The 43,875-nt window shown below is 42.1% G+C and carries 37 protein-coding genes and 1 tRNA gene; 4 read left to right on the top strand and 34 right to left on the bottom strand.

What is annotated here, in order from left to right:
- Window positions 1–227 precede the first annotated feature (227 nt).
- The 4 genes from PG418_RS16290 to PG418_RS16275 form a co-directional block, all read right to left on the bottom strand.
- A complete protein-coding gene (locus PG418_RS16290; protein WP_270475703.1) occupies window positions 228–1,139 on the bottom strand; it encodes a CvpA family protein in 912 nt (303 codons plus the stop codon).
- Window positions 1,140–1,148: 9 nt separating this feature from the next.
- Window positions 1,149–2,327: a DUF5711 family protein gene (locus tag PG418_RS16285; protein ID WP_347002801.1), complete on the bottom strand. Its 1,179-nt coding sequence runs from the start codon at window positions 2,325–2,327 to the stop codon at window positions 1,149–1,151.
- Window positions 2,328–2,395: 68 nt separating this feature from the next.
- Window positions 2,396–3,529, bottom strand: a complete 1,134-nt coding sequence (locus tag PG418_RS16280; RefSeq protein WP_412391687.1) for a LysM peptidoglycan-binding domain-containing protein — start codon at window positions 3,527–3,529, stop codon at window positions 2,396–2,398.
- Window positions 3,530–3,595: 66 nt separating this feature from the next.
- Complete coding sequence (locus tag PG418_RS16275) at window positions 3,596–4,195, bottom strand: HD domain-containing protein (RefSeq protein ID WP_118219350.1); 600 nt, start codon at window positions 4,193–4,195, stop codon at window positions 3,596–3,598.
- Between the two features lie 193 nt (window positions 4,196–4,388).
- Here PG418_RS16275 and PG418_RS16270 point away from each other — a divergent pair, with 193 nt between their 5' ends.
- Window positions 4,389–5,189 carry a hypothetical protein gene (locus tag PG418_RS16270; RefSeq protein WP_446821131.1) on the top strand — a complete coding sequence of 267 codons (801 nt, stop codon included), beginning with the start codon at window positions 4,389–4,391 and terminating at the stop codon, window positions 5,187–5,189.
- A gap of 171 nt (window positions 5,190–5,360) precedes the next feature.
- Here the strand turns inward: PG418_RS16270 and PG418_RS16265 are convergent, their stop codons facing one another.
- The 8 genes from PG418_RS16265 to PG418_RS16230 all read right to left on the bottom strand — a co-directional run bounded on the left by PG418_RS16265 (window position 5,361) and on the right by PG418_RS16230 (window position 12,953).
- On the bottom strand, window positions 5,361–6,302 hold the full coding sequence (locus PG418_RS16265; RefSeq protein ID WP_195196580.1) for a transketolase family protein: 942 nt from the start codon (window positions 6,300–6,302) through the stop codon (window positions 5,361–5,363).
- Window positions 6,290–7,126: a transketolase gene (locus PG418_RS16260; RefSeq protein WP_008370961.1), complete on the bottom strand. Its 837-nt coding sequence runs from the start codon at window positions 7,124–7,126 to the stop codon at window positions 6,290–6,292. The genes PG418_RS16265 and PG418_RS16260 overlap by 13 nt, the downstream gene beginning before the upstream one ends.
- 94 nt (window positions 7,127–7,220) lie before the next feature.
- The gene (fsa, locus tag PG418_RS16255; RefSeq protein WP_008370963.1) at window positions 7,221–7,877 is read right to left on the bottom strand and encodes a fructose-6-phosphate aldolase; all 657 of its coding nucleotides are present in this window, start codon (window positions 7,875–7,877) and stop codon (window positions 7,221–7,223) included.
- A gap of 263 nt (window positions 7,878–8,140) precedes the next feature.
- Window positions 8,141–9,241, bottom strand: a complete 1,101-nt coding sequence (locus tag PG418_RS16250) for a LacI family DNA-binding transcriptional regulator (protein ID WP_044998858.1) — start codon at window positions 9,239–9,241, stop codon at window positions 8,141–8,143.
- A 67-nt stretch (window positions 9,242–9,308) separates the two neighbouring features.
- Window positions 9,309–9,905 (bottom strand): recombination mediator RecR, encoded by a 597-nt coding sequence (gene recR, locus PG418_RS16245; protein ID WP_498837692.1) that lies wholly within the window; start codon window positions 9,903–9,905, stop codon window positions 9,309–9,311.
- A 16-nt stretch (window positions 9,906–9,921) separates the two neighbouring features.
- Window positions 9,922–10,272, bottom strand: a complete 351-nt coding sequence (locus PG418_RS16240) for a YbaB/EbfC family nucleoid-associated protein (protein ID WP_022220696.1) — start codon at window positions 10,270–10,272, stop codon at window positions 9,922–9,924.
- A gap of 21 nt (window positions 10,273–10,293) precedes the next feature.
- Window positions 10,294–11,862: a DNA polymerase III subunit gamma/tau gene (gene dnaX, locus PG418_RS16235; protein WP_008370974.1), complete on the bottom strand. Its 1,569-nt coding sequence runs from the start codon at window positions 11,860–11,862 to the stop codon at window positions 10,294–10,296.
- Window positions 11,863–11,876: 14 nt separating this feature from the next.
- Entirely contained in the window at window positions 11,877–12,953 is a 1,077-nt protein-coding gene (locus tag PG418_RS16230) for a 6-phosphofructokinase (protein ID WP_008370976.1), read from the bottom strand.
- Window positions 12,954–13,259: 306 nt separating this feature from the next.
- On the opposite strand from PG418_RS16230, the gene PG418_RS16225 reads away from it, so the two are divergent.
- Window positions 13,260–14,123, top strand: a complete 864-nt coding sequence (locus tag PG418_RS16225) for a methionyl aminopeptidase (RefSeq protein WP_055249318.1) — start codon at window positions 13,260–13,262, stop codon at window positions 14,121–14,123.
- A 73-nt stretch (window positions 14,124–14,196) separates the two neighbouring features.
- Here PG418_RS16225 and PG418_RS16220 read toward each other — a convergent pair whose 3' ends face one another.
- From PG418_RS16220 to PG418_RS16130, 19 genes are all read right to left on the bottom strand, one after another.
- On the bottom strand, window positions 14,197–15,636 hold the full coding sequence (locus PG418_RS16220) for an MFS transporter (protein WP_173685727.1): 1,440 nt from the start codon (window positions 15,634–15,636) through the stop codon (window positions 14,197–14,199).
- 98 nt (window positions 15,637–15,734) lie between these two features.
- Window positions 15,735–17,261 (bottom strand): response regulator, encoded by a 1,527-nt coding sequence (locus PG418_RS16215; RefSeq protein ID WP_498837691.1) that lies wholly within the window; start codon window positions 17,259–17,261, stop codon window positions 15,735–15,737.
- Window positions 17,242–18,933 carry a sensor histidine kinase gene (locus tag PG418_RS16210; RefSeq protein WP_008370994.1) on the bottom strand — a complete coding sequence of 564 codons (1,692 nt, stop codon included), beginning with the start codon at window positions 18,931–18,933 and terminating at the stop codon, window positions 17,242–17,244. The genes PG418_RS16215 and PG418_RS16210 overlap by 20 nt, the downstream gene beginning before the upstream one ends.
- Window positions 18,930–20,153, bottom strand: a complete 1,224-nt coding sequence (locus PG418_RS16205) for an ABC transporter substrate-binding protein (protein WP_242856287.1) — start codon at window positions 20,151–20,153, stop codon at window positions 18,930–18,932. Before PG418_RS16205 ends, PG418_RS16210 begins: the two co-directional genes overlap by 4 nt.
- 1 nt (window position 20,154) lies before the next feature.
- On the bottom strand, window positions 20,155–22,044 hold the full coding sequence (locus PG418_RS16200) for a fructose-1,6-bisphosphatase (protein ID WP_498837690.1): 1,890 nt from the start codon (window positions 22,042–22,044) through the stop codon (window positions 20,155–20,157).
- Window positions 22,045–22,068: 24 nt separating this feature from the next.
- Entirely contained in the window at window positions 22,069–24,582 is a 2,514-nt protein-coding gene (locus PG418_RS16195; protein WP_498837689.1) for a hypothetical protein, read from the bottom strand.
- 36 nt (window positions 24,583–24,618) lie between these two features.
- Entirely contained in the window at window positions 24,619–25,785 is a 1,167-nt protein-coding gene (locus PG418_RS16190) for a class I SAM-dependent methyltransferase (protein WP_498837688.1), read from the bottom strand.
- 108 nt (window positions 25,786–25,893) lie between these two features.
- A complete protein-coding gene (locus tag PG418_RS16185; protein ID WP_498837687.1) occupies window positions 25,894–28,500 on the bottom strand; it encodes a histidine kinase dimerization/phospho-acceptor domain-containing protein in 2,607 nt (868 codons plus the stop codon).
- 8 nt (window positions 28,501–28,508) lie between these two features.
- A complete protein-coding gene (locus tag PG418_RS16180) occupies window positions 28,509–29,207 on the bottom strand; it encodes a response regulator transcription factor (protein WP_008371016.1) in 699 nt (232 codons plus the stop codon).
- Between the two features lie 236 nt (window positions 29,208–29,443).
- Window positions 29,444–29,701, bottom strand: coding sequence for a hypothetical protein (locus PG418_RS16175; protein WP_022220688.1), 258 nt, complete (start codon window positions 29,699–29,701; stop codon window positions 29,444–29,446).
- A gap of 22 nt (window positions 29,702–29,723) precedes the next feature.
- A complete protein-coding gene (locus PG418_RS16170) occupies window positions 29,724–30,794 on the bottom strand; it encodes a galactose/methyl galactoside ABC transporter permease MglC (RefSeq protein ID WP_008371023.1) in 1,071 nt (356 codons plus the stop codon).
- 30 nt (window positions 30,795–30,824) lie between these two features.
- Window positions 30,825–32,321 (bottom strand): sugar ABC transporter ATP-binding protein, encoded by a 1,497-nt coding sequence (locus tag PG418_RS16165; protein ID WP_022220687.1) that lies wholly within the window; start codon window positions 32,319–32,321, stop codon window positions 30,825–30,827.
- 137 nt (window positions 32,322–32,458) lie between these two features.
- Window positions 32,459–33,592: a galactose ABC transporter substrate-binding protein gene (locus tag PG418_RS16160; RefSeq protein ID WP_055155997.1), complete on the bottom strand. Its 1,134-nt coding sequence runs from the start codon at window positions 33,590–33,592 to the stop codon at window positions 32,459–32,461.
- A gap of 237 nt (window positions 33,593–33,829) precedes the next feature.
- On the bottom strand, window positions 33,830–34,849 hold the full coding sequence (locus PG418_RS16155) for a substrate-binding domain-containing protein (RefSeq protein ID WP_022220685.1): 1,020 nt from the start codon (window positions 34,847–34,849) through the stop codon (window positions 33,830–33,832).
- On the bottom strand, window positions 34,836–36,560 hold the full coding sequence (locus PG418_RS16150; protein ID WP_055155995.1) for a sensor histidine kinase: 1,725 nt from the start codon (window positions 36,558–36,560) through the stop codon (window positions 34,836–34,838). Before PG418_RS16150 ends, PG418_RS16155 begins: the two co-directional genes overlap by 14 nt.
- A complete protein-coding gene (locus PG418_RS16145; protein WP_195196573.1) occupies window positions 36,547–38,142 on the bottom strand; it encodes a response regulator in 1,596 nt (531 codons plus the stop codon). Before PG418_RS16145 ends, PG418_RS16150 begins: the two co-directional genes overlap by 14 nt.
- 197 nt (window positions 38,143–38,339) lie before the next feature.
- Window positions 38,340–38,828 (bottom strand): QueT transporter family protein, encoded by a 489-nt coding sequence (locus tag PG418_RS16140; protein ID WP_008371036.1) that lies wholly within the window; start codon window positions 38,826–38,828, stop codon window positions 38,340–38,342.
- 405 nt (window positions 38,829–39,233) lie between these two features.
- The gene (locus tag PG418_RS16135; RefSeq protein ID WP_227120655.1) at window positions 39,234–39,326 is read right to left on the bottom strand and encodes a putative holin-like toxin; all 93 of its coding nucleotides are present in this window, start codon (window positions 39,324–39,326) and stop codon (window positions 39,234–39,236) included.
- A 513-nt stretch (window positions 39,327–39,839) separates the two neighbouring features.
- Window positions 39,840–39,989, bottom strand: a complete 150-nt coding sequence (locus PG418_RS16130; RefSeq protein WP_498837686.1) for a hypothetical protein — start codon at window positions 39,987–39,989, stop codon at window positions 39,840–39,842.
- Window positions 39,990–40,149: 160 nt separating this feature from the next.
- On the opposite strand from PG418_RS16130, the gene PG418_RS16125 reads away from it, so the two are divergent.
- Window positions 40,150–40,314, top strand: coding sequence for a hypothetical protein (locus PG418_RS16125; RefSeq protein WP_211134116.1), 165 nt, complete (start codon window positions 40,150–40,152; stop codon window positions 40,312–40,314).
- A gap of 514 nt (window positions 40,315–40,828) precedes the next feature.
- Here the strand turns inward: PG418_RS16125 and PG418_RS16120 are convergent.
- Window positions 40,829–40,899, bottom strand: a tRNA-Gly gene (locus PG418_RS16120).
- Window positions 40,900–41,047: 148 nt separating this feature from the next.
- Between PG418_RS16120 and pepI the strand changes: the two genes are divergently transcribed.
- Window positions 41,048–41,929: a proline iminopeptidase gene (pepI, locus tag PG418_RS16115; protein WP_022220301.1), complete on the top strand. Its 882-nt coding sequence runs from the start codon at window positions 41,048–41,050 to the stop codon at window positions 41,927–41,929.
- Window positions 41,930–42,153: 224 nt separating this feature from the next.
- Here pepI and PG418_RS16110 read toward each other — a convergent pair whose 3' ends face one another.
- Complete coding sequence (locus tag PG418_RS16110; RefSeq protein ID WP_022220300.1) at window positions 42,154–42,735, bottom strand: xanthine phosphoribosyltransferase; 582 nt, start codon at window positions 42,733–42,735, stop codon at window positions 42,154–42,156.
- Window positions 42,736–42,815: 80 nt separating this feature from the next.
- Window positions 42,816–43,694 (bottom strand): aldose 1-epimerase family protein, encoded by an 879-nt coding sequence (locus tag PG418_RS16105; RefSeq protein WP_498837685.1) that lies wholly within the window; start codon window positions 43,692–43,694, stop codon window positions 42,816–42,818.
- Between the last annotated feature and the right edge of the window lie 181 nt (window positions 43,695–43,875).

Here is a 43,875-nt window from a genome sequence, read left to right as displayed (position 1 = left end):
TTTCATGTTTGTCAACAACTTTTTTAAATTATTTTTTGTCGCTTTTTATTTTTATCAGCGACAACCTCTATATAATATCATGTGTATCTTGTTTTGTCAACACATTTTTTGAGGTTTTTATTTTTATTTTCAAAGGCTACCTTACATCCCTTATTATAAATAAAAATCCATCACTTTTCCGTGACAAATTTTTATAATACCATTATCAGTTTCTATTGTCAAGCCTTTTATCTCAACATTGTTGCAATTTTCATAATTATATTATTATCATATAAAAAACTAAGAATCTGATCTTCTCTGATCATTCCCATTGCCTGCTTTCCTATCGTTGTTGTATACAGAAGCGTAATTACGATAAACAGGATCCCTACTATAATAAATGAAATCGTCGACCCTACCAGAACTCCTGCCAGCCTGTTCAGAATTCCCAGAACCGGAAGTGCTGTCACAAAATCAAGCGCAAACACAACCGCTCTTATCACAATGGTTGCAAACAGGAATGTTACCAGAAATGCGACAATCTCGATAACCAGCTTTGCAAAATATTTGCTTACATATTCCGCAAATGTCGTTACCCCAAGCTTCTGATAAACTTCACTGTTATTATTTTCCAGAAGAAGATTCTTAAATACATCCGGAAGATCTGCCCCCTCGATTGCCACTATCTGCATTTGCTTTGGAACCTCAGCCTCCATGATCGACTGCTCTGCCTCTTCCGTTGACACATGTCCATCGAAGATATTTGGTGAAATTCCATACTGTTGCAGCATCTCATCTGACACATTACCATTTACAATATCTTCCACGGTAATTCCTGCTGCTTCCAATGTCTGCTCAGATACACCTGCCGCTGAGAGGATTCCCCGTACCTGCTCTTCCGTAAATCCCGAATTTGTATCCGCTTCTCCCGCGAAGGCTTTTGTCATCGTTTTTATACACTGCTGTTCTACCATCTCATCAATCGGTGTAAGCGAATAAATTGCTTTGCTGACATACGGCGTTGCAAAATACACAACCGCCAGCGTAAGGATCGTCGCCCCAAGCGATACAGCAATCCTGACAGCACCTTTGGCAAATCCTACAATGGCTCCTATTGCTATAATGCCCCCGACAATTACCAATAAAATATTTACTTCCATACTCTACTCCTATTTTACAAGCCGTACCTCTGCAAGTCCGTCTGCATTCATCACTAGGTACTTATTGATTCCGAAAATCGGAATTACTTCTTTTATCTCATATTCTGTCGTTCCTTCAAATTGCTTCACACCAAGCTTGGAATAAATCAGGCAAGAAGTCCCATCATACATGATAACATTTCCATCTGCAATCTTTACATTTCCATATTCCCCGGTAAATGTTTTAGATAATTTCTGATTTCCTTCCATATCATACAGGCGAAGCTCATATTCTCCGCTTTCTTCTTTCAGTATGAACCCAAGATATTCATCGTCATGGAAAAAGCTTTTAATCTGCTTATCCAGCTTTACTGTTTTAGAAAGCTTTGGCTTGTCCGTTTCCTTATAGATCATAAACGACTGATCTCCGACCAGAACAGACTTCTTCTCATCTATAAAAAACGAAGTCGGAACAATTGTGTTTTTGTAAACATCATCAGCAACCTGATATTCTTTGTTTGCTTCTTCTGTATTATCAAAATTCAGGTATCCGACTCTTGTTGCCTCGACACCATCCGCTACACACAAATATGAAATCTGAAGTCTCGTTCCGTTCGGCGAAAGTGCGATTCCAATCGGGTATCCGGTTCCGGTAAGTGAAGCTCTGTGCTCTACCAGTACATTTCCTGTCGCATCATAGCACACAACCATTGGTGAATTTTCGTTATTTAAAATCGTACTGACAATTCCATTTTCCGCAACAGCTATCTTCTCGATCGGATAATTCGTATGGATTTCTCCCTTCGCGCCTTTTTCATCCATAACATAAATATCATTTCCACCGCGCTCTGCGACCGCCATCGCTTTTCCCGACACATTGATAACCGGATCCTTAATCTGATAAGACTGGTTCCACTGCTCTACACCTTTTTTATTGATATACGCAATTCCATCCCGTCCGTATTTGAGCATTCCGTCTGCATATTGCAAATATTTCAGATCACTTGATTCTGTCTCTTTATTTTTATAGCTTTGCAGAGTCCGTAAGCTTGTATATGTCTGCAATTTCACAAGCAGATAGCTGCTGATCAGCGCAAACACAAACGCCAAAATCGTTACCGCCGTCTTTATTCTCTTTTTTACTTTGTACGCCTTTATCTTCTCTTCCAGGTTTTCTTCCGGATCACGTACCTTTACTATCACATCCATAACCTGTCCTTTTCCTGTCGTTAGTTTGTTGTTAGTATACCACAGTTTTTATTCATATGTACAGAAAACTACGGCAGAATCAATTTCTGTCCGATAAAAATCAGGTTTCCGTCCGACAACCCGTTCATTCTGCAGATCGCATCTACATGTCCACTGTCCCCGTATACTTTCTTGCTGATTTTGGCTAGCGTATCGCCTTTTTCTACAATATAAATATCTTCACTCATTTCCTGCATTGTGCTCATCGAAGAATCATCGACCTTTTCTTCCTCTGTCGAAGCAGAATCAGAGCCCTCTCCCTGCTGTGGCATCGGATCCTGCTGTTCCTCTGTCTGCGGATCATTCGTCTGCTCTGACTGAACGGTATTCTCATTTTGTTGCTCATTTGCTGCTTTTACTGTGCCACTGGTTTTCTGCGTTTTTTCCTCGCCCTGCTTCATGATCGAATTACGTATAAATTCCAGGGATGACTGGACACTTTTCATTTTCCCATAATTGTTCAGGGTTGTCACACCCATGATCAGAACCACAATTACCAGAAACACGCTCGCCACGTATGTCAGCCTGGAAGTTTTCTTCTGTTCCTGCGCCTCAAATCTTTCTTTTACAAGGTTGCGAAAGTCTTTTGCAGCCTTATCTTCCACAACTTCACTGGGTGTCACGCCAATCTTTTTCCGTGCCGTAATCATATAACTCTGCATTGCAGCATTTTTTTCATAATAAACATAATGCCCGCCAATCTGCATCAGCTCTTTATATTTGTAACAATAATACTGTTCTTCCACCTCTGCATTATCTTTTAATATGAAAATAGTATTTCTTTCGGAAAAATATTTTTCATGGGTATTGAATATCTTCGTATCTATCACCATTCGCACGCCCGGTCTGCAGAGCATCCAGCCAATCATCGTACCCTCTTCAAAATATTCCTTTTTCTCCTGCTCTGCTTTTTCAAAATTCTCCTGTGAAATGATTTCATTTTCATCACCGGAAAATTCCATGCAGATCGCGCCAAAAATATAGAGACACTCCTGTCCTTCTGTTACTTCTTTTTTACCGACCAGAAATGCACCTGCCTGTTCCTTATCTGCTTTATCACAAATCTGATTCAGAAATGTATCTACATAATCTTCCACGTAAATCTTCGGAGTATCACTCACATTTCCTATCTGACGTACATTTTTTGGAAATTTGTTTTCCATAATACTCTCACCTCATTCTGCATATTTTGTAGTTTAGGCTATCGTATCATATGGAAAGCACACTTTTTATCGCTTTGTGTCTACTAAATAGGAAAATCGTTCGACAATCCTGTCCATTCCCCGTTTTTTCTTTATCGGATCGCTCTCCTTCCGCTGTGCAGTCTCAAAACTGCCGCAATACTTGTCAGCAAGTGTCGTAATCCATCCTTCTTTTGTCCGCGGCACAGAAAAAAGTGTGACCGGCCACATATGGTTGATGATAATATCCCGTTCGATGCTATTCAGATCAAAAAATTTCTCTGCGTTCATGAGCGCTCTTTTCGGATGTGTCATCCCATGAAAATGATCCCCTGTCCGCTTTGCATGGGTATGCCAGTCGTACAAAAACAAATCATGCAGCATTCCCGCACGCGCTGCTGACCTTGCATCCAGTCCAAGTGCCTTACACCAGATATAATTATAGTAAGAAACATGAAGACAGTGCTGATAACAGTTTGTCACTCCATGATGCGGATAAAGCTTCATTCTCAGCACTACCGGATGGGTTGCAATATCTTTGATGCATTCATAAAACTGTTCAAATTCTTCATCCTGCTCCTCCGGTGTTTTATTTTTCTTTTTTAATTTATCATTTAATTCAGTTATCGTTTTCTGTAATTTTTCCATTCTGGTTACCCTCTTTTTTCTGCCGTGTTTCTTTTCCCGGCATACTTTAAGTATACCAAAATTTCTTTTGTTCCACCTCATTCTTTTCTAAAGAATTCCTTATGATTTTGTGATGTTTCTGTGATTCATATTGTTTCTTTCAAATTCCTGGTATAAAATAGGGCGGAACAAAAATGAGGAGGCTGATTGTAACATGAAACAGATTTATGAAGACCTGTCAGACGATACTGACTTTGATATCATTGATCTGGATGACGTACCGGATCGGGATACCGTAAAAAGGCGTAAAAAGAAATCTCAAAGAGATGTAAATAAAACCAACAAAAGCGAGGACGTAAAAAAGAAGGAACACTCTTCCACCGAAGATCCTTCAGAGAATTCACGAAAGGCGCGGTCTAAAAAAGCCCGGAAACGTACTTCCGGAAACTCTGGAAACGGCAGTTCAAAAGCTTCCGGGAAAAAGCGTTCCACTCCATCCGCTTCGATCATCACCACTCCGGTGAAAAAGACCGTGCAGACCGGCGCAAAAATAACCGGCAAACTCCTGCAGACCGGAGCCCGTGGCGTAACGCTTCTGATGATCGCCGTAATTGCATTTAATATTTTCAAGAATTTCTGGAGCTGTTATCCGGTATATGGTTCACTTGCCACAGCGGTAAATGCCAAGAATTATACGCTCGGTGCCTTCCTTGGCGTCGCAGCATTTCTGCTGATTATGGAGATTATTTTCTTCCTGTGGGCACTGACCGGACCATGTGCTTATGGAGACAGGGGAACAAAACGTGTCGATACCGGACGGGGGCTTTTCTCTTTCCTGTTCATCGGTATAACTGTAATTGCTGCCGGAATGTTCTGGAATCTGATTCCTTCTTCTCCATCACCACTGACCGGTCTTGCCGGCGGTCTGCAGCTGTATGGAAGTCTGAAAGGAATCCTTCTTCCATTATGCGGAATTGGACTTGTAAGCTGTATTATACGGAAAATATTTTCCTAGAACGGGAAATATGCCACTCTCAAAATATAACTGGTTATAGTACCACTGGTCTGGTGCTGTATCCTTCCCACTCCCACAGCGGATCAAGAACTTTCATCCATAACAAAAATGCCAGTCCCGATTTACACCGGTTCTGGCATTTTTATTATAGATTCTCAAAATCCTTTTTTATTATTTTACAAATGCTTTTACTTTTTCGCAGATGCCGTCTGCATCAAGTCCGTATTTCTTGATCAGTTCAACTGCCGGACCAGATTCCCCGAACGTATCCATAACACCAATCTTCAGAACAGGTGTAGGAAGTTTTTCAGAAAGCACATCACATACAGCACTTCCAAGTCCACCGATAACAGAATGTTCTTCTACGGTAACAACTTTTCCTGTCTCTTTTGCTGCTGCAACAATAAGTTCTTCATCAATAGGTTTGATCGTATGAATATTGATTACTTTTGCATCGATTCCGTCTGCTGCAAGCTTTTCAGCTGCTGCAAGAGATTCGCTCACTTCAAGTCCTGTTGCAACGATTGTTACATCTTTACCTTCGCGAAGTACGATTCCTTTTCCGATCTCAAACTTATAATCCGGATTATCATTGATTACCGGCACTGCAAGTCTTCCGAAACGCATATATACCGGTCCCTGATGTTCATATGCTGCAAATACAGCTGCTCTTGCTTCTACATCATCTGCCGGGCTGATCACTACCATACCTGGGATTGTTCTCATAAGAGCGATATCTTCGTTGCACTGATGGGTAGCACCATCTTCACCAACGGAAATACCTGCATGTGTAGCACCGATCTTAACATTGTTCTTCGGATATCCGACAGAGTTACGAACCTGTTCGAATGCACGTCCTGCTGCGAACATTGCAAATGTACTTGCAAACGGAACTTTGCCTGTTGTAGCGATACCAGCTGCAACTCCGATCATGTTGCCTTCTGCGATACCACAGTCGATAAATCTTTCCGGGAATGCTTTCTTAAACATTCCTGTCTTTGTAGCTCCGGCAAGGTCAGCATCAAGTACTACTACATCATCATGCAGTTTTCCAAGTTCAACTAAAGCATTACCATAGCTTTCTCTTGTTGCGATTTTCTTTACTTCTGACATAATGCTTCACCTGCTTTCTCTAAATCTTCCATAGCGATCTTGTATTCTTCATCATTCGGAGCTTTTCCATGCCATCCAGCCTGGTCTTCCATGAAAGAAACACCTTTACCTTTTATGGTCTTGGCAATAATAGCTGTCGGCATTCCTTTTGTTTCTCTTGCTTCTTTGAAAGCAGCTGCAATCTGATCAAAATCATGTCCATCGATATTGATTACGTGGAAGTTAAATGCTTCAAATTTCTTGTCGATCGGGTATGGTGAGTTAACTTCATCAATACGTCCGTCAATCTGAAGGTTGTTATTATCTACAATTACTACCAGATTGTCCAGTTTTCTGAAGCCTGCTAACATAGAAGCTTCCCAAACCTGTCCTTCCTGAATTTCTCCATCTCCAAGAAGTGTGTATACACGATAGTCATCATTACTCAGTTTTGCAGAAATAGCCATCCCTACTGCTGCTGAGATTCCCTGTCCCAGAGATCCGCTTGACATATCAACACCCGGGATGTGCTTCATATCCGGATGTCCCTGAAGGTAAGATCCTGTATGACGAAGTGTCTTGAGGTCTTCTACCGGGAAGAATCCTCTGTGTGCCAGTGCAGAATAGTATCCCGGAGCTGTATGTCCTTTGGAAAGAACGAAACGGTCGCGGTCTGCTTTCTTAGGATCCTTAGGATCGATATTTAACTCTTCAAAATATAAATATGTGTAGATGTCTGCTGCTGACAGAGATCCGCCCGGATGTCCGGATTTGGCAGCGTGTACTGCTGTCACGATGCTCTTACGGATTTCATTTGCAGTTTTCATAAGTTCTGACTTGTTCATGAAAATATGCCTCCTGAAATAGTTTATTTTTAGTCACTTTGTCGGAAGCGCAAATTGATGCTCTTCCGACAGTAAATTATTCCGATTGTAAATTTTATTCTCCGAATACTGCTTTGTAATCAGCCTGGAATTTTGCGATACCAGCATCTGTAAGCGGATGATGTGTCATCTGTTCAATTACTTTGTAAGGAACAGTTGCAATATCAGCACCTGCAAGTGCACATTCTGTAACGTGCATTGGGTTACGGACGCTCGCGCAGATGATCTGTGTATCAATATCTCCGGCCGCTGCAAACATCTCAGCGATTTCTTCGATCAGTTCTGTTCCACGTACAGAAATATCATCCAGACGTCCAAGGAACGGCGATACATATGTAGCCCCTGCTCTTGCTGCAAGAAGTGCCTGGTTTGCTGTGAATACCAGTGTTACATTTGTCTTGATTCCTTCAGCTGTAAGAGCTTTACAAGCTTTCAGTCCTTCTACAGTCATCGGAATTTTAACTACCATGTTCGGATGGATCTTAGCGATTTCTCTACCTTCTGCAATCATACCTTCTGCATCAGTAGTTGTTGCTTTTACTTCTCCACTGATCGGTCCGTCTACGATAGATGCGATCTCTGCGATAACTTCTTTAAAATCACGTCCCTCTTTTGCGATCAGTGACGGATTTGTTGTAACTCCGCAGATAACTCCCATATCGTTAGCTTTTTTAATGTCTTCCACATTTGCTGTGTCGATGAAAAATCTCATTTCGTTTTCCTCCTTATGAACATGAAAATTCGTATTTCCCGTTATCAGGAATCTCTCTTTTTATCTGATTGCCTGACTTGGTTAAATTATATCGCAATTTACTCTGACAGGTCAATAGCCATATGTTTTTATTAGTAATTTTTCACGTTAATATTAACTATTTTATTAGTAATTTTTTGATGCCGTTTTTGGATAATTCTTTATTTTATAGCGTTTTCAGAGACATAAACTATGAAATATTACTAATATTTTTTGAATTTAAACTAATTTTTCCCTTTTTTTGTTTTCGCATAAGACGTCGTTCCACGCACGATCAGACGAGGTTCATATTCTACATGGTAGGTGCTGATCGGCTGGATCTCTGAATACTGGCTGTTCTGAGAAAGAATCTTTTTCATAATGATATCACAGGCATCCCGCCCTTTGAAAACGACAAAATGCTCGATCGTTGTCAGCGACACCTTATGCATCTTTGCAAACAGTGTATTATCACATCCCATTACGGAAATATCTGCCGGAACTTTATATTTTTCTTCGTGAAGTGCATCCAGGATTCCAAATGCGATCATATCATTTAATCCGACGATCGCAGTAATATCATTATGTTCTCTCAAAAGCTCTTTCGTCAGATCATATCCGATCTTATACTCCGAATCGATATTCGGGATGCTCATATCGATCGACTCATTTGCTGCCTTGATGATCACATTGTCTTTTAATCCAACAGCATCAAATTCTTTCAGAAATCCTTCCACCCTTTTGGAGCGCTGCTTCTGTCTGGTTGTAAGAGGTGGTGCAATATACGCTACTTTCCGATGCCCCAGATCCAGAAGATGCTTTGCCATCATCCTTCCGAGTTTGGAATTATCCAGTTCCACTGCATCTACATTCAGATGCTCATTCTGGTTATTGATAATTACGATCGGAATTTTTTCTGCCAACTCTTCTATCGTATCCATAAAACAATGACTTGGATTGCAGGTATAGATAATGCCAAGCGGTTTCAGCTCATGCATCATCCTGAGATACCGCTCCTCCATCTTCAGATCCCTCTGGGTATTGCACACAAACAGTCCATATCCCTGCTCCTTTGCACGGGATTCAATCCCCTGAAGCAACATAACATAATAAGGGTTCGTGAGGTTGGAACAAAATACGACGATCAGTTTTTCTTTCCTGCTTTCTCTGCGTGTCTTTCTTTTCGGTACTTCGTATCCCATCTCTTCCGCGATCTGTTCCACTTTACGGATCGTTTCTTTTGAAAATGATACATTATATTTTTTATTCAGGATCATGGATACCGTTGCCTGCGACACACCTGCCGCATGTGCGATATCCGAAGAGGTTACTTTCTTCTTTCTCATATCTTTACTTCTTTCAAATGCATACGTTTCCAGCACTCCTCGCAGTCCTTAAGTCACGTTAAGTCACTTAAAGTGCTGTACGTCCTTCCAGTGCACGCAGAAGCGTCACTTCATCAATATATTCCAGATCGCCGCCGACCGGCACGCCGCTTGCGATCCGGCTGACCTTGATTCCTGTCGGCTTGATCATTTTGCTGATATACATCGCAGTAGTCTCCCCTTCCAGGCTGGAATTGGTCGCGATGATCACTTCATCCACATCCCCCTGAAGACGCTCCATCAACTCTTTTAGCCGGATATCTCCAGGTCCGATCCCAAGCATCGGGGAAATTGCGCCATGAAGTACATGGTACACACCGTTATATTTTCCAGTCTTTTCATAAGCTGCAAGATCTCGGGAATTTTCCACAACCATGATCGTCTTATGATCCCGCTCCTCGCTGGCACAGATCGGGCATAATTCTTTGTCAGTAAGCGTGCAGCATTGCTTGCAGTATCTTACATTATTTCTTGCATCTACCAGTGTCGCTGCAAGCTGTTCTACCTGTTCCTTCGGCATATTAATGATATGAAAAGCCAGCCTTCCGGCTGACTTTGCTCCGATACCAGGCAGTCTTGATAATTCTTCGATCAGTTTACTGATCTGACTGCTGTAATAATCCATCTTTTACACTCCCGTTCTAGAACATTCCCGGCATTCCGCCAAGTCCGCCAGTCAGCTTGCTCATAGCGGAAGTATTTGCCTCATCGACCTGACGAAGTGCTTCATTGACTGCTGCCATGATCAGGTCTTCCAGCATCTCTACATCATCCGGATCCACAACTTCTTCCTGAAGTTTTACTTTCTGGACTTCTTTTTTACCGCTTACGGTCACTTCTACAGCTCCGCCGCCTGCAGTTGCTGTAAAACTTTTCTCTTCCATCTCTTTTGCCTGCTCTTCCATCTGCTTCTGCATCTTCTGAGCCTGCTTCATTAAATTTGCCATATTTCCCGGCATTCCGCCTCCTGGAAATCCTCCTCTTTTTGCCATAACTATAAATCCTCCTAATTATTATTCATCTTCAATCGTGATCTCCATATTGATCACTTTTTCTATATCCACAAAACTGTCTTCAAAATGGCGTCCGTTCTCCACCTGACGCACATCAATCTCCACAGTCTTGCCGATTTTTTTCTCAATCAGATCTTTTAATTCCTGCTTATGTTCTTCGCTTCCTACCACGCTGGCGCTGATCTCATCCGGCAGAACGATCAGAAGTCTGTCCTGATTGTCCACGCTGAGTCTTGCCTGCTTCAGATAGCCTCTAAGCATTCCTGATGCTTCGTTTGCAATCTTCCGGAAATTGGATGTCACCTGCTTTACATCTTCCTTCAGTGCTTTCGGAAGCTGCGGTTTTGGCTGTGGCTTCGGTGCTTCACCATTTACATAAACAACCCTCTCCTGCGGCTGCGCAACTGCAAAACTTCCTTCTTCTACCTGCTTTTCCAGTGCACGGATCCGGTCCAGAAGACTGTCCTTCGTACTCTCCATCTGCGGTTTGCAAAGCTTAATCAGTGTTACTTCCAGAAGCACTCTTTTCTGTGTTGCGTATTTGAGCTGATTTGTCAGCTCGGAAAAAATACGGATATACCGGAGCAGCACCCCGGATTCGATCATCTGTGCTTCCTCTTTCAGCTGCGCCAGATTCTCCGTCGATACATCCAGCACATCTTCCATATTATCCGAAGTTTTCACCAGAAGAAGGTTGCGCAGATACCAGGTAAAATCTGCCGCAAGCTGCGTCAGTTCTCTTCCCTGCATCACAAGCTCTTCTACGGTAGCAAGTACCTTTCCCACATCCTGGCTAATGATCTGTCTGAGAAGCCGGCTGAACACATCCGTATCCACCGCGCCAAGAACCTCAAGAACATGATCGTAGGTCAGCTTCTGTCCGAGGTAAAACGCAATGCACTGATCCAGAAGACTTAATGCATCTCGCATGGATCCGTCCGCCGCTTTCGCAATATAGCGGATTGCTTTTTCTTCTACCTCAACTTGTTCTTTTTTCATCAGTTCATCCAACCGCGCTGCGATCGTATCGATCGTAATACGCTTGAAATCGTAGCGCTGGCATCTGGATAAAATCGTGATCGGAATCTTATGTGCCTCTGTCGTTGCAAGAATAAAGATTACATATTCCGGGGGTTCTTCCAAAGTCTTTAACAGAGCATTAAATGCACCTATTGAAAGCATATGCACCTCATCGATGATATACACCTTATATCTTCCCTCCGTCGGACGGTAGGATACCTCTTCCCTGATCTCACGGATATTGTCCACACCGTTGTTGGAAGCCGCATCGATCTCAATGACGTTCATGGAAGTACCGGCTGCAATATTTTTGCACATGGTACATTCCCCACAGGGACTTCCGTCTACCGGATGCTCGCAATTGACTGCCTTTGCAAAAATCTTCGCTACTGTTGTCTTTCCGGTTCCTCTTGTGCCACAGAACAGATATGCATGTCCGATCCTGTCCGCCTTTATCTGATTCTTCAGCGTTGTGATAATATGATCTTGTCCTTTTACGTCTTCAAATTCCGCAGGACGGAATTTACGATACAGGGCAGTATATGACATGTTAAATTACTCCTTTACTCATCGCCAAAACTGATTCCGACAATCTTGGCTTCTTTGATGATATCCGCTTTCGGATCTACCATCTTCAGCTTTCCGGCAACCTCTCCAAGCGGAACCTTGCGGATGTTGCCGTTCTTGATTCCTACCATATATCCGTAGTCCTCTTTTAAGATCAGGTCTGCTGCTGCTGCTCCAAGTCTGGTTGCAAGCACACGGTCATACGGACACGGGCTTCCACCTCTCTGCGTATGTCCCGGCACTGTGATACGAACCTCCTGATCCATACGGTTCTGGATCTTCTCTGCAAGCTCATATGCCACAGACGGATAGCCCTTCTTTTCCTGTTTTTCTTTTAATTTTTTCTTCGGAAGGGCTGCATCTTCTTTTGTGATCGCGCCTTCTGCAACCGCGATGATCGTAAAATGCTTTCCTGCCTCTGTACGGCTCTTGATCGCACGCACTACGTTATCCACATCATACGGGATCTCCGGGAGAAGAATAATATCTGCTCCGCCTGCGATTCCGGCATGAAGTGTTACCCATCCTACTTTATGCCCCATAACCTCTACAATAAATACACGGCTGTGTGAAGTTGCAGTTGTATGGATTCTGTCAATTGCTTCCGTTGCGATATCTACCGCACTCTGAAAGCCAAATGTCATATCTGTTCCCCACAGATCGTTGTCGATCGTCTTCGGAAGTGTAATCACATTCAGTCCTTCTTCTCTTAACAGATTCGCAGTCTTATGTGTTCCATTTCCTCCCAGTACTACTAGGCAGTTCAGATTCAACTTGTGATAAGTATGCTTCATCGCTTCGACCTTATCGATCCCATCCGGTCCAGGTACGCGCATCAGTTTAAACGGCTGTCTGGATGTTCCGAGGATTGTTCCACCCATCGTCAGTATTCCCGAAAAATCTTTTGCTGTCAGCATCTCAAAGTTCGAATAAATAAGTCCTTTATATCCATCCTGAAATCCATAAATTTCCACATCGTTTCGTTTTGAACAAAGTCCTTTTACGACACCTCGCATGGCTGCATTCAGTGCCTGACAATCCCCACCACTGGTAAGCATTCCAATTCTAAACATAATTGTCCATCCTTTCCCTGTTCATCTTTTCCAGATCAGTCTGTTATTTTCAGTTATAATCCCTTTGTATTATAACCGATTCCCGAGTCCTATACAAGCAATAGTTCTGCTGCAAAACCGATACATACCGCATCCTGGTCTGTCATTTTGAATCACATCTGGCGAAATGCACAGCACAGATTGACTTTTTGTTCCGGAATGGATATATTATAGAAGTGAAACAGTTAGTGCAGGCATACATCTGATTTTTTGTGATCACATCAAACTCTGCACGTAAAAATTTATAAAAGAAAGTCAGGTATTCTCATGGAAAGAAATGAATTGTGCTGGTGTGGCAGCGGAAAAAAATACAAAAAATGCCATCTTATGATCGAAGAAAAGATCGCATATCATGCAGATAAAGGAGAAATCGTTCCGACAAGAGATATGCTCAAGACCATTCCTCAGATTGAAGGAATCCAGAAAAGTGCAGATCTCAATACTGCCGTACTTGATCATGTAGCTGCTCATATCCACGCAGGCATGAGTACAGCCGAAATTGATAAATTAGTTTATGACTATACAACCGAACACGGCGGAATCCCGGCACCGCTTAATTATCAGGGATTCCCAAAGAGTGTGTGTACTTCTATTAACAACGAGATCTGCCATGGTATTCCGGATGAAAATATTATTCTGGAAGAAGGCGATATCATCAATGTGGATGTATCTACCATTCTGGACGGATATTTCTCAGATGCATCCCGTATGTTTATGATCGGCAAGGTCAGCGAACGTGCCGAAAAACTGGTTCGTGTCACACAGGAATGTGTCGAACTTGGACTTGCGCAGGCAAAACCATGGAACCATCTCGGAGACATTGCAGATGCGATCAATTCACATGCAAAAGCAAATGGTTATTCTGTTGTAGAGGAAATCGGCGGACATGGTGTTGGTCTTGAATTCCACGAAGAACCTTGGGTAAGCTATGTTACACCAAAGGGAAGCGAAATGCTTCTGGTTCCGGGTATGATCTTTACCATCGAACCGATGATTAACGAAGGCAGTCCGGAATTCTTTGTTGATGAAGACAATGACTGGACGGTTTATACCGAAGATGACGGACTTTCTGCTCAGGTAGAATACATGGTCCGCATTACGGATGATGGCGCTGTCGTTATGACAAAATAATTTTCTATTACAAAAAGGACCGGATGGCGAACTGCCATCCGATCCTTTTACTATTACTATTTATCTTATATTTCTAATTCTGTTTTGCGTTTTTTCTACGTTCATCCAGTTCTTTTCTGACTGTCGGATATACCTTATCGATTCCCATAAATAAATACCAGATGATTAAAACAACGACTGTGATAGCCAGTGGCAGATATAAGAACAGACTCTTAATTGCAAAGATCGCACTGTCCGGCTGAACAGCTGCCGTTCCATTATAATTTCCTGCCGCAAGGATCCATCCAAGTGCTGCTGTCCCAAGACCTGTTCCGATTTTCTGTCCAAAGCTGGTTACACTGTAAGTAAGTCCTTCTTCTCGGATTCCGTCTTTCCATTCACTGTAATCCACTACGTCTCCAACAATTGCGAACAGGCAGGAATACAATGCCGCATGACCAATTCCCTGTAAAACCAGTCCTCCATAAATCATCGGAAGATTGACCGGTCCTGCAATTTCAAGAATAAGTCCTGCTCCATAGAACAGGAAGCCCACAAATAATGCTTTGATCTTTCCAAATTTTTTTGCAAAAATAGGGATCAGCATGATCGTAAGGATCGTTGGAATATAGTTAAATAATGTCATTGTACTGTTGATCATCTCATTGCCAAGTACATATTTTGCATAATAAATTCTTGATCCACCGGTAAGTCCGAGTGATGTATAAATAATTGCAAATGCTAATGTGATCAGAATAAAGTATTTATTGCTGCAAAGAATTTTAATAGTCTTAATCGGGTGTGTTTTCTTCTTTTCAGTCACTTCCGGTTTGATCGGTTTATATCTTTCTTTTGTTCCGGCAAATGTTGTAATAAACATTCCAAGTGCTACGATCGCATAAATAATACTCATGCAGGTCCAGCCCTTCTGGCCGTTTCCAAGGAAATGTACCAGCGGAATCGTAATCACATTGATTACCAGCTGTGCGATCATTGTAAATTCAAACCGGATTGTATTCATTACATTTCGGTCATGCTGCTCGGTTGTTACCAGCGAAAGCATGGTATTGTAAGAAAGATTTGATGCAGTAAAACAAACTGCTGCAAGGAAAATATATACAAGCAGCATATAAATTGCTTTTCCGTTTGCTCCGATATTCGGAACTGTAAAAATCATAATCAGACTGACAACAAGCGGAGGTGCACTCCATAATACCCACGGACGAGCCTTTCCCCATCTGGTATTTGTCTTATCGATAATAACACCCATAAAAAGATCGGATACTCCATCAAACAATCTTGCGATCAGCATCAGGGTTCCGACTACTCCTGCTGCAATTCCTGCCACATCTGTACAGTAAATCGTCAGGAATGAAGCTACCGTTGTCCACACAAGGTTTGCTCCGATATCACCAACTCCGTAACAGACTTTTTCTCTGGTGGAAACCCGCATACCTTCTGCTTCTTTTTTGACTGCTTTACTTTTTGTTTTTTCTTTAATTACTCCGACGGAAATTTTTTCGGCTGCTTCCATCTTACTTCCTCCTCTTCTCAATTTCTGAACCTACTATAGCAAATTCAGATTTTTAAAAAGGAGAAATTTTTTATAAAAAGAGGAATTTTACAAACTGATTATGTATTCATCCTCCGATATTCGTTCGGAAGCATCCCTACTTCCTGTTTAAACACCTTACTCATGTACTTGGGATCCGAAAAACCTGCCATTGAAGCAATCTGATTCAGCTTTAATTCCGTATCCAGAAGTAATTGTTTTACATGTGCGATTTTATATCGCCTTATGATCTCCGTAAAAGAAGAGCCTGTTTCTTTTTTTAACTGTGTACCCAGATACTGTTCGGTAACATGCAGTCTCCTGGCTGTTTCCTCCAGATTAATTCCGTCACTGTAGCATTCTTTAATAATAGAAAGAGCTTTCTGTACCAGAAGCTCTGCCGAAGTCTGTTTTTTTTCATCATTTTCTATGCAGACAAATAATTCCAGCATTGCATCCATGATTTCTTCCCAGAAAACAGCATTTAAAATCGTATGTAATATTTTTTGGACAAGCAGATCTTCATCCCGTAATGTTCCACACTCTTTTGCCGTATTGATCACAGCGTAAGCAAAACGGATACAAACCTCTCTGATTTCCTGCGGGCTGTGGACTTCACGTAATCCTGCCTCCATAAATTGCTGAAAGCACCGGGTAAACGCAGGATAATCCAGATGGATTACCGCACTCCTTGCCTGATTCTCCAGATCTGCCGGATAAGTAAAACGATTTGTCCTCAGTTGCGCGATTTTTTTGCACTTGATCAATACCCGGTTGCCAAGTATTAAATGCCATCCGCATGCTTCGGTCAGCGCATTTTCAATCTCCGCCAGTTCTCCCAACCCTTGACACTCTTTTCCCGCAAATGCCCCATGATCATGGATTCTCATAGAAAAAGCCGGTACTACCGATTGCTTCAAATACTGTATAAAATTTTTTTTTGCTTTCACATCATAAAAACAGATAAAAACAGACTGCCTCTTCTCTCTCCATAACCAGCACATTTTTTTGTCCGGATTATGTTCCCGGAATCCTTCTAAAAAAAGCTCTGCTTCCTTTTGTTCGGAATCATAATACTTTCCCATAAAAAGATACATACAGTAAATTTGTTTTCTGCCGGAGAAACCATATTTCTCCAAAAGCGTCTCCTCTAACCTAGAATCCTCTTCATACTCGCCTTCTAACGCATCTTTTATGACCGTTTCAAGTGAAAGAGAATTTTTCCCTCTCTGTTCTACGAATATCTCTTCCTTGATTTTAGAAAGGGTGTTCTTCAGTTCCGTAAGATTAACCGGCTTTAGCAGATAATTTTCTATTCCGAGTGCAATTGCCTTTTTTGCATAATCAAAGTCAGAGTATGCCGTAAGAATCACAACCTTAGTCATACTTCCTCTTTCTCTTGCTTCTTTTAACATCTGCAGACCGTTCATATCCGGCATCTGGATATCAAGCAGGATCAGATCCGGATCCTGTTCTTCAAGAAGAATTAAACCTTCTCGCCCATTTTCCGCGCTTCCTACCACCTGGTATTCCGGACTGATTTTATTCAAAATATGTACAAGCCCCTCACGAATCGGTCTCTCGTCTTCAATGACTGCTATCCGCATCGTCATTTCCTCCCTGTATCGGAATAAATAAATGTACTTTCACGCCACCCGAAAGAATATTTTCAAAATAAACTGCTGTATCTTCTCCGTAATAGAGTTCCAACCGCTTTCTCACATTGGAAATTCCGAGATGATTCTTTATCTTCGTTCCTTCATTGAGTTCTTTTAATCTGACTTTCTCAATACACTGCCCATTATTTACAATGATCAGATGTAATTGTTCTTCTGCCTTCGCAGCTTCGATGGTAAGCCGGTGTTCGCCCTTACATCCGCGGAAACTGTACTTGATTGCATTTTCCACAAAAGGCTGAAGCAGCATTTTATGAATTTTATAAGTTTCCAATTCCTCCGGTATTTTAAATATCAGCTCGATTTTTTCTCCTAATTTTTCCTGCTGCAGAAGAATATACTTTTCCAGCCATACCTTTTCCGCTTCGATCGTTGTCAGTTCCCCTGCATCATTAATGGCATAACGCAGGATTTCGGCAAGCGCCACTAACATCTCACTGATTTCATACTGCTCATTTTCAATGGCTTTCCAGTTGATGGTATCCAGGATATTATATAGAAAATGAGGATCGATCTGTGCCTCCAACGCTGAGATTTCTGCATTCTTCTGCTCCAATGCAGATTGTTTCACCTGACCGATCAAATGATAGATCCGTTCAGTCATATCATTGAAGCCTTCCGATATCTTCTGTATTTCTATACTGTCATTTTCTTTGATTGCAAGCTTCTCCCTGAAATTATCTTTCTCCAGATTTTTCATCGCATCTACAATCTCATTTACCGATACCATGACCGGTTCTGTAACTTTATAGATCAGAAATACAAAAACAAGCAGCACTGCCACTGCCAGCAGCAGCCAGAATACGATCTGTTCTCTGATTGCTCTCTGATATTCACTCAGCGACTGGCACAATACGATTTTCCAGCCGCTCCGGGTATTTGTAATGGATTTTTGACTGACCCTTTTCGTCTCTAAAATATCTTCCGTCCTGCCCAGTAATTTTTCATTTTCCGCTCCGACGATCCTTCCGTCATCTATCAGATATATTTCCGATCCTTTTCCAACATCCAGCACGGAACTCAGTTCATCTGCATCGACTGACAGAATCACTTCTCCCAGATCTTCACTGATATCCCAGTAATTTACTACCTTACGGCTGATATGAAACATCCTTTCCGGATTTTCATTCTCTTGATCCATCGTATAAGACAGCATCTCTTCTGTCTCCGGAACTGCAACCTTTTCAATCCAGGAACTGTTCACCGAAGAAGAAGAAAGCCTGTCATAAAAGATTCTTTTTCTATCTGCCAATACCAGCTGAATCCCGTCCACACCCTGATTTCTGTTACAGATATGTGAAAATTCACTTCGCATATTATAGGCATCTGTCTCCATAATATCAGCAGATTCTTTCGCGGTAACCGCAAGATTTAAAAAGTCTTCAGCCGTAGTGATATCATACAGAATCGTCTCATACTTATCCAATGTCATATTCAGACACTGATTTGACTTCTGAAGATCTGCCTCTGCCTGATTGTTCATATTATCAAGGGTGCTTTTTTTCAGACGTGCCTGCGATATCACTGTAAAAATAGTGATCGGAATGCATGCCGTAATAATAAATGCAGGAATCAGAATTTGTCTCAGATTTTTCTTTTTCATTTCTCTGCTCCGATTTTCTCTATCTTTTCTGCACTTTTATTCAATATTGTCTGCGGATCCTCTTCCTCCACCAGTATCTGTCTCAGAGTATCGGAAAGTGTCAGGGAAATCCGTGGCCATTCCGGAGAAATCTCACGAATCCCGGCAGCCTTATACATTTTTATAAATGTTCTCTTTTCCGGATCTTCGGCAAATTGTTGTTCCATAATATCCTGACGCGGTGCAAGAAAACCAAATGCATCAATATATTCTTTCATTCGGTCTTTATCTGCCAGAAACTTTAAAAAACGGATTGCATACTCTTTCTTTTCATTCTCCGCTACTGCCAGAATTTCTCCTCCGGCTACCGAAACCGATGTCTCTCCTCCCGGAATCGGTGCAACACCGAATTCCAGATCCGGATTTCCTTCCCTGATACTGTCAATCGCCATAGAGGAATTGAACATGATCCCAATTTTTCCTTTTAGAAACTGATTTGTCAGATCTCCCATGGTAAGAGAAATGCTCTGCAGACTCAGACTTCCTTCTTTTTCCATCTGATCCAGCAGAAGAAATGCTTTTTTACTGTTTTCTTCTGCAATTCTATACACGTCCCCTCCCATTGACCATAAGATCGGCAGAAATTCATACATACTTTCTTCTGTCTGTAAAGCAGTGATCGCAAACCCTTTTACATCTTCATTGCTGATCTTCGCCGCTGTCTCTTGAAATTCTTCCCAGCTTTCCGGAACTTCGCATCCATTTTCTTCCAGGAGTTTTTTATTATAGAACATCCCTGTACAGTTCACACCAAAAGGCTGCCCATAAATTCTTCCATCTATCGTACATGGTTCCAATGCTTTTTCGTTATATTCCTTTAATTCCGGAATAGCATCTGTAAGATCAGCAAACGCTTTCATATGATGTAGAAATTGAAAGTCCGAGGAATCCACTACGGCAATATCCGGCATCTTTTCTTCCGACATCGCCAGGGCAAGCTGTTTTTTAAAATCTTCATCCGGAATATAAGATACCTCTATCTTAATATCCTCCTGCATCTTATTAAACTGCTCTACCAGCTCTTCCAGATGTCTCTGATTATCCGGTATATCCCAGTAATGCCATAATTCAATGGTTTCTTTCTCTTTCGCTTTTGTTTCTTCCTTTTTCCGGCATCCTGCACAGCTGCATAAACTAACTGTCATGACAACACATAAAGCGCATGCAAAAATCTTTTTCACTCTATTCCAACTCCCCTTCACGGTATGCACTGAGCAGCATTTTAAGTGCCTCAATATCCTCCTTGATCTTCTTTCCGCTATCTGTATCCCGCACCATCAAACGTTCTTTTTCGGTTTCGACCAGTTCTGATTTTGACTCGATATCCTTATTTTCCGTAAGTGCCGCATACACACTCAAGAAAGGCTGGTGGGATTTGATCCGGATACCATGGGAATTAAAGATCAGTGTATACCCGGCAATTCCGGTAGTCTTATGGTAGCTCTTGCAGAAACCTCCATCAATGACCATTAATTTTCCATTCGCACGGACCGGATGCTCTCCTTTTGAAGTTCTGACCGGTGTATGCCCATTAATGATATGAGCACGCTCGGAATAAAGACCAAACTCATGCAGAATCATATTGCAGACCTTTTCTTCTTCGTAGAATTTATAATATGGATTTGATTCTTCATACCATGTCGACTCATCCAGCACATAAGTACGCTCAAAGGTTTTCGTATTTCTTCCGGAAAGTGGAGACTTTCTTCCGCACCACAGATACCACATAAAGTCTCTGTCTTTTTCTTTCGCCTCCTTCGACCAGGCTCTTCTGGCAACATGCTCTGCATAGTCCAGATATTCTCTTCCTCGATAGCATCTCTTCCCAAATATAACGCCGTCAAAGTTTCCGCTCTCATCCAGCGGCACACAGCCGTGATACAGAAGATTATCGTTGAAGATCCGGTACATACTTCCTTTTTTATACAGGAAATCTATATGCTGTCGCAGACGGATACTGTTCACAAAAGCCATCTGAAGACCTTCCATTACATTTTCTTCCTCTTCGGTCAGCTGATAGACTTCTTCCACACTTTCAGCTGCAAAACTTACAGTTGGAAATTCTTCCTTCTTGATCTTATATTCTTTTCCGCCAATTTCAACAACCTGACGTTTCACATCCACTTTATGAAGCAGCAATTTATCTTCCATCTTGTAATCCGGATTACGCAGGATCACCTGACCTTCCAGCTTAAAAAGAAGTACAGAAATTGCTTTCAGTGCCGCTTCCATCGGATCGATCTGCGGATATATCTTTTCTGCAAATAAGGTCAGATTTCGCAGACTGATCCCATAGCTATTCTCCATGATCTTCATATTATCATATTTCAGATTGTTACGGATAACTGTTGCGATGCAGGCTCTGCTTCCTGCCGCTGCCCCCATCCACAGGATATCATGATTTCCCCATTCAATATCAATGGAGTGATAAGTCGTAAGCAAATCCATGATCCGGTCTGCACAAGGACCTCTGTCAAAAATATCTCCGACAATATGTAGATGATCGACTGCCAGCCGTTTAATCAATCCGGCAAGCACCTCGATAAATTCATCTGCATTCTGTAGTTCAAGAAGCGTATTCAGGATATTGCGGTGATACACCAGCTGATTATCATCTTCATCCTTCTGTACATGGATCAGTTCATCCAGAATATAGGCATATTCCTTCGGCATCGCTTTTCTTACTTTTGAGCGGGTGTATTTGGATGAAAATAATCTTGCGATATCGATTAGTTCTCCTAAGATCACACGATACCACTCTTCATTATTTTTTCCTTCCTTTTTTATCATTGCAAGCTTTTCAACTGGATAATAGATCAGCGTACAGATCTCTTCTCTGTCCAGATCAGATAAGGTATCTCCAAACAGCAGATCCACTTTTTCCCGGATCACGCCAGAACAGTTATTTAATATATGACAAAATGCTTCATATTCTCCGTGCAGGTCACTCATGAAATGCTCGGTTCCCTTCGGCAGACTTAAGATTGCCTTCAGGTTGATGATCTCTCGGCACACAGCCTGCTCTGTCGGGTACTTTTCTGCCAGAAGTTCTAAATATTTTTCATCTTTCATTTTCTTCCTCCATCCGGTTATTTTTTACTTTACATATCCAATAAATACATTTCCGCTTCCGCTTACAAGACCGTTCATCTCATCCGGCGTTGCGGAATGACGTTCTCCGTCTGCCGGATCCAGATAAGCATACTTCGCATCCGTGTATCCGATGACCAGTACCGCGTGATCCACACTGAGCATTGCGATCACCGGTGTCTCATGGCTGATCGTATAGCGGATTTCTTCCGGTGTACATCCGGTCAGATCAAACCCTTCTCCACCGGTTGCTTCTGTCAGGATTTCTGCCGGCGACTTTCCGTTTTCCAGCTCTGTTGATGCATTTATATCTTCTGCGCCTTCCAGCTTCAGGATCCGGTTCAGGCACGCTACAAGTGTACTCTCACCTTCTCCTGTCCGGAACTCATCCATATTATTTACTTCATAAATATCCGGCGTATTTCCGGACTCCCATACATATTCCTGTGATGAAGAAATGACAACACCTTTTATCTTCTCCGCTTCCTGGATCGCATAAGATGCTTTTTCATACACCCCCTGCAGACTGCCAAGTGCATATACATAATACTGATTCTTTACCTTCGGTTTATCAAAGCTGACAACCATCGGTTTATCAAACAGTACCTGCTTTGGTTTTAAAATTTTTGCTTTGCTGTCTTTGATTCCATTTTCATAAGTCAGACGAACCAGAGTTCCACGCAGATCATCATTGTAGGTCTCAACTGTGATATTGCTCTCTTCCTTCTCCTGATTGTTGGTAATATAATCTGCCGTTGTTGAAATATAGGTATTCTCATTTCTGTTCACCCGATTAAGTGTCATCATATTGTCTGCCACATAGCCATCCAGAATGTAAAAATCCTGTACCTCATAGGTCTTGGCTATCTCCTGTTTCTGCGTGATGATATCCACTTTATACATCGGGTACACACTCTGTCCGGATATATTGGTTCCTGCATCGCTTCCACGCAGCGTGCCATAAGCAAAATCATTCCGGATAAATCCGATCGGTTTGACATATTCGTCTCCTTCGGATGTAATATCAAAGGATTTGCCCGTCTTCAGATTCAGCACGATAATCTTCTGCGACTCATTGATCTTTCCGCCCTCACTCTGGTAAGCAAGCAGATGTCCGTCTGGTGAAACCTGATACTGCCCTTCCTCCAGATCTTTCACCAGCACCTCTCTGGTGTTGTCCTTCAGATTCACAAGATATAATGTACCATCTATCATTACATAAAGATTTTCATCAGAATTGCTGTAATATACAAATTTACCCAGATCCTCTTTCATCAGATAATATCCGTCTTCGCTAGGGACAAATGCTTTTTCCGTAACGGAATTTTTTTCTGCGTCAAAATAATAGACTGCTACACCTACCTGCCCTTCATGTACACCGCGATTCATATAACCCACTACAGTAAATGTGGTATTGCCTTTTTCATCTACTGAAATCAGGCGGATATCATGCAGGTCGCATAATGTACGCACATCCATGTTTTCCGCATCTGCGAAGCCGAATACCAGTGACATTTCATCCTCTTTTTTATCATAATGCCAGAGTTGGTTATCCTCTATAAATGCTACAATGGTTCCATCTGTATTAGTCTCATACTCCAGGTCCGTCGGCGCAATCCCAACAAGAACACCCTTCTGGTTCAGCGCAGTTGTCTTACCATCAAATCTCTGATTCATCGTGCGATCATAATCAAGCAGATACTGTTGTGCATCTTCCCCGGTGCGGATCCGGAAGAATTCCTTTACACTGTAAAGCCGATCAGCATAATCAGTATCCCCGGTGCACTTTACTTGGTATTTGAGGACAAGTGATGTGTAATTCTCATTGCATTCCTTAATTTCCCAGTATACATTTCCCGATACCTGCGGCGCAAGCGAACCCCATGTCACCTGTGACTGTGTCGATGCAAGTGTGACCTCCTGATAGGTGGAGCTGTCCTCACTGGAATCTGTTTCCAAATAGCTTTCGACCTTATCACCCTGATTTTCGAGTGCCGCATTGTGGAAATTATTTGCGAAATCCAGGCTTTTCTTATAGTTGCAATCTGCCGAATTCTTGATCCTGGTATAAAAATAAATATTCTGATTATCCAGGTACAAGGTTACTTTCAAAATCCTCTCTTCTTTCAGGATCTTCGTATTCTTGAAATTTAAAGTTACTGTATCCTGAACATCTTTAATGGTTCCCTCCTGAATACATTTTTTCCCATTCAATGTATATACCTGCCAGTAAACCTTCTGGATCTGATTATCATATTTTGCAATGTTCATATCCAGCTGGTTATTTGTGACGGGTGTCAGTGTATCACGCATTGAAGTAAGCGTCATATCGCTTTTATATCCCGGCAGTGAGTTCACTTCATATCCTTCTGTCATAAAGGATATTCTTGGCAGTGTCGCACCTCCCATATCTGCACTCATATCAGTGTTGCCTCTGTTCGTCACATAACTGGATACGATAACTGCAAGAATAAATACAGTAGTCAGTACCCCTGTCTTTATTGCTATCTTTTTAAACATTGTAATTATAGTCCCCTTTATCTTAATCTGCTAAATTTATACTCCTTTTTCTCCCTCTTCATTCTGCTGATCCAATAATCTCCCCAGCATTGGATCGATGTGAAGCATTTCTTCACATGTGCGGATTGCCTCTGTATTTTTTCCTTTATTTCCCGTGTAAATGGCCCGTATCAAAATATTCTTCGGTGTATGCTCCATATCGATAAACTCCAGGATCTGTGTGTCATATCCCTCCCTCTTCAGATATTCCGCACGTATCGCATCTGTGACAAGAGCTGCCATTCGCTCTTTGATCAGTCCGTAAGAAAACAGCGGTGCAAGTGTTTCATTTGCAATCTGACGGTTCACTTCATGCTGACAGCACGGAACCGAAAGAATGACCTTCGCTTTCCAGCCAACTGCTTTTGCAAGTGCAAAATCGGTAGCGGTATCGCAGGCATGCAACGTCACGACCATATCCACTTCATCAGAGCCGGTATAATCTGCAATATTTCCTTCCATAAACTTCAGTTTTCTATAGCCATATTTTTTTGCAAGCTGGTTGCATGCATAAATGACATCCGTCTTCAGATCCAATCCGATGATCCGGATATCATAACCTTCTAACTCATGCAAATAATAGTAAATTGCAAATGTCAGATAGGATTTGCCGCATCCAAAATCCAGAATCGTTACTTCCCTGTCCTTCGGAAGCTCCGGAAGTACATCCTCGATAAACTCCAGGAAACGGTTGATCTGGCGGAACTTATCAAACTTTGTCCGCACGATTTCCCCTTCTTTTGTCATAACTCCCAGATCCTGTAAAAATGGAACTGCTTTTCCTTCCTCCAGGATATAATGCTTCTTCCGGTTGTGTGACAGATCAATCTCTTTGAACCTCCCGGTCTGAAGCCGTCTCTGAATCGTCATTTTCCCTTTTTTACTGACCAGAACCTGATAGCGGAATTTTCTGGTCTCCATCTGCATCTGTTTGAATTCCTGCATGGCATTTTCAATATATCCTGCTGCTTCTTCTTCATTCAGATTGTGGTGAAATACCTGGTTGTTCCGGTGTTCTTCGCACTGGTACAAAATATTGTCTTTATGCTCCACAGGGCGGATCTTAATCTTTACAATTCCGCCTTTTTCACGTGGATTGCTGATTATTGCTGATAAAAATTCTTTATTTAAACTCTTTTTTAAGATATTATTCAATGATTCCATTTTAATTTCCCCTTACATTTTAGGTTATATGTACGAATCCAGTTTTTATTGTAAAGCGAAATAAAATAGAGCGCAAGGGAAATTTCCCTTACGCCCCATATTTACCTGTTACTGTTCGACTTCCTGATAGACATCTTCCGTTTCTTTTGGAGCCGGGAAACGGATCAGTACCTTGAACAGATCTCCGTCGAGATATAACTCGAATTTTCCCCCTTGAAGCTTTGTCAGATTCTGTGCAATCGAAAGACCAAGCCCGCTTCCTTCCGTGCTTCTGGATACATCTCCGCGGATAAATCTTTCTGTCAGCTCATCTGCCGAAATATTTAGCGGCTGCTCTGATACATTCTTGATCGTAAGCTGTACTTCCTCACCTGTCTGAACCAGATCCACATAGACCCGGCTTCCCTCCATTGCATATTTTGCCGCATTGTTAAATACATTTGCAAGAACTCTCCACATTCGTCTGCCGTCTGCGTAGATTGTTGCCGGTTCGGTCGGAAGATTCATGATCATTTTCAGATTCCTTGCCTCAAATTTTTCTTCAAACTCTGCACTGGTCTGATTAACCAGCTCAACCAGATTCAGATTCATCATTTCCAGGCTGATATTGCCACTGCTTACCTTGGAAGCTTCTACCACATCCTCGGTAAGTGTCTTCAGACGATATGCTTTTTCTTCCAGAACCTGAAGATAATTCCGGATCTTCGGATCCTCAAAATCCTCTCTCTTTAAAAGGTCCACATAATTAATGATTGATGTAAGCGGCGTTTTGATATCATGGGATACATTTGTGATCAGATCCGTTTTGAGGCGTTCATTTTTTACGCTCTCTTCTACCGCCCGGTCCAGTCCATCTCCGATCTTATTGATGCTGACTGCTGCTTCAAGCTGTCCGCCTTTGAGTCCATTTAACGGAATCTGATAATCAACCTGACCGTCTGCGATTGCTTTTACCCCTTTGATGATCCGCGCTCTTCCGATGGCTCTGCGCATCAGGCAGAAAAATGCCCCCGCCTCTGCCGCAAGCATTACGAACAGCCAGATTCCCGGCTCCCACATGGCGATCGCGATCCAGTGAACTACAACCAGTACTCCAAACAAAATCGCAGCTTTCCAGACCTCCCCCAGATGCCGGATCCCAATCCGGACGTATTTGATGATCAGACATAAAATACTGTTCTTCCACAAAGTCTTTGCCTTGATCCTTCTTACCATTCCAAGCCAGAAAGTAAGTCCTGTCATGCAAACGCTTACCGCAACAATCCCTGCAAAAATCAGTACCGATGTGCCATTGAAACCATCTCCGCTAAACCAGACTCCGTTCAGCAGACTGTAACTTAAACTGATTTCCCCATAAATACATATCACCATAACTGCAACCGACAAAAGAATAAAGATTTCTGTCTTCATTTTATCGACCCGATTTAACACAATGCCTTCTTCCCGGTTTGATCTGCCTGCAACAATTGTCAGCCATGCCAGAATTACAAGCATTGCAAATCCGGTTGCAATCGCAATCCAGAAGGTAAATCTTACCTGCGGTGCATACTCCTGATAAATCTTGCTCTCCTGATAAAAGTCATCCTGGATTGGATAGGAAGTATCTACCGTGAACACGCATTCGTAATTATCCATCCACATATTGCCACCGATCAGTGATTTCCACTGTGATCCGTCCATATCAATATCACTCTGGTACTCAGTAAGCTTTGGTGTGGCAACCGCATATACTCCCAGCTTTTTCATACTTTCCAGATTCTTTTCCCATTCATCAAATCTCTGATATGCAAGACGGTTGGTATAAATTTTTTTATTGTCCAGATCTACAATCATATATGCAAGATTGGTATTACCTTCTTTATATTCTTCCGTTACATACTGCCACGTCAAAAATTCATCCCGTACACTGTCCACAGTATTTCCAAGCATGGACATCGCATCACTTAACTTGCCGTTCCATCTGGAATCCTTGTTCACAACTTCCAGAAGATTCTTCGCGCCCACCGGTGCACAGTTTTCGGAAACTTTTTCTCCGTCATACCGCCAGCACTTTGTGTAGACCTGGCGATTTTCACTGTCCAGAATATTGCGGTAAATACTTGCGGAGTTCTCGATCCAGTCATTGATCAGAGAATCGATCACTTCTCCGGTGCTTTCCAGTGAATATTCATCTTTTGCCTCATCCATATTACCAAACTGAAGGTTCCCGTTTTTAAATTCCCGACGAAATTCTTTTTCATAGTAATAATGGTAGGTTCCGTCATCCTTCTGGCAGACGATGATCTCATCATCATTGTCTCCATCTGCCATCTTGGTCCCGTCTGCGTAGTACATCTCCTGATCGTTTTCCCAGTAATTCACAAAATCACCAAGACGGTATGCAAGCCCATTTACATTTTCATTTGAAATCTTACGATCTGAATCATATTCTTTCAGATCTACAATTCTGTTTTCATCATATTTTCCTTCTGTTTCAAAATTGCTGTCGTATCCTTCCGCAGCCGTAATATCATTTGCAGCACTCATTAGCTTGTCGGTAAACCCTTTTGACTGATCATACTTCTTATGTGGCTTTTCAAACAGGATTCCTGCCAGATTATCGCCCGGATAACTGAATGTAAAAACCAGACATGTGATCATCACCACCGCTAAAATATGCTCCAGTACGATCAGGATTCCTTTACATGGTGCGCTTTGATACCATTTGTTATTCATAAGACCTCCTAACCGATCTTCTCTACCTTATATCCGACACCCCATACTACCTTCAGGTAACGTGGCTCTTTCGGATTGATTTCGATTTTCTCCCGGATATGGCGGATATGTACGGCAACGGTATTGTCCGCTCCGATTGCTTCTTCATTCCAGATATTTTCGTAAATCTGATTGATAGAGAACACCTTTCCCTGATTTTTAACGAGTAACAGTAATATATTGTATTCAATCGGTGTCAGCTTCACTTTTTCGCCGTCCACAGTCACTTCTTTCAGATCATCCCTGATCACAAGTCCCCCGGTCCGGAACTCACTCTGGTTGTCAGATCTCGCCGTACTTCCAAGCTGGGTGTAACGTCTGAGCTGGGATTTTACCCTTGCTACCAGCTCCAACGGATTGAACGGTTTGGTCATGTAATCATCTGCACCGATATTCAGTCCTAAAATCTTGTCCGCATCCTCTGATTTGGCGGATAAAATAATAATCGGGAGGCTCATGTTTTCCCGGATCTTGAGTGTCGCCCGGATTCCATCCAGCCGCGGCATCATCACATCCATAATCAGAAGATCAACTTCATTTCTTTTCAATACCTTGATCGCTTCGTCGCCATCATACGCCTTCAGGACTTCGTATCCTTCCTGCGTCAGGTAAATATCTATTGCTTCTACAATGTCTTTATCATCATCACATACTAATATTTTCGCCATCTTTTTTCACCTCCTCTATAATATACAAGATTAGCAGAGATTTTTTAAGAGATAGGGCGGGATTTTCTTAAGAATTTTTTGAGATTTGAAAATGTGGTGCGAGATGATCTATATTTGTCAGATACAGATTCTTGTGCAAGCACCAATCTGCACCTGACTCATCATATACGCAAAAAAACTCCCGGCAAGTTTTACTTTACCGGAAGTTTTCTCTTGTGAGGTAATATTTATGATTTCTACTTTTCGTCTTCTCTGTGATCTGCTTTTATATTGCGGTATCCTGCGATCAGTCCAAACCCGATCAGTCCAACACCAACTATCAGAAACAGAATCGTCGCCACGATCATAACAAGCTGTTCATTACCATGACTTGTGGAAATCGCCCTGAACATCTGGTATGCCAGTGTCAGCAGATAAAACCCGGCCATTGCATAAATCGCCAGTCTTGCATTTTTCTTCCATCCGTCATTCTCCGGCATCTTATTCTCGTCCATAACATTTCCCAGCCTTTTCTTTTTATTTTCTTACCAGATATTTTCTCATATCAATTGCACATGCGATCAGAATAATCAGACCTTTGATCACATACTGCATATTCTGACTTACTGCCAGGAACTGCAGTGCAACGAAGATGATTCTCAGAATGAACACCCCTAAAACAACGCCGCTGATCTTACCGGTACCACCTACAAAAGATACACCACCGATTACACAGGCAGCAATCGCATCACACTCGTAGTTCAGACCTGTATTTGCCTGGTTGGAACCGATACGTGCAGATTCAATGAATCCAGTGATACCATACATGCATCCTGCAAGTGTATGTACCAGAATGGTTGTTCTCATAACATTTACACCAGATACATTGGCAGCTTCCGGGTTGGAACCAACTGCGAACATATTCTTTCCAAATGTTGTCTTATTCCACATGAACCACATGAATACAACTACGACACAAGCGTACCATACATAGTTCGGTATCGGAACGCCACGGATCTTTAAGAAACTTCCTGTTACAAAATTCTTAAAGGATTTGTCCAGTCCGGAAAGTGGCTGTCCGTTGTTACCGTTCAGCATAATGTACATCAGAAGAATTCCGTATACGATCAGCTGTGTTGCCAGTGTTACAATGAATGGATGTAAGTGGAATTTCGCTACGAAGAATCCATTTACCCATCCAACAATACCTCCGACTACGATTACGATCAGAATAACCAGTGGTATCGGAAGAACCGGAAGATCCGGGAAAATTTTGGTTGCATAAGTTACTGACTGCAAAAGTGATGCAGAAATACATGCTGTAAGACCTACAACACGTCCGGCTGAAAGGTCTGTACCGGTAAGTACGATCGTTCCTGCAATACCACACGCGATCGGAATGTTCGCTGCAGACAGCGAGATAATGTTAACAATAGATGCCACGCTCAGGAATCTGCTGTTCTGTGTGTAAGTGTAAATAACTGCGATAATGATCAGAAGATAAATCGCATTATTGATAAGTCCTTCTTTCCACGCTTTTACCTTGTCTGCGGAATCCAGTGCTTTGTATTCTGCATAGCGTGATTTTATATTTGCAAATGCTTTCATCTGGGAAGCCTCCTTCTTTTTGTTTGAAAATTACACATACTTTGCTGCGTAAGTCATGATCAGTTCCTGTGTCGCCTCTTCTGCGTCAATCTCTCCGGCAAGTCTTCCACCGGACATAACCATGATACGGTCACAGATTCCGAGAAGCTCCGGCATTTCTGAAGAAACTACGATAACTACTTTGCCGCGGTTCGCAAGATCGATGATGAGCTGATAGATCTCATACTTTGCACCGACATCGATTCCTCTTGTCGGCTCATCCAGAAGCAGTACTTCCGGATCGGTAAGAAGCCATCTTCCAAGGATAACCTTCTGCTGGTTTCCACCGGAAAGTGCACGGATCTTTGTCTCCTGCGACGGTGTCTTTGTCCGCAGCGCATCAATATATTTCTGCGTATCTTCTTTCATGGATTTTTCACTCAGATAAAATCCTTTTTTGTGTCTCTTTAAGCTGGAGATAACGGTATTTTCACGAATGTTCAGGATGCCGAAGATACCGGTTGCTCTTCTCTCTTCTGTCAGAAGTGCAAATCCGTTCTTGATCGAATCCTGTGCATTCTTATTGCTGACTTGTTTTCCGTCAAGTTTTATCGTTCCTGATTTCCTGGTTGCAATTCCAAAAATTGTCTCCAGAGTTTCTGTACGCCCACTTCCGTCAAGTCCGGCAATTCCAAGAATTTCTCCTTTTCTTGCTTTGAAGGAAACATCATTCAGGATCGAATACATTCCGGAAAGGTGTTCCACTTCAAGCGCTACATCGCCCGGTTTATTTGTCTTTGGCGGGAACTGATTGGTAAGCTCACGTCCAACCATCAGGCGGATGATATCATCCATCTCCAGATCATCTGCTTTCTCGGTTGCTACCCAGGTTCCGTCACGCATGATCGTGATTTCATCTGAAATCCGTTTGATCTCTGCCATTTTATGTGAAATGTAAATGATTCCGCATCCTCTCTTTTTCAGCATCTCAATGATATCAAACAGATGCTCTACTTCCTGCTCTGTAAGGGAAGAAGTCGGCTCATCAAATACGATGACTTTTGCATTCACAGATACTGCTTTTGCAATCTCTACCATCTGTCTCTGTGATACCGGCATCGTACTCATGATCCTTTTCGGATCTACATCAATTTTCAATTCTTCAAATACTTTTTTTGTGTCGTCATAGATTTTTTTCTCATTTACCATGACGCCGCCCACTTTCGGGTAACGTCCGAGCCAGAGATTATCCATGACGTTTCTTTTGAGCGCCTGGTTCAGTTCCTGGTGAACCATTGCAACTCCATTTTCAAGAGCTTCTTTCGAATTCTTGAAATTAATCTCTTTTCCCTCCAGCTCAATCTTGCCACTGTCTTTGTCATAAATTCCGAAAAGGCATTTCATCAGTGTTGACTTTCCGGCTCCATTTTCACCCATCAGTGCATGGACAGTGCCTGCTTTAACTGTCAGGGACACATGATCTAATGCTTTTACGCCCGGAAATTCTTTACAGATATCCGTCATCTGCAGTAAAACATCCTGTTTCATAGCTGTCCTCCTGTCTCTCATCTTCTAATCTCGCATACCTTTCGAACCTGCCGCTATGCAGTTCCATCCGGCTGCGTCACAACTTTAGAAAAGGTGGCTGGCCAACCACCTGGCCGCCACCTTTATTTTTTACATTTTTATTTTCCTGAGTATTCCTGGTAAGGAATGAAGATCTTGTTGCTTACTTTTTCGGAAATATTGTAAGAATCTGTTCCATCCATCAGATCTTTTCCACCTGCTGCATTCTTAGCAAGGTCTGCGATACAAGCTGCCATACCATCTGCATCCTGTTTAACAGTTGCTGTCATCTTGCCATCAGCGATCAGCTGTTTTGCTGCGTCTGTAGCATCAACACCAAATACCGGGATCATCTTGCAGTCTTTGCCTGTTCCAAGGTTGTATCCCTTATCATTCAGAGCTGAGACTGCACCCTCTGCCATACCGTCATTGTTGCAGATAACAAGTTCGATCATGTTATTGCTTCCTTCGTTGTACTGGGAAAGGTTGGTTGTCATATAGTTGTTGGCTGCTGTTGCACTCCAGTTACCATCCTGGTCAACCTGATATTTGTCACTGTTAGAAGCGTCAAAGTATTCCAGTGCCGGTTTGCCGGCGTCTGTGATGATCTTATCTGCATCTTCTACAGCAAACTGTGTACGATAAATAGCTTCTGCATTTCCGAGCTGTCCCATGAACATTGCGTAAGAGATCTTTCCATCTCCGTTGAGATCCATTTCATCAAAATGTTCTACTACATAGTTACCGATCATTTCGCCCTGCATATGTCCTGCTTCCGGAGCGTCTGTTCCTACAAATGCACACTTGTCATAGCTTCCAAGTACATCGCCTTCTGTCTTGTCATCTTCGATCGCACGGTTGAAGAAAATAACCGGGATTCCTGCTGCTTCTGCTTTTTCAACGATCTGTGAAGAAGCATCTACAGAACCGGATGTAACGATGTTAACGATCAGTGCTGTAGCACCTGTCTGGATCGCTGTATCAATCTGTTCGTTCTGTGTTGTCTGGTTGCTGTTTCCATCATAGTCCTGATATTCAACACCCATCTCGTCAAGTTTTGCATCGAGTGCTGTACGGACAGATGCGATATAAGTATCAGAATAGGTATAGTAGAATACTGCGATATTAGCGTCTGATGATTTCTTATCACTGCTTCCACCATCACTGTCACTCTTACCGGAGCCCCCGCATCCTGCAAGCATTCCAAGTGCCATCACACCTGCGAGCATCGCTGCTACAATTCTTCTTTTCATAATTTCGTTCCTCCTTGTATAACGTTTACTTGATGATACGAGTATAACAAGAAGGGAATAAAACACCCATGTGAAAAACTACGAGGAGTTTGTGAATTTCAACGTTTATATAAATTTTTACTTAATTTCGTCCATAAATGTTTCAAATGCCCAATTCTTTAAAAAGCTGTAGTCCAAATATTTTTCAGACTACAGCTTCTATACTTCACTTCCGAGCAGCTACAAACATTCCACCCGTTACTTTTCTTCAAATGAAAACAGCGCCTTCTGGCTCTTATCATCATACATATTTTCTCTTGTCACCAGAATACTGCTGGTTGCCGTCTCTTTCTTTTCCGGCTTCTGACCATTCAGTAGTGTATTGATCTGCTCAATCCCCAGGTATCCCATCGCATATGGGTTCTGGACGATCAGCGCATCTACATTTCCTTTTTCCAGCATTCCAATGGATTTTACGTTACTGTCAAACGCAACAACCTGCGTCCGTTCTCCGGCGCCAAGTGCTTCTACCGCATCCCCGACTCCAAGTGTTGTCCATTCATTAAATGTCACGATCACATTGATCTGCGGATTGTCAAGCAACATCCTCTCGGTGCCCTCTCTTGCGTCGGTGATCGTAGACTTCACATTGATGGACGCCGTAATATTTGCCCGGTCATCATTAAGAACCGTATCCCGGAATCCCTTTTCACGAAGCTGCCCGTTCTCCGTACTCTTATCAAAATTTACGATTCCGATATTTAGATTTTCCGCCGGATTACCAAGCACTTCTTCTCCTGCCATACATCCGGCTTCATAATTGTCTGTACCAATATAGCATTCCACAGCCTCACTGTTTACCGGACTGTCCACAACCACAATTCTGATTCCTGCCTTTGCCGCACGGTCGATTGCTTCCGCATTCTTTTCAAAATCAATGGCAGAGAACAGAAGTGCATCTACCTGTTCCCGGATTGCCCGGTCTATCATTTCATTCTGCGCCTCATAATCTTCCTCACCGTCTCCATCCGGTCCTTCGCACACCAGATCCAGATTATATTCCGCACTTGCCGCACCGGCTCCCGCATATGCAGACTGCCAGAAAGAAGAATCCATGGATTTTGTCAGAAACACTACTTTTTTCTTCTCGATGACGCTATTTGTACTGCCTTCTTTTCCTTCCCCAAGTCCGTCACCCGTCAGGACAAAAAACAGAATTGCAAGTAGGATCACACCTGCATCAATTGCAATAAATGGTTTTCTTCTACTTTTTCTCATATTCTTCCTCCCTGACCTTCGGCATACGGATCGTCACACAGGTTCCTTCATCCAGCTCACTTGTGATATTCAGTCCATAATTGCTTCCAAAATAAATCTTGATCCGGTCATTTACATTCTTGATTCCGATTCCGGTACGGTCTCCCGGCTCTTTGCGCAGAATCTCCCGGCACTGTTCTTCCGTCATACCGATTCCGTTATCCTCCACCTGGAAAATAATATCTTCTCCGTCCTCAAAAATACGAATCCAGATCTCACCCTCATCGATCATCTGCTTTACACCATGATAAATTGCATTCTCGATAATTGGCTGCAAAGTAATTTTGTTACAAAGATACGAAAGACACGACTCTTCCACCTCAAATGAATAGGTAAATTTGTTCTTATACCGATAATTTTCAATCTTCAGATAACTCTTTGCATGTTCCACTTCTTTTTCGATCGGAATCAGCTCATGCCCTTTACTGATACTGATACGGAACAGCCTTGCAAGTGCCGTAACCATCTCTTCTGCATCTTCATTTTTCCCGTCTTCACACATCCATGCAATCGCATCCAGTGTATTATACAGGAAATGTGGATTGATCTGCGCCTGAAGCGCTTTCAGCTCTGTTTTCCGCAGTGTGATTTCTTCCTGTCTGACCTGCTCCATCAGCTTCTGGATCTTCACAACCATGTGTTCAAACGAGTTGGATAAAGTCGTGATCTCTGTAGTTCCCGCCATCGGCTCAAATACAAAATTTTCAGCATTTTTTTCAAACCGGTGCATGTCATCAGCAAGCTGCCTTACCGGTGCTGAGAACAGTTCTGAAAATGCCCATCCGAGAAGAAAGACTGCTCCCATAACCAGACACAGGACGATCAGAAGTCTGGATACCGCACTGCTTACCTTCTCCGTAATCATTTCATCTACATAGCAGACACCTACAATTTTCCAGTCACAGTTCTCCAGATTTTTCACAGTATAGATCGCCTGTTCCTGAATATGTGTCCCTTCTTTTAAATCCATTCCCTTCTCTTCTTTTAACCCGGAATAAATGAGCTGCTGCTGTGGATGATAGATCAGATTGCCTTTTTTGTCCGCAATATAGGCATAGCCGTGCTGCCCGATCCCTACATCATCAACATAATTGGCAATGTCAGAAAAACGGATGTCAATATTTACCTGTATACTGGTTCCGTCTTCTTTCTGAATCTTCTGGTAAACGGTTACAACCCATGGATAATATCCCTCAAACAAAGATTCCACATATGGTTTGGTTATACGCAGCCTGCCATCGTCATCTTCCATTTCGATACTCTGAACAATGCGATAATTCTCTTTCAGCTTCTGCCCCCTGTTCCAGTAACGCAGAAGCTCCCCATCTTCACCACAGATTGTTACCGCTACTACATCGGAACGGATATTTACCAGATTCTGGATATATTCCTCAGAATGATTATTCTCATGACGCATTCTCGCCACGATCCCTTCCAGTATGATCCGCATATCCTGTGTATAATTCTCAACCGTATTCTGTACCTGTTCACAGCTCTGGGAACTGCTTGTCACTGCACTTTGCTCCATTGCATTCCGGTAAATCTGAACAAAAATAAGCGTTGCAGCCACTACCGAAATCAGGACGATTCCCATTACCATTGCAATAAACACACCGGAAATAGATATATTCCATCCCTTGTGCTGATCTGCTTCTTTTTTACGCCTGTTCATGTTCCCTCCTGTATTTGTTCGGTGATACTCCAGTCAGCTTTTTGAAGCAGTGGCTGAAATAATACTGATCCTTATAACCACACAGCTCTGTAATCTCACCGATCTTCATACCGGTACACTGCAGAAGCTCCATTGCCTTTTCAATTCGTTTTTTCGTCAGGATCTCAACCATTGAACTGCCTGTCGTCTTTTTTATCAGACTGCTGAGATAATTCGGCGACACCCCGATCTCTTCACTGATGATCATAACAGACAGATCCTGTTGGGCATAGCGGTCCTGTATGATCTGCACTGCCTGCTCGCAGATCACCTCGCTGCTCTTCTTTCTCTGATCCATAAGCATTTTTTTAGCCTCCATACACAGCATTTTTATGATCTGAAAATTCTCTGCCATACGTTCCATTTCACGCATCTGCTGCATGGAATATTTTTTCTGAAGAACTTCTACACCACATTCCCCGATTGCCATATAAATAACCTTATATACTGCCGCCCCGATCTCGGTCAAAAGTATCGTACTAAGTACCAGTGTATTCTTGCCTCCATTTCGCAGCTTCTTTTCCAGATCATCCAGATAAATCTCCAGATCCTCTGCCATTCCACCACGTAAAAAATTCTCCATCGTTGCTGTAATTTCCTGTATTTCTCCCTGTTCCAATCCCGATCCGTGCTCTGCATCGGAAATGAAATAGACACTGCTTTTATCCTTTCTGGAATAACTGAGCGCATTCATTGCCTCCAGATAGCTCTCTCTGCATTTTCCAAGAGTATTCACACTCCTGCTTACCCCGACCTGACAGCAATATCCCATAATACGCTCCACACTCTGAACAATTTCTTCTACAATAATATGTAAATACTTACCCATACCTCCCGGAGTCGTCGCGATCAGCGATACCACTCTTCCTTCCAGATGGCAGCTTACATAATGAACATATTTTTTCAGGATCATATCAACTGCATTTACACTGCTATAGCTTGTCTGATCCTTTCCATTTGCATCACGGATTCCGGTTACAAGCACCACGTACTGCATATTATCCGGCTTTGGATTACGGATCAGCTCACATTCCTCTGCCCGCTCAAGAAGTGCCTCTTCGGACACCCGTTCATTCTGAAAGCTGTCGAGCAAAAGCGGAATAAGGAATTGCGTCTTGCGGATGTCCAGCTTCTCTTTTCTTTCTTTTGTAAATTCTTCCACTCGCTGATCCATGGCTTTTTTAATCTTTATCAATTCCGCCTCGATCTCTTTTGCTGAAATCGGCTTCAGCATATAGCTTACAATATTATATTGAATTGCCTGCTGCGCATAGGTAAAATCATCAAATCCACTTAAAAATGCGATCTGTACCATCGGGCGAACTTCCCTGACCGCCCGTGCCAGCTCAATCCCCGATAAAAATGGCATCTTGATATCAGTAAGGAGCAGATCTGGTTCCAGCTTTTCAACCAGTTCCAGCGCGTCTGCACCATTTTCAGCTTCCCCGACCACTTCAAAACCAATCTCTTCCCACTTTACCCTGCGAACAAGACTTCTTCGGATTTCCTCCTCATCATCAGCAACAACAACTGTATATTTCATATTTCTCCCTTTTTCACTTACTGTCAAACTTTCATCTGGTTACAATTTCTCTTTTTATATTATAGAAGATTCTTATCCACTTTTCCATAAATATATCTCCACTTAAATTTGTAAAATTCTACGATTGTATACACAATAATAGTATAAAAAACGGACAGGCTAAATAGCTTTTCAGTCTGTCCGCTTTTTACATCTTCTTATGCTGTTTTAAAAATTACATTTTTATAACGATTCAATGCAGTATAAAGGACTAATCCAAGCACACCACATCCGACAACTTCTCCGACACCAACTGTCAACATCATAAACGGAATTGGAAGTGCTACTCCATATCCGTAACGAAGTACAAACGGAACGATTACTGTGTTAGCAATAATCGGTGGTAACGGTGCAAGGAAACGGTTTTTGTTACGAAGCTGATAAGTAAAAAATGCTCCGATCAAAGTTGCAATGCTTCCGAAAATGATATCCGGCAGGATTGCTCCTCCGAGAATGTTTCCAACAATACAGCCAACGAAAAGTCCAGGAATTGCTGCCGGTGTAAATACCGGAAGAATCGTAAGTGCTTCTGCAATACGTATCTGTACTTCTCCGAATGAAAATGGTGCAAATACATAAGTAAGCACCACGTAGATTGCAGCGATCATCGCTGCCTGAGTCATAAATGCTACATTCTTGTTCTTCATATGAAATTCTCTCCTCTAGTTTTGTTTTACGTGTGGAAGGTCACGAACACACGATTCATTTTCGCGCAGCAATGAGTCTGGCGGCCATGCTTGCATGGACATCTGACGAATGCCGCGGAAGGCATATACTGTAAGTATATGACCTTACGCCGGGAATCGGCGAAACCCTTGTAAGACCTTGTTTTTAGGGGTTTTGTAACGGGTGTTAGTATAGCATGGGACGGATGAAAAATCAAGGTAAGTACCAAAAAATTTACGACACTGGTAAACATTTCGTTCACCCCTTGCGTCCTGCTGCCAGATATGCTATATTTAAGACATAAAGAGGGAAACCGCAAGCGGCTACCCGCAAATAGTGTCAACTATTACTAATGTCAGTCGTCAACTATTCCCAGTAGTTGGCGGCTATTTTCTTTTACCCTTGAAAATCTCATAGCAAAGACCTACAAGGGCAACAATGAATATACTAAACTGAATCAGATCAGAATATGTAACCATCGTATCGCCCTCCTTTCTTTCGTCTGGAGGGTGTTTTTTATCCCTCCGTAACAGAGGGTAGCCGCCTGGCTTTGGTTTCCCTGTCTGTATCTTACCATGATGACAGCAGACAAGGCAACCATTGTGTTATGTTATTTCTGAAAAATCATTCGCTATATTTTTTCAGCCGGGAAATCAGCCGGCATATTCTTTAGCAATAACATATCATTCAGTATTTTCAATGCTTTTCGCAAATATGCTTGATAATCCGTTTTTCGAGCCGGAACAGAAGCAAAAGTGCATATTTTATCATATCCACATCCTTCAGTAAGAGTTATGAATAATTTACTTGCCAAGCCCGAATTAGACTGTATTGCAGCCTATAATATCATTATAAGATCTTCATTATCTGCATTTCTGCAAAACTGTACCAACTCTTTTTTTCTGCAATCTGTAATTAGATAATCTTTCATGTATGTTTCGCGTACTGTCATTTTCACTCCTTCGCTATATAGTTTCGCTTGTACGGATTTTTTATATTTCATAAGACCACAGCTCGCCCTCTGTTTCATTTTCCGGGATTCTAACAATCAGATCATCATTGGGGATGTACGCCTGTGCAATCTGAATCAGTAAATCTTCCAGAGCTTCTGCAGTGCGAGCGCATAGTTTTATTCCCGCCACATGTTTCCAGGCACTTACATATCCAGACGTTAGAAATAGATCTGCTACCAGTATGTTACTTTCCCATTTTGTCCGTACCTTTGCTATTTTTAATTTTCTGCTTTTATGTGCTTACTGGCTGTGATTTGGCAGCAGATTTGCGAGAAGAAAAGAGGTACTGATGAGCAGAATTAAGAGAATCAATGTCCGGTATGGGCAGATAGTATTTGATTTAGATGATATTGACAGGATCATGGAAGAATACTGGAAAATTGTAAGAGCGGTTTTAGAAGAAGGAAGATGTTTAAGGACAGTAACAGGAAGAAACCCATTTGAATTGATTTAATAAGTGCTTGTACTTTTGTTCTTGTAATAAAAACTGCTTATCAAGCATATTTACGAAAAGCATTGAAAATACTGGATGATATGTTATTGCTAAAGAATATGCCGGCTGATTTCCCGGTTGAAAAATATAGTGAAACGGATTTTCAGAAATAATAATGATACGATGGTTACATATTCTGATCTGATTCAGTTTAGTATATTCATTGTTGCCCTTGTAGGTCTTTGCTATGAGATTTTCAAGGGTAAACGAAAATAGCCGCCACTACCGCAAATAGTGACGGCTGTTCATAAATAACAGTCAACTATACAATTTGGGGTAGCCGCTTGCGGTTTCCCTCTTTGTGTTTTAAATATAGCATATCTGTCAGCAGGACGCAATGGGTGAACGAAATGTTTACCCTTATAATCGAGCCGACATTTTAACGTACCAGTCAAAAATGACTAAATTTTTCTCTATAAATCAGGAGCCCGGTCACCACTTTGGCGACCGGGCTCCTGATTTAAAACATAACAAAAGCGGGTGATGGGAATCGAACCCACGTATCCAGCTTGGAAGGCTGGTGTTCTACCATTGAACTACACCCGCATGACTCTTATTATTATATTCATCATTCAACTGTTTGTCAACAATTTTTTTGTTTTTTTTATTTTTTTATTTTTCCACTTTTTCTTTCCCTTACTTCATTCTGATGTTATAATGAAGAGACTCAGTATACTGATAGGAGGGATTAAATATGAAAATTACAGAAGGCTACATGCCTTATCTTGGATACAAAACCTACTACCGTATTGCAGGCGAATGCTCCGGCAATAAAAAACCACTCATTCTGCTTCACGGAGGACCTGGTTCTACACATAACTACTTTGAAGTACTTGACCGACTTGCTGATGAAGGTCGTGCAATTATTTCCTACGACCAGCTCGGCTGCGGTAATTCTTATGTAGAAGGACATTCAGAACTCTGGTGTTCTAAAACATGGATGAATGAACTGATCGAACTCAGAAAATATCTCGGACTTAATGAACTTCATCTTCTCGGACAATCCTGGGGCGGAATGCTCTCAATCGAATACTTATGCGATCACAAACCAGAAGGGATCAAATCCGTTATTCTTTCCAGCACCCACCCATCTTCCAAATTGTGGGCCCAGGAACAACACCGGATGATCAAATTCATGTCCCAGGAAGATCAGGACGCCATTGCCAAAGCTGAAGCAACCGGCAATTTTGACGATCCGGCATATCTCGCAGCCAATGAACGCTTTATGCTTCTTCATGCCGCCGGCGTACCAAAAGACACCGATCCTGAATGCCTGCGCCGTCCAAAAAAAATTGGAACAGACTCTTATATCACCGCGTGGGGACCAAATGAATACACGCCAATCGGAAATCTCAGCAACTATGAGTACCGTGACAAACTGAAAAATATCAAAGAACCGGCACTTATCATCAACGGAACCAACGATCTGTGCACTCCACTGGTTGCAAAGACCATGTATGACAGTATCCCGAATTCACGCTGGGAACTTTTTGATGACTGCCGTCATGTATGCTTCGTTGAAGATACCGACCGCTATTGCAGGCTTTTAAATGAATGGATGGAGCAAAACGACTAAACCTGCTCAGCGTGATTGGATATATTGTTATCTTTGGCTCTTCACTTTCCATGTTTTTCTATAACCGCTCGTGGGCCAGCTAAAACAAATATCACTCTCTTTTTGTATATCAAAAAGTGCAGATCCCTGTGAAAATACAAATCTGCACTTAGCTCATCATATACGCAAAAGACGCATATTCCCGACAAAATTTTTGTTCAGGCATATGCGTCTTTTTGCACTTTTTACTGCTCTCTGAAAGTGATCTCACCCGTCTCACTGTCCATAGCTTCTACAATCGCAAGTGATTCCAGCGGATATCCAAGGTTGCGGATGATTCTTCCGCCGGACTGGAATCCTTTTTCGATCACAATTCCAATTCCCTCTACAGTTGCACCTGCCTCTGTAACCAGCTGAATCAGCCCCTGCAGCGCACATCCATTCGCAAGGAAATCATCAATAATGAGCACATGATCTTCCTCTGAAAGAAATTTCTTTGCTACAATTACCTGGTTCTTGCATTTGTGGGTAAATGATTCGACTTCTGCTACATACATCTCCCCTTCCAGATTGATGCTCTGTGTCTTTTTTGCAAATACAACCGGTACATGAAAATGCTTGGCTACAATACAGGCAATCCCGATACCAGAAGCTTCGATTGTCAGGATCTTGTTGATATTCTTATCTGCAAATCTCTTCTTGAATTCCGCTCCGATCTGGTCAAATAATTCAATATCCATCTGATGATTCAGAAAACTGTCCACCTTAAGAACATTTCCCTCTTTCACGATTCCATCTTTGACAATACGTTCTTCCAAAAAGTTCATCTTACGTTCTCCTCTTCCTTTAATATTCCATGTATTTTTTTCATTGTATCAGTCTGAGCCATGAAACGCAACCCTCTGCGCTATTTTACCAGAATCTTATAATCCTTTTCAAAAATATCGCCCGGTTCCAGTTCATTCCCCCACTCCCTGTTTTCCAGAATATGGTCAAAATCTTCTCTGTCACTTCTTCCATACCATGGCTCAATGCATACGAAAGGTGCGTGTTTTTTTGCCGGAGACCAGATTCCAAAAAGCGGTGCATCAAATTCTACTTCCAGATAAATCTTTCCATCTGCATCCGCAAGACCGATCCTCTGTGCCTGATGATTTTCAATAATAAGTGCATCCTCATCAAATAAATGTTCCTCAAGCTTCAGACATTTTCCGAAAAGATTTAAGATTTTTGTCCGTGGACAAAGTGCACCTTCTTCATTCAGGATGCTGCTCGTGAGCGGTCCTTCTGTATCAAATATCAACTGACAATCCTCCTGCTTTTCTCCTTCTTTCAAAGGACAGTTAAATGCCGGATGCCCTCCGATCGAAAAATACATCTTCTTATCATTTGGATTTTCTACTTTCCACATTACTTCCACCTGACGTCCGGAGAGTCTGTATCCTACTTTCAGAATAAAATGAAATGGATATTTTTCCAAAGTACTTTCTGTATCTTTCAGTACAAACCAAATCTCTTCTTCTGTCTGGCTCTCCAGATCAAATTCCATGTCTCTTGCAAAACCATGCTGTGACAGCGTATATGTTTTTCCTTCGTATACCGACTGCTTCTGCACATAATTTCCTACGATTGGGAAAAGAACCGGTGATGTTCTTCCCCAGAACTTTGGATCCGCCTGCCACAGATATTCCTGCTCTGTCTTATTGTCTTTTAGCGATTTCATTTCTGCGCCTGCTGAAATAACAGTCAGTGTAAGTTCTTCATTTTTCAGTTGATATGCTCCCATTTTTATGCCTCCATTCCTTTCTGTATCTACTTTTCTGCCTCTACGCCGGAAAATTGCGTATTTAACAGAATCCCGGTTAAACAAAAAGCAGGAGAAATGCTGTAAATTCAACGTTTCTCCTGCTTTTCAAACACTGCCGCAGACCGGAATCGAACCGTTTTACTTAATCTCAAATACTGAT

The sequence above is a fragment of the Bariatricus sp. TF06-38A genome, from assembly GCF_027690675.1.
Lineage (GTDB): Bacteria > Bacillota > Clostridia > Lachnospirales > Lachnospiraceae > Allocoprococcus > Allocoprococcus comes.
The sequence above is the reverse complement of the archived record's forward strand: the minus strand, read 5'-3'. Positions and strand labels throughout refer to the sequence as shown.

Bases quoted from the DNA above. Each gene is read 5' to 3' on its own strand.
- PG418_RS16140 (WP_008371036.1), bottom strand. From the start codon at position 38,828: ATGAAGAACAAGAATGTAGCATTTATGACTCAGGCAGCGATGATCGCT.
- pepI (WP_022220301.1), top strand. From the start codon at position 41,048: ATGAAAATTACAGAAGGCTACATGCCTTATCTTGGATACAAAACCTAC.
- PG418_RS16280 (WP_412391687.1), bottom strand. From the start codon at position 3,529: ATGGAAAACAAATTTCCAAAAAATGTACGTCAGATAGGAAATGTGAGT.
- PG418_RS16250 (WP_044998858.1), bottom strand. From the start codon at position 9,241: ATGAGAAAGAAGAAAGTAACCTCTTCGGATATCGCACATGCGGCAGGT.
- dnaX (WP_008370974.1), bottom strand. From the start codon at position 11,862: ATGTCATATACTGCCCTGTATCGTAAATTCCGTCCTGCGGAATTTGAA.
- PG418_RS16210 (WP_008370994.1), bottom strand. From the start codon at position 18,933: ATGAAAAAGAAAAATCTGAGACAAATTCTGATTCCTGCATTTATTATT.
- PG418_RS16165 (WP_022220687.1), bottom strand. From the start codon at position 32,321: ATGAAACAGGATGTTTTACTGCAGATGACGGATATCTGTAAAGAATTT.
- PG418_RS16285 (WP_347002801.1), bottom strand. From the start codon at position 2,327: ATGGATGTGATAGTAAAGGTACGTGATCCGGAAGAAAACCTGGAAGAG.
- PG418_RS16160 (WP_055155997.1), bottom strand. From the start codon at position 33,592: ATGAAAAGAAGAATTGTAGCAGCGATGCTCGCAGGTGTGATGGCACTT.
- PG418_RS16110 (WP_022220300.1), bottom strand. From the start codon at position 42,735: ATGAACTTTTTGGAAGAACGTATTGTCAAAGATGGAATCGTGAAAGAG.
- PG418_RS16240 (WP_022220696.1), bottom strand. From the start codon at position 10,272: ATGGCAAAAAGAGGAGGATTTCCAGGAGGCGGAATGCCGGGAAATATG.
- recR (WP_498837692.1), bottom strand. From the start codon at position 9,905: ATGGATTATTACAGCAGTCAGATCAGTAAACTGATCGAAGAATTATCA.
- PG418_RS16260 (WP_008370961.1), bottom strand. From the start codon at position 7,126: ATGAACAAGTCAGAACTTATGAAAACTGCAAATGAAATCCGTAAGAGC.
- PG418_RS16225 (WP_055249318.1), top strand. From the start codon at position 13,260: ATGGAAAGAAATGAATTGTGCTGGTGTGGCAGCGGAAAAAAATACAAA.
- PG418_RS16185 (WP_498837687.1), bottom strand. From the start codon at position 28,500: ATGAATAACAAATGGTATCAAAGCGCACCATGTAAAGGAATCCTGATC.
- PG418_RS16175 (WP_022220688.1), bottom strand. From the start codon at position 29,701: ATGGACGAGAATAAGATGCCGGAGAATGACGGATGGAAGAAAAATGCA.
- PG418_RS16215 (WP_498837691.1), bottom strand. From the start codon at position 17,261: ATGCGGATAGCAGTCATTGAAGACGAGAGACCGATTCGTGAGGGGCTT.
- PG418_RS16155 (WP_022220685.1), bottom strand. From the start codon at position 34,849: ATGAGAAAAAGTAGAAGAAAACCATTTATTGCAATTGATGCAGGTGTG.
- PG418_RS16150 (WP_055155995.1), bottom strand. From the start codon at position 36,560: ATGAACAGGCGTAAAAAAGAAGCAGATCAGCACAAGGGATGGAATATA.
- fsa (WP_008370963.1), bottom strand. From the start codon at position 7,877: ATGAGATTTTTCATCGACACAGCAAATGTGGAAGACATTAAAAAAGCT.
- PG418_RS16265 (WP_195196580.1), bottom strand. From the start codon at position 6,302: ATGTCAGAAGTAAAGAAAATCGCAACAAGAGAAAGCTATGGTAATGCT.
- PG418_RS16105 (WP_498837685.1), bottom strand. From the start codon at position 43,694: ATGGGAGCATATCAACTGAAAAATGAAGAACTTACACTGACTGTTATT.
- PG418_RS16180 (WP_008371016.1), bottom strand. From the start codon at position 29,207: ATGGCGAAAATATTAGTATGTGATGATGATAAAGACATTGTAGAAGCA.
- PG418_RS16220 (WP_173685727.1), bottom strand. From the start codon at position 15,636: ATGGAAGCAGCCGAAAAAATTTCCGTCGGAGTAATTAAAGAAAAAACA.
- PG418_RS16195 (WP_498837689.1), bottom strand. From the start codon at position 24,582: ATGTTTAAAAAGATAGCAATAAAGACAGGGGTACTGACTACTGTATTT.
- PG418_RS16275 (WP_118219350.1), bottom strand. From the start codon at position 4,195: ATGGAAAAATTACAGAAAACGATAACTGAATTAAATGATAAATTAAAA.
- PG418_RS16145 (WP_195196573.1), bottom strand. From the start codon at position 38,142: ATGAAATATACAGTTGTTGTTGCTGATGATGAGGAGGAAATCCGAAGA.
- PG418_RS16170 (WP_008371023.1), bottom strand. From the start codon at position 30,794: ATGAAAGCATTTGCAAATATAAAATCACGCTATGCAGAATACAAAGCA.
- PG418_RS16190 (WP_498837688.1), bottom strand. From the start codon at position 25,785: ATGGAATCATTGAATAATATCTTAAAAAAGAGTTTAAATAAAGAATTT.
- PG418_RS16200 (WP_498837690.1), bottom strand. From the start codon at position 22,044: ATGAAAGATGAAAAATATTTAGAACTTCTGGCAGAAAAGTACCCGACA.
- PG418_RS16135 (WP_227120655.1), bottom strand. From the start codon at position 39,326: ATGGTTACATATTCTGATCTGATTCAGTTTAGTATATTCATTGTTGCC.
- PG418_RS16290 (WP_270475703.1), bottom strand. From the start codon at position 1,139: ATGGAAGTAAATATTTTATTGGTAATTGTCGGGGGCATTATAGCAATA.
- PG418_RS16270 (WP_446821131.1), top strand. From the start codon at position 4,389: ATGAAACAGATTTATGAAGACCTGTCAGACGATACTGACTTTGATATC.
- PG418_RS16125 (WP_211134116.1), top strand. From the start codon at position 40,150: ATGAGCAGAATTAAGAGAATCAATGTCCGGTATGGGCAGATAGTATTT.
- PG418_RS16230 (WP_008370976.1), bottom strand. From the start codon at position 12,953: ATGTTTAGAATTGGAATGCTTACCAGTGGTGGGGATTGTCAGGCACTG.